This window comes from Fulvivirga lutea (assembly GCF_017068455.1).
GTDB lineage: Bacteria > Bacteroidota > Bacteroidia > Cytophagales > Cyclobacteriaceae > Fulvivirga > Fulvivirga lutea.
In genome coordinates this window covers 3366069-3423739 of the sequence record NZ_CP070608.1, presented here as the reverse complement: position 1 = coordinate 3423739, position 57671 = coordinate 3366069, and the positions used below count along the sequence as shown (strand labels likewise).

The 57671-nt window shown below is 37.6% G+C and carries 44 protein-coding genes (1 of these 44 only partly in view); 23 read left to right on the top strand and 21 right to left on the bottom strand.

The genetic code is table 11. From position 1 onward, the window contains the following. Positions 1–508: the 5' portion of an SIMPL domain-containing protein gene (locus JR347_RS15185; RefSeq protein WP_205721438.1), read on the bottom strand. It extends 176 nt beyond the left edge of the window; the window shows 508 of its 684 coding nt (coding positions 1–508); it begins with the start codon at positions 506–508; its stop codon lies beyond the left edge, outside the window. 242 nt (positions 509–750) lie between these two features. Here JR347_RS15185 and JR347_RS15180 point away from each other — a divergent pair, with 242 nt between their 5' ends. From JR347_RS15180 to JR347_RS15165, 4 genes are all read left to right on the top strand, one after another. Then, a complete protein-coding gene (locus tag JR347_RS15180) occupies positions 751–1419 on the top strand; it encodes a TetR/AcrR family transcriptional regulator (RefSeq protein ID WP_205721437.1) in 669 nt (222 codons plus the stop codon). Next, positions 1416–2708: an ABC1 kinase family protein gene (locus tag JR347_RS15175; RefSeq protein ID WP_205721436.1), complete on the top strand. Its 1293-nt coding sequence runs from the start codon at positions 1416–1418 to the stop codon at positions 2706–2708. The genes JR347_RS15180 and JR347_RS15175 overlap by 4 nt, the downstream gene beginning before the upstream one ends. A 78-nt stretch (positions 2709–2786) precedes the next feature. After that, positions 2787–3797 (top strand): tetratricopeptide repeat protein, encoded by a 1011-nt coding sequence (locus JR347_RS15170; protein WP_205721435.1) that lies wholly within the window; start codon positions 2787–2789, stop codon positions 3795–3797. After that, positions 3794–4423, top strand: a complete 630-nt coding sequence (locus JR347_RS15165) for an NUDIX hydrolase (protein WP_205721434.1) — start codon at positions 3794–3796, stop codon at positions 4421–4423. Before JR347_RS15170 ends, JR347_RS15165 begins: the two co-directional genes overlap by 4 nt. Here the strand turns inward: JR347_RS15165 and JR347_RS15160 are convergent. Both JR347_RS15160 and JR347_RS15155 read right to left on the bottom strand, forming a co-directional pair. Next, positions 4420–4992 (bottom strand): FecR family protein, encoded by a 573-nt coding sequence (locus tag JR347_RS15160; RefSeq protein WP_205721433.1) that lies wholly within the window; start codon positions 4990–4992, stop codon positions 4420–4422. The two genes, JR347_RS15165 and JR347_RS15160, sit on opposite strands and share 4 nt — an antisense overlap. An 81-nt stretch (positions 4993–5073) precedes the next feature. Next, positions 5074–8232, bottom strand: coding sequence for an AsmA family protein (locus tag JR347_RS15155; protein ID WP_205721432.1), 3159 nt, complete (start codon positions 8230–8232; stop codon positions 5074–5076). A gap of 446 nt (positions 8233–8678) precedes the next feature. On the opposite strand from JR347_RS15155, the gene JR347_RS15150 reads away from it, so the two are divergent. The 5 genes from JR347_RS15150 (at position 8679) to JR347_RS15130 (ending at position 14219) form a co-directional block, all read left to right on the top strand. Next, entirely contained in the window at positions 8679–10616 is a 1938-nt protein-coding gene (locus tag JR347_RS15150; RefSeq protein WP_205721431.1) for a hypothetical protein, read from the top strand. 67 nt (positions 10617–10683) lie between these two features. Beyond that, on the top strand, positions 10684–11031 hold the full coding sequence (locus JR347_RS15145) for a VOC family protein (protein ID WP_205721430.1): 348 nt from the start codon (positions 10684–10686) through the stop codon (positions 11029–11031). A gap of 29 nt (positions 11032–11060) precedes the next feature. Beyond that, a complete protein-coding gene (locus JR347_RS15140) occupies positions 11061–11525 on the top strand; it encodes a DUF2207 domain-containing protein (protein ID WP_205721429.1) in 465 nt (154 codons plus the stop codon). Positions 11526–11780: 255 nt separating this feature from the next. Beyond that, the gene (locus JR347_RS15135) at positions 11781–13475 is read left to right on the top strand and encodes an AIPR family protein (RefSeq protein WP_205721428.1); all 1695 of its coding nucleotides are present in this window, start codon (positions 11781–11783) and stop codon (positions 13473–13475) included. A gap of 159 nt (positions 13476–13634) precedes the next feature. Beyond that, positions 13635–14219, top strand: a complete 585-nt coding sequence (locus tag JR347_RS15130; RefSeq protein ID WP_205721427.1) for a WG repeat-containing protein — start codon at positions 13635–13637, stop codon at positions 14217–14219. A gap of 163 nt (positions 14220–14382) precedes the next feature. On the opposite strand, the gene yidD is transcribed toward JR347_RS15130, so the two are convergent. The 6 genes from yidD to JR347_RS15100 all read right to left on the bottom strand — a co-directional run bounded on the left by yidD (position 14383) and on the right by JR347_RS15100 (position 19907). Continuing rightward, positions 14383–14649 (bottom strand): membrane protein insertion efficiency factor YidD, encoded by a 267-nt coding sequence (gene yidD / locus JR347_RS15125; protein ID WP_205721426.1) that lies wholly within the window; start codon positions 14647–14649, stop codon positions 14383–14385. Then, positions 14615–16114 (bottom strand): cysteine--tRNA ligase, encoded by a 1500-nt coding sequence (cysS, locus tag JR347_RS15120; protein ID WP_205721425.1) that lies wholly within the window; start codon positions 16112–16114, stop codon positions 14615–14617. Before cysS ends, yidD begins: the two co-directional genes overlap by 35 nt. Positions 16115–16188: 74 nt before the next feature. Next, positions 16189–18300 carry a TonB-dependent receptor gene (locus tag JR347_RS15115; RefSeq protein ID WP_205721424.1) on the bottom strand — a complete coding sequence of 704 codons (2112 nt, stop codon included), beginning with the start codon at positions 18298–18300 and terminating at the stop codon, positions 16189–16191. A 1-nt stretch (position 18301) separates the two neighbouring features. Then, a complete protein-coding gene (locus tag JR347_RS15110) occupies positions 18302–19027 on the bottom strand; it encodes a tetratricopeptide repeat protein (protein WP_205721423.1) in 726 nt (241 codons plus the stop codon). A 77-nt stretch (positions 19028–19104) separates the two neighbouring features. Further along, the gene (locus JR347_RS15105; RefSeq protein ID WP_205721422.1) at positions 19105–19395 is read right to left on the bottom strand and encodes a winged helix-turn-helix domain-containing protein; all 291 of its coding nucleotides are present in this window, start codon (positions 19393–19395) and stop codon (positions 19105–19107) included. Next, positions 19395–19907 (bottom strand): hypothetical protein, encoded by a 513-nt coding sequence (locus JR347_RS15100; RefSeq protein ID WP_205721421.1) that lies wholly within the window; start codon positions 19905–19907, stop codon positions 19395–19397. The genes JR347_RS15105 and JR347_RS15100 overlap by 1 nt, the downstream gene beginning before the upstream one ends. A 142-nt stretch (positions 19908–20049) precedes the next feature. Here JR347_RS15100 and JR347_RS15095 point away from each other — a divergent pair, with 142 nt between their 5' ends. After that, positions 20050–20634 (top strand): riboflavin synthase, encoded by a 585-nt coding sequence (locus tag JR347_RS15095; RefSeq protein WP_205721420.1) that lies wholly within the window; start codon positions 20050–20052, stop codon positions 20632–20634. 5 nt (positions 20635–20639) lie between these two features. Here the strand turns inward: JR347_RS15095 and JR347_RS15090 are convergent, their stop codons facing one another. The 4 genes from JR347_RS15090 to hemF are packed head-to-tail and all read right to left on the bottom strand — an operon-like array spanning position 20640 to position 23070. After that, a complete protein-coding gene (locus JR347_RS15090; protein WP_205721419.1) occupies positions 20640–21197 on the bottom strand; it encodes a phosphatase PAP2 family protein in 558 nt (185 codons plus the stop codon). A gap of 5 nt (positions 21198–21202) precedes the next feature. Next, complete coding sequence (locus tag JR347_RS15085) at positions 21203–21655, bottom strand: RES family NAD+ phosphorylase (protein ID WP_205721418.1); 453 nt, start codon at positions 21653–21655, stop codon at positions 21203–21205. Between the two features lies 1 nt (position 21656). Continuing rightward, positions 21657–22163, bottom strand: coding sequence for a type II RES/Xre toxin-antitoxin system antitoxin (parS, locus tag JR347_RS15080; protein WP_205721417.1), 507 nt, complete (start codon positions 22161–22163; stop codon positions 21657–21659). After that, positions 22150–23070 carry an oxygen-dependent coproporphyrinogen oxidase gene (gene hemF / locus JR347_RS15075; RefSeq protein ID WP_205721416.1) on the bottom strand — a complete coding sequence of 307 codons (921 nt, stop codon included), beginning with the start codon at positions 23068–23070 and terminating at the stop codon, positions 22150–22152. The genes parS and hemF overlap by 14 nt, the downstream gene beginning before the upstream one ends. Before the next feature lie 107 nt (positions 23071–23177). Here hemF and JR347_RS15070 point away from each other — a divergent pair, with 107 nt between their 5' ends. Beyond that, positions 23178–25289 carry an alpha-ketoacid dehydrogenase subunit alpha/beta gene (locus tag JR347_RS15070; protein WP_205721415.1) on the top strand — a complete coding sequence of 704 codons (2112 nt, stop codon included), beginning with the start codon at positions 23178–23180 and terminating at the stop codon, positions 25287–25289. Here JR347_RS15070 and tamL read toward each other — a convergent pair. Further along, on the bottom strand, positions 25286–27700 hold the full coding sequence (tamL, locus tag JR347_RS15065; protein ID WP_205721414.1) for a translocation and assembly module lipoprotein TamL: 2415 nt from the start codon (positions 27698–27700) through the stop codon (positions 25286–25288). The genes JR347_RS15070 and tamL overlap by 4 nt on opposite strands. Positions 27701–27714: 14 nt before the next feature. On the opposite strand from tamL, the gene JR347_RS15060 reads away from it, so the two are divergent. Next, positions 27715–28446, top strand: coding sequence for a TrmH family RNA methyltransferase (locus JR347_RS15060; RefSeq protein WP_317192604.1), 732 nt, complete (start codon positions 27715–27717; stop codon positions 28444–28446). On the opposite strand, the gene smc is transcribed toward JR347_RS15060, so the two are convergent. Beyond that, the gene (smc, locus tag JR347_RS15055) at positions 28443–31976 is read right to left on the bottom strand and encodes a chromosome segregation protein SMC (protein ID WP_205721413.1); all 3534 of its coding nucleotides are present in this window, start codon (positions 31974–31976) and stop codon (positions 28443–28445) included. The genes JR347_RS15060 and smc overlap by 4 nt on opposite strands. A 141-nt stretch (positions 31977–32117) precedes the next feature. On the opposite strand from smc, the gene JR347_RS15050 reads away from it, so the two are divergent. Continuing rightward, positions 32118–32603: a hypothetical protein gene (locus JR347_RS15050; RefSeq protein WP_205721412.1), complete on the top strand. Its 486-nt coding sequence runs from the start codon at positions 32118–32120 to the stop codon at positions 32601–32603. A 246-nt stretch (positions 32604–32849) separates the two neighbouring features. Beyond that, positions 32850–42479: a gliding motility-associated C-terminal domain-containing protein gene (locus JR347_RS15045; protein WP_205721411.1), complete on the top strand. Its 9630-nt coding sequence runs from the start codon at positions 32850–32852 to the stop codon at positions 42477–42479. 50 nt (positions 42480–42529) lie between these two features. Here JR347_RS15045 and JR347_RS15040 read toward each other — a convergent pair whose 3' ends face one another. After that, the gene (locus JR347_RS15040) at positions 42530–43537 is read right to left on the bottom strand and encodes an acyl-CoA reductase (RefSeq protein WP_205721410.1); all 1008 of its coding nucleotides are present in this window, start codon (positions 43535–43537) and stop codon (positions 42530–42532) included. Between the two features lie 109 nt (positions 43538–43646). On the opposite strand from JR347_RS15040, the gene JR347_RS15035 reads away from it, so the two are divergent. Then, complete coding sequence (locus JR347_RS15035; RefSeq protein ID WP_205721409.1) at positions 43647–43994, top strand: 4Fe-4S dicluster domain-containing protein; 348 nt, start codon at positions 43647–43649, stop codon at positions 43992–43994. Positions 43995–43997: 3 nt separating this feature from the next. Here JR347_RS15035 and JR347_RS15030 read toward each other — a convergent pair whose 3' ends face one another. Next, positions 43998–44903, bottom strand: coding sequence for a DUF58 domain-containing protein (locus JR347_RS15030; RefSeq protein ID WP_205721408.1), 906 nt, complete (start codon positions 44901–44903; stop codon positions 43998–44000). A 150-nt stretch (positions 44904–45053) separates the two neighbouring features. On the opposite strand from JR347_RS15030, the gene JR347_RS15025 reads away from it, so the two are divergent. The 4 genes from JR347_RS15025 (at position 45054) to cas6 (ending at position 48649) form a co-directional block, all read left to right on the top strand. Then, positions 45054–45389: a DUF3276 family protein gene (locus tag JR347_RS15025; RefSeq protein WP_205721407.1), complete on the top strand. Its 336-nt coding sequence runs from the start codon at positions 45054–45056 to the stop codon at positions 45387–45389. Between the two features lie 79 nt (positions 45390–45468). Then, entirely contained in the window at positions 45469–46569 is a 1101-nt protein-coding gene (locus JR347_RS15020) for an AI-2E family transporter (RefSeq protein ID WP_205721406.1), read from the top strand. Continuing rightward, on the top strand, positions 46569–47666 hold the full coding sequence (ychF, locus tag JR347_RS15015; protein WP_205721405.1) for a redox-regulated ATPase YchF: 1098 nt from the start codon (positions 46569–46571) through the stop codon (positions 47664–47666). The genes JR347_RS15020 and ychF overlap by 1 nt, the downstream gene beginning before the upstream one ends. 182 nt (positions 47667–47848) lie before the next feature. Then, on the top strand, positions 47849–48649 hold the full coding sequence (cas6, locus tag JR347_RS15010) for a CRISPR-associated endoribonuclease Cas6 (protein WP_205721404.1): 801 nt from the start codon (positions 47849–47851) through the stop codon (positions 48647–48649). Here cas6 and JR347_RS15005 read toward each other — a convergent pair. Beyond that, the gene (locus tag JR347_RS15005; RefSeq protein ID WP_205721403.1) at positions 48646–49926 is read right to left on the bottom strand and encodes a type IX secretion system plug protein; all 1281 of its coding nucleotides are present in this window, start codon (positions 49924–49926) and stop codon (positions 48646–48648) included. The two genes, cas6 and JR347_RS15005, sit on opposite strands and share 4 nt — an antisense overlap. An 84-nt stretch (positions 49927–50010) precedes the next feature. Here JR347_RS15005 and JR347_RS15000 point away from each other — a divergent pair, with 84 nt between their 5' ends. The 4 genes from JR347_RS15000 (at position 50011) to JR347_RS14985 (ending at position 54060) form a co-directional block, all read left to right on the top strand. Continuing rightward, the gene (locus tag JR347_RS15000; RefSeq protein WP_205721402.1) at positions 50011–50565 is read left to right on the top strand and encodes an RNA polymerase sigma factor; all 555 of its coding nucleotides are present in this window, start codon (positions 50011–50013) and stop codon (positions 50563–50565) included. Next, positions 50546–51979: a hypothetical protein gene (locus tag JR347_RS14995; RefSeq protein WP_205721401.1), complete on the top strand. Its 1434-nt coding sequence runs from the start codon at positions 50546–50548 to the stop codon at positions 51977–51979. Before JR347_RS15000 ends, JR347_RS14995 begins: the two co-directional genes overlap by 20 nt. A gap of 154 nt (positions 51980–52133) precedes the next feature. After that, complete coding sequence (locus tag JR347_RS14990; RefSeq protein ID WP_205721400.1) at positions 52134–53453, top strand: LVIVD repeat-containing protein; 1320 nt, start codon at positions 52134–52136, stop codon at positions 53451–53453. Continuing rightward, positions 53446–54060, top strand: coding sequence for a hypothetical protein (locus JR347_RS14985; RefSeq protein WP_205721399.1), 615 nt, complete (start codon positions 53446–53448; stop codon positions 54058–54060). The genes JR347_RS14990 and JR347_RS14985 overlap by 8 nt, the downstream gene beginning before the upstream one ends. On the opposite strand, the gene JR347_RS14980 is transcribed toward JR347_RS14985, so the two are convergent. From JR347_RS14980 to JR347_RS14970, 3 genes are all read right to left on the bottom strand, one after another. Continuing rightward, positions 54057–55958, bottom strand: coding sequence for an ABC-F family ATP-binding cassette domain-containing protein (locus JR347_RS14980; protein WP_205721398.1), 1902 nt, complete (start codon positions 55956–55958; stop codon positions 54057–54059). The genes JR347_RS14985 and JR347_RS14980 overlap by 4 nt on opposite strands. A 70-nt stretch (positions 55959–56028) precedes the next feature. Beyond that, positions 56029–57042, bottom strand: a complete 1014-nt coding sequence (locus tag JR347_RS14975) for a helix-turn-helix domain-containing protein (RefSeq protein WP_205721397.1) — start codon at positions 57040–57042, stop codon at positions 56029–56031. 47 nt (positions 57043–57089) lie between these two features. Continuing rightward, a complete protein-coding gene (locus JR347_RS14970) occupies positions 57090–57626 on the bottom strand; it encodes a DUF2911 domain-containing protein (protein WP_205721396.1) in 537 nt (178 codons plus the stop codon). Positions 57627–57671 lie beyond the last annotated feature (45 nt).

Sequence of the window (57671 nt, the reverse complement as noted above, 5' to 3'; positions counted from 1 at the left end):
CAATTGAAGCAAGTAAAGCAGTCGCTTTGGCTTTGGCCGCCTGCAGTGCCTTAATTTTTAATTCCCTGCGATACTCATCAATCCTTGAATGGCTTACTTCAGCTATGTTAATACTGTTTACACCGTCTGCATCTAACTTCTCTATTAAATCATTCAGCATTTTTAGGTTATTTACTTTCAATTTGAAGCTTTTTGTGGCAAGAAATTCATCAGACTTACGCTTTTTCCAATCCCAATTGTAGCCGTAGATATTATCAACTGTTAAGTTATTTTCGCCCAGGTTCAACTGCTTTACTGCTTTTACCAGGCCGGCTTCTAATGTATTGATATCCACCTTCTTTAACCCGCTTTTATATTCTTTGAGAGCGATCTGCAAATAAATTTCATCAGGAATTACTTCCATCTCTGCCTTCCCATTTACTTCAATTTTTTTCACTCTGGATTCAACCTGTGCTTGCACAACTGTGGTTACCAATATTAATGCGATCAATAATAATTTACTTTTCATAGTTTTCTGTTTTTATAGAGATGCCTCCACAAACAATATTCCATAAATAATTTCAGAATACTTAATAGGAAGGCTCGAAACTAATTTAGGGAGATCCCTCGTACCCTCGGGATGACTCACGAAAATAGAATGTCATGCCGACAAAGGAGGCATCTTACTAAGTCAGTACTCCAAATAAAGAGCTTCAGGCAATAATATATATCGAAGCACAAACTTTCCGACTACTAAAGTGTTAATCTTTCATGGCAAAGCAGGCAACTAAAAAGAAAACAGCTCCGAGAGTAAATACTCAGCAAAAAATTGTAAAGGCCTATAAGGACCATTTACTTAGAAACGGTAGTAAACCAGCTTCGGTGTATCAGTTTACAGCTGATTTAGGTCTCGATGAAATCGAATTCTATAAATACTTCCCATCCTTTGAAGTAATTGACAATGAGATTTGGAGTGAGATGATCATTCATACCATTCAAAGCATAAAATCTGATAAAGTATTTGAAGAGTATGGGGCGAGAGAAAAAATGCTCTCTTTCTATTATACACTCATCGAGGTGTTGAAGAAAGACAGAAGCTACGTGAAGATGACATTCAAACGGTCTAATAAGCCAGAATTTGTACCTGCTCAATTAAAAGGATTCAAGGCAGAGTTTGATATGTTCTGCAAAGAGATAATTAGTGAAGGACAGGATAGCGAGGAAATTGTACGTAGACCATACATTTCTGATCGGTATCATGATGGACTGTGGCTTCAGTTAGTTTTTATTATTTCATTCTGGCTGAGAGATACCAGCAAAGACTTCGAGCGTACGGATGCGGCTATTGAAAAATCAGCGAACCTTTCTTTCGAATTGATGGGGCGTGGGCCACTGGATATGATTGTTGATTTCGGAAAGTTTCTGTACCAAAATAAATGAGAAAAGAGCAAACGAGTATTCCAACTTCCAAGGTGCAGCGGGCATCTAAGTTTATTTCTACCGGGGCTAAAGTAGGTGGTAATTACATCAAACATTACAGTAAGCGCTTATTTGATAAAGAGCTCACACGTGATCAGTTAGATGCAGATAATGCCGAAGATATTTATGAGTCATTGAGTCAATTGAAGGGTAGTGCGCTTAAAGTGGCCCAAATGCTAAGCATGGATAAAAATGTGCTACCAACGGCTTATCAGCAGAAATTTACCATGTCGCAATACAGTGCGCCACCTTTATCATATCCGCTCGTGGTGAAAACCTTTAAAAAATATCTGGATAAGTCACCTGAAGATATTTTCGATTCTTTTACCAAGAATGCAGTCAATGCTGCTTCTATCGGACAGGTACATCAAGCCACCTTGGATGGTAAAAAGCTGGCTGTAAAAATTCAATATCCGGGTGTAGGAGATAGTATCAGTTCTGACCTTCGCATGGTGAGACCTATCGCTGCCAGCATGTTTAAAATCAATACAAAGGAGTTGGAAGAATACATTGGTGAGGTTGAATCTAAATTGTTAGAAGAAACTGATTATCAACTGGAGCTGAAGCGCAGTATGGATATTACAGCCAGGTGCAAGAATATGGATGGCGTAAAATTTCCGCAGTATTACCCTGAATTATCCAGCGAGCGAATTTTGGTGATGGACTGGATTGATGGGATGCATTTAAAAGAATGGATGGCAACCAATCCATCGCAGGAGGTAAGAAACGAGATTGGGCAGAGGCTATGGGATTTTTATCATTTTCAAATTCACGATCTCAAACAAGTGCACGCTGATCCGCACCCCGGAAACTTTTTGATAACTAAAGAAGGAGAGTTAGGCATTATTGACTTTGGTTGCGTAAAAGAAATTCCGCTGGATTTTTACAATCAATATTTTCAGTTAATGAAATCCGATGTATTGAATCCAGATTATAATTTAGAAGATCTATTTATTCAACTTGGGTTCTTATCGGCAAATGATTCTCAAAAAGAGCGAGACTTTTTCTCGGGGTTGTTTAAAGAGATGATTGAACTATTGGGCCGACCATTCAGATCAAAAACATTTGATTTTGGAGACGATGATTACTTTAAGAAAATTTTTGAAGTAGGGGAGAGAGTTTCGCGTATGAAGGAAGTTAGAAATTCGAAAACGGCAAGAGGCAATAGGCATGGTTTATATATCAATCGCACTTACTTTGGCTTGTATAATCTCCTGAATGAACTAAAAGCGAATATTAAAACTTCATAGAATACAGTTGTCACTTCATCCGTCTATTGACATAGAAGAGGTCTCAAATTCATTCACTTTTAATAACTTCGTGGCAGTATGAAGCACTTTTATATTCCATTCCTTCTTGGCCTACTATTTTCGTGCGGTAATGATCCCGAAACGCAAAAGCAGCGTTTCTTAATTAGAGGCAATGAAGCTTTGCAAGAGCAGAATTATCGTGATGCCACGCGCTTTTATGAAGAGGCTCTGAAAATTGATCCATGCTATACTCCGGCAATTAATAATCTGGGTACTGTTTATTTTAGGCAGAATCAATATGTGCAGGCTTCTATGCAATATGATAAAGCGTTGGAATGTGAGCCTGAAAATATGGATGCCGTATTGAATCGGGCGAATACATTTTATGAACTGAATGATTTGTATCGCGCTTTGGACGATTTAGAATATGCGCAGAAAAAAATGCCTGATACTTCTACAGTTTACTTTAGACTAGGTCTTGTGCATACTAAAATGCGCAAGTTTAATAAAGCCATTGAAGATTTTAATAAGGCCCTACAATTGGAGCCTGATAATGCTGAAACGCTGATCAACAGAGGTACGGTTAAATATTACCTGAAGGATTATGACGCTGCAGAAGAAGACCTTAAAGCGGCATTAAAAATCGATCCGCTGGAAGCTAATGCCTACAATGCATTGTCGCTAATTGAAGTGGAAAGAAATGATTTTGATGAAGCGCTCGAATTGGTTAATAAAGCATTAGGATTGGAGCCTGGTCAGCCTTACTTTTTAAATAATCGGGGGTTTATTCATTTGGAGATGAACGAACTTGAGAAGGCTAAGGAAGACATTAACCGAAGCGTAACCATCGACCCTGAAAATGCCTGGGCTTATAGAAACAAAGGCTGGTATTACTTTAAAACGGGTAATAATGAAGATGCCATAAAACTATTGCAACGTGCTGCTAAGCTCGATCCTTTTGTGGATAAGGCCTACTACTTTTTAGGCAGGGTGTATGAAAATATGAATGACACCTATAACGCCTGCGAGAACTATAAAATCGCCAAAGAGAGACAGGAAAAAGTTATTACTGTGTTAGACTGCGTATGAAGTTAAAAGAACTCATCAGTAATTTGGAATCCAAATTGATTGGTCCTTTACCAGGGCCCGATGCACACCGACTGATGATGCCTGGAGAAATTAACACTTCCAGATTCGATAAAGAGAAAATGGCGAAGGCTCGATTAAGTGGTGTGCTTATTCTCTTTTACGAAAAAGATGGCGAGGCATACTTACCACTCACGCAGCGTCATGAATATGGAGGCACTCATAGCGGTCAAATCAGTTTTCCTGGTGGTAAATGGGAAAAATCAGATCCTGATTTGATATTTACTGCGAAGCGTGAAGCGAATGAAGAAATTGGCGTGCGGTATGAGGAGGTAAATGTCATCGGCCAATTATCAGATTTATTTATTCCGCCAAGTAATTTTAAAGTAACGCCAGTGGTAAGCTTCACAGAAAGTCAGCCGCAATTCGAAATTGATACCTTCGAAGTAAAAGAACTCATTGAAGTACCTGTTAGTCATTTAATTGAAGAGACAACGGTGAAGCAAACGGCAATAAAGTTCGCCAATGGCTACAAACTCAACACACCTTATTTTGATGTAGAAGGCCGCATTGTTTGGGGAGCCACAGCCATGATGCTCAGTGAGTTGAAACAACTGATTAAAATTTAATTCAATTTTAATTTCTTGAGCTCTTTATCAATTGCCTTACCGGCTTTTTTTGATTCCTTTTCAATTTCTTTGGAGCCTTTCTTAATTTCCTTTCCTAACTTTTTAAATTCTATTTCCAGATCGTTTAACCAATTGTTAAAGTCTCTCTTAGCTTTTCCAAGCTGAATACCATTATTACCTTTTTTATACTTTGCGCTCTGACCACGTTTAACCTTCTTTTTACTATTGTTTGTGCTCAATTCTACCGTGCCTTCTTCCACTTCTACATCAAGCTCATCTTCATTGGTATTTACGTTAAATTCAGTTCCAAGTACTTTTACTTCCCCTAATTCCGTTTTAACAACAAACGGACTGGCACCTTTTACAACACTAAAATATAACTCGCCCTTGATGTTGACTTCCCGTTTATCAAAGCTCTGATCATATTCCAGAGAGCTATTATGATTTAGATAAACCAAAGAGCCATCCGGTAGCTCTTCAACTTCATAATTGTCTTTGGTTTCTACGGTAACATTTGAACAAGAACTAATCGTAATTAGTAAAACAAATAATCTCGTAAGTAATTTCATGGCAGTTGGACTATGATTTAGTTAAAGTTAAGAAAAACACCATGAGCAGAAATCTAAGATTCCGGCCCAATCTATTAAACATTATTTGTCCTTGCCTAGCGATACTTTATAGTCTTCAGGTGTGCCGCTGATTTTTAGATTTAAATAGCTCGTGCGTTTGTCCTTATCCTGGTATTGAATTTCATCTACCTGGTCCGAATTATCCTGATCTTTCTTACCGAATATTTTACTCAAACCCGCTTTGGTAATCACTTTCACCGGAATACGAACATAATACTCCATTGATAAATCTGTCTTCTGCTTGCCAGATACTTCAAAATAACCCAGTGTGGAGTTAATAGTCATGCTGGGGATGGTAAGCGTGCCATGATTAAGGTCTAATGTGTTTTTCAACGTATCAAAACGCACATTCGATAAGTTCTTATCAGAAAAGTAATCGGATAATGCCTCGAATGCTGAGTAATTATTGATACTGCCATTCAGCACATTCATTTCTATGTGCAAGTCTGAGTCATCAATAATGGGTACCATATCCGCATGCATGTGAATTTTACCCTTTATACTTCCGGATATATGGCCATGCAGGTTTTCGGAAACTAAATGATCCTGCCCAAAGTTTTCAAACTTAAAAAGCAATTTATCCAGATTGATGTCCTCCACCTGAATAGTAGGGCTGAAGTATATAGCGTCCGGATTAGAGCCATTAAAATAGCCATTTAGCCCTATCGAGCCTCCGGCAGCATTTAAACCTAGGGTATCAATATAAATGTAGTGGTTTTCCTGCATACGCCCTTCGAGGTTGAATTCATTGAGGTGATAACGATGATAGGTAAGGTCGCCAATGTTCAAAGAGAAGTTCATATTCGAAAACGGTACTTCAAATATGTTAAAGCCTGCTTCATGATCTTGCGGTGTCATTTCTTTAGTAGCCGGAGGTGGTGTATAGGCAAATAGTTGATCAAAATCTAACCGCTTACTTTCTAAGTGAAATTCGTTTGGTATTCTGGAAATGCTATCTGCATTATAGTGCGTAAAGTTTACATTGAAGTCTGAATTGCCCAATTTGCCACCTGCATTCGTAACCTTAAGCATAGTGCTATCCAAATATAAACTCCCTTTAAACTCCTGAAAGCGCATGGGGTGCACCTTCATCTTTGCTTCTAGTTTGTCTACATCTATTTGTGTACTTAACAATTTCTTATCAAACTCTAAAGATGCAATGCCATGAATAAGCAGGTTGCTAAACTCTTCATGTCTGTAATCTTCAGGTACATGATTTTGGCCACGATAAGAGAATAAATCATCTAGTTGAAGCAAATCAGAGCGCAGGTTAAAATCTACTTTGGTATTGCCAACAGGCTCTTTTTCAAACCACAGGTCATAGTTCTCTAATTTACCATTGAAATGAAAATCGCTTTGGTCAATCATACCTGTAAAGTCAATCACTCTAAAATTGGCGGTATCGATGAACACATCAGCGTTAAAGTCATGCAGTTCATGTGGGTAATGAGTGAGCTGGGCGTGCAGCTTTTCAACAAAGAACTCACCTAAAGGTAAATTAGGTGATTCTGTAAAAGCCTTGGCCGAACTCTTAAAAGTAAATCGCATCGATAGGTCTTTAATCTGCTCTTCAAAACCTTTCGTAGTGTCTGAAGAGGTGCTTGTTAACTCTTCCAAATCCAGAAGATTGGACTTTATGTCTAAAATAGCTTCTACAGGAATATTTGTGTGGTGGATAATGGCTGGCAGATCAGAAACACTGGCTTTAATGGCAACATCAGAACCACCCACTTCAAAGTCTAGCTGATCGATAAGTGCTTTATGGCCATCCATCTGCGCATTGATGTTCACATTTTTTACGGGTAATGGATACACGGAGCTTTGAACATTAAGATCTTTCACTTTTAGCTTGGTGAAATAGGATTCATTGAGTCTTTCAATACTCTTTTCTGGCTGGGTAAGGTCTATGATATCATGAAAATTCATTTCGAGTGAAACATAACCCGATACATCTTCCAGGTTGTTGATGTTTAAGAACCTTGCCAGGAAGTTTAAGTCAAATTCAGATATAAGCTGAATGTCGAACTCCGGAGATTCAAAATTGTTAATCACGACATTACCGCTAAACACCCCTGTTTCTGGGCTAGCTGTAAAATCTTTAATAACCAGCTGCATCGTACTTGGGTCTCGCTTTTCACCATTGGTAAAATGGCCTTCAAAGTAGAGGTCATTCACTTGCTTGTTTACTGTAGTGTTATTAACAAAGGCATCAGAACAACCAAAATCAACATTAATCTGGGGTGAATAATCATTGATAGATTTGCCTTTAATAGTGGCATCAAAATAGATTTTACCGCCATTTTCATAGCGACTTAAAACGGGACTTAGCTCCTCAGGAGCAAAAGCGAGGAATAAATCGAAGTTTGGTTTATTGCCACTAAAATGTAAATCCAGATTCATGTCATCATCTACATCTACTGAACCTTCCATTAGAAATAAGGCGTTCTCTACCAGCACCTCTGAGGGGCTGATTTTCAATAGATTTTCTTCTGCATTTAGATTTAATGTTGTTTTAAGCGCTACGTGCTTATGATGTAAAAATGAGGTATCGCTATCAATGATTAGGTTAAACAGAAATTTACTGTCTAGCGTAATATCCATGGCTTCCTTGGTGGTTTTAAAGCTGGATTGCGCCTCTTCGATAAAAGCTTCAATTAATACGTTATTTTCTTCATTGAGCTTTAATAGGTCAATGTTTACGAGTTCGATGGCCTGTAAATCTAGATGCGTTGACTCTGAACTTTCGGTAGTAGCATCTTCCTCTGCCGACATTGCATTTACAATATTGAAAGAACCATCCAGATGCTGCACAAGCTTTAAATAGCCATCGGCCAACTTAATTTTTTTAGCCTGAAACGAGCCACTTAAAATGGACCACAAATCAAAACCAACGTAGGTGTCTTTTACATGAAGCAGCACCTCACTCGTGTCTGATTTGCTTTCATAAATTTTAATGTCTTCAAGATCGATGGATATATAAGGGAAATTCTCAAAAGGGGAGATGTGGCTGCCTTTAATTTCTAGTTGACCTTCAAAGTCGTGGTTAAGCCGGGAAACCATTTCCTTCACAATGCGGTCTTGCTGGGAATATGCAAGGGCGATTAAAGTCACACCAAGGGTAGCAATAATGGCTAATAGAATTAGCGAGAGTTTAATCCATTTCTTTTTGCTGAATGCCATTCTACAAATTAATGATACCTTAAGGTATTTACGTAGTTGATAGGATATTATTTAGTCTTTAATTTAATTGTTGGGATGACAAGTTTTAATAAAGAGCCATTATCTCCCGGACATTTTGCATCCTACATAGTGGAAAACTTTCGTTGATCACCCCAAAGAGCTCGTGCAAATAGACAGTGGTCTTTTGCAGCTTTATGGCCAATGCTAATTTGAATGAAGAGACACATTCTCAGAAGAGTATCCGTACTAGATTGGTTAAGTTGTATTGATAAAATTAAGAAGCTGAATACAAACTGAGATTACTTCTTAAATTTCTTATTGGTAAAAACTATTGAGAAATATTAGATAAAAGATTAAAATAATTTTATCTGGTTCATGCTTTTTGTAAAAAATTTTATGTTTATTAAAATCTTATTCTGATTAATAATGTAACCTGCTCTAAAACAATGATTTACAAAAAATTAATTCTAATTCTACTTTCTTTTGTTTTAATCGCTCCACTATATTCTCAACCCAATAGAAATAAAAAGTATGGATATGATGCTACCTTTTGGAAAGTTGGACAAGCGAAGTATGAATGGGGAGAAAAGATAAAAAATAAAGAACGTTCTCAAGGAATTTCAAAAGCTGATCAATGGTTTTATAAAGACTCTCAACCTTTGCCTGGTTTTGTTGAATTGAAAGATGGGACAGTATTAACTGGATCTTTTAAAAAAAGGCACCATTGGAATAAAGCATCGGAATATAGTAATGTAGAAGGTGCATCGGAATATGATGTTCCCTGGATTAAAGAGGAAGGTGGAGAATGGCGAAACTTTCAATTGAGTGATGTTGAGAAATATGGTATTTATTATACCATGGATGACTTAAATGCTGGCCCCTTCGACATTGGTGAGTTGACATTAAAAAATGGTTTGACGGTCAAAGGAAGGGTATTTACTCTTTATTGGAAAAGCCCATATGCTGGTCTAAAATATTATGGTAAAATATTAATTGAGGGTGACGATTTAAATGTGGTGTCGTACCAATCAGATGAGATCGATGAAGCTGTTATAGGTGAAGAAAAATGGTTAAATATAGATGATTGGTTAGTGTCTCCTAAAAATTATAGGACAGCATTTACTGAAAGTGCACAATCAAATGGTTATTTACCTATGAAACCTGGTAATGTTTCAATGAGAAATGGAGCAATAATTAAGGGTTCAATAGCCATTGAAGATCAAAAAAAACCGAGTAAGGCATTTTTTATAAGTGAGGACGATAGTTACATACACTCTCTTTCATATAAAAATACAGGCATGATAAAATTTGAAGATGGCTCAACATATGTGCCTAATTCTATTTATTTAGTCGATATCGACTTTGCTATGAATAAGTGGTCTAAAAGTGAGGATTTGCAGCCTGGCAAAATAGTATTTGAAAATGGTGATGAGCTAGTTGGAAATATATCCTTTGACCGTGATGCGAATGTTGTAAAATCATATCGATTCATTGACGCAGTTTTCTTTCTCCCTTCAGATGGATCAATTGGCTACTTATTTGATGAGGAAGGTGGTGTAGATTATTTTGAACATAATCTAAACGGAGTTGTGACTAAATACGTGCCAGTAAATGGCAAGTTTGTTGACTATAAGGATTTTGTCCAGGAGTTATCTTCCAATAGTTCTAATGAACCTACTAAAAATTTACAGCCTGGTTATGTTGTTATGGCCGATGGTACAAAAAAAGAAGGTAAGATAGCGGCTACGAAGTACAAAATGAGTTTCATTGGAAATGGCAACGACCTTGAGCAATTTAAGGCTTATCAAATGAAAATAAATTATTATGTACAAAAAATAGATGGTAAAGAGCGCAAATTCGTACCCATGCCAAGAAGAGCGAAGGCCTTTGGTTCTAATTATCAATACGTTGAAATCTTAGAGCATGATAAGAAATTCAGTTATTATGAGAACCCTTTTCCTACAAATGTTCGAAAAGGCATATCAAATCTAGGTGGTGCTGTTATTAATTCTGCAGTATCTAGTGCCACGGATGACTTGTCTGAAGAAGCAGCAAGACAAGCGGCTAAAAATGAATATGATAATTCTCAAGATATAGCAGCAACCGCAAAGGCGGCAAATCAATCCTATTATGCAACACAACAAGCATTAGAGGGAGTTGGGGCTAGTGATGAGGGAGGAATATTTTTTGAAGAGTACGTTTTAATTGATAATTCTAATGGTCAGAAGTACGTTATTTTCAAGAAAAATGATAAGCAAGAATTGGAGGCATTATTATCCTCATGTGCTAGTTATCAACAAATGACTGAAAGCGAAAAGAAGAAAACAGCCAGATTTGAAGATATTGAAAGAGCAGTGAGTATTTTGAATAACTGTAAGAATTAATTCTTTGCTTTTAAACAATAACCCCTTCGAAGATTCCGCTTTAACCACCATTTTGGTGGTTTCCAACATGGCTAAATCAAAGGCCTTTTATGTAGATATTTTGGGAGCGAGCATATTTAGAGAATATGGTGGCGACTCGTTGGTGCTGGAATTTCTTGGTAATTGGCTGTTATTGGTAACTTTCGGTGGACCGACTGACGATAAACCCAATACGCATTTTCTACCACCTGATGATAAAGACAAGGTAAGTCATGCCTTTACCATTCGGGTAAAAGATTGCCGAAAGTCTTACGAAGTTTTAAAGGCTAGGGGTGCTGAGTTTATTACGCCACCATTAGACCGTGGAGCAGAAACCCGTTGCTTCTTCCGCGATCCGGATGGTCATTTGTTTGAAATTAGCGAATATAGAGGATAATAAATTCGTATTGGGTAACTTCAACTTCCATGGAAATAAAAGAACTCAAAAAAAGGCCGGAACTTGATCACGATAAAAAGTTCGTTCGTTCTTATACACAATTCAATCAGTTTTTAACGGCTTTGAAGTCGAAGGAAATACCTGATGAAATTCTAGCTAAAATAAACAGCGGCATTGAAGAAGTTAATACTGCTGAAACAGAAAGTAAATCATTGCGGAAATTAATTCGGAAAACGCAATCGAATTTAATGAAGACTGTGGTAAAGGAATTAAAAATGGTGCCAAAAAATCACTATAGAAATACCTGGTTGGCTTTTGGGATGACGGTATTCGGCATTCCATTAGGAGTGGTTTTTGGAACCAGTATGGATAACATGGGATTAATGGGAATAGGATTACCGATTGGTATGGTGATTGGAATGGTTTTAGGCGCCAGCATGGATAAAAAAGCCTTCGAAGAGGGAAGACAACTCGATGTAGACATTGAGCTATAGGCTTTCAGGAATCCCCAACTTAAAGGTTGCTTTACTCACTTAGTTCATTTGCAATGAGACGTAGTAACGTCATTCTGAGCCTTCTGTAAGAAGGCGTGAGAATCTTAACTTTATAATTATTTCAATATTTTTCTTACTTATAAAGAAGTGGCGTATATTTAACAGATAGTGCGAATATAAACCACTAAGCTAATAGTGAATATGTGCTATAGTTTATATTCAGTTGTTGTGCCTCATTACCTAAAAAACTAAATCATGTCATCGAATCAACAAATACTTCTTAACACACTTCTTGAACAGCAGAAGAATGAACATGATCCTGATTTAAAAGACGATGAATACTTTGAGATTTTCGTTACTGAGCAAATCTTGAAAAATTATGAGTTGTCATATGATGAGATTATTGAAGGAATAGTTGATAATGGAGGTGATGGTGGAATCGATGGAATTTTTACTTTCGTCAATTCCGAATTAATCCAAAGAGACTCGGACTTAATAGATGGCAAACGCAATTCTGTTATTGATGTGTTTTTAATCCAATCGAAAAACACCTCAGGATTCACTGAGACAGCTGTTGAAAAGTGCGTTTCCTCTGCTTCGGATATTTTCGATCTTACCAAAACAATTGATTCATTAAGAACCGTTTACAATAATGACTTACTGATCAATGTTGAGATTTTCCGGAATCAGTATCTACACCTAGCATCCAAGTTTCCTGTAATAAAATTTCATTACTTCTATGCTGCCAAAGCCACTGAGGTTCATCCTAACGTTGAAAGAAAAATAGAAAATTTGAAAGCAACGATAAGAGGACTCTTCGACAAGGCAGATGTAAACTTTGATTTTTTAACTGCACAATCACTAATTGACCTTTCGAGAAGAGAACAAATAAGAACCAAGGATATTGCTTTGACAGATAACCCAATTTCAACTCAAGATGGTGGTTATGTAGCTATAGTTCCATTAAAGAACTACTTCGATTTTATAACTGATGACGATGATAATCTTATTAAGTATTTCTTTGACGCGAACATTAGAGATTATCAAGGTAATGTTGAAGTCAATTCCGCAATACGAGATACCTTGTCATCCAAGTTAAAAGAAGACTTCTGGTGGTTAAATAATGGAATAACAATAACTGCAACTAACGCATCATTCGCAAGTAAAAAACTTCATATTGAAGACCCTCAAATCGTAAATGGACTGCAATCATCCTTCGAAATCTACAACTACTATCATGATAATAAGATCGAAAATGATCAGAGAAGTGTTCTGGTGAGAATTGTAAAGACAAATGAGGAACAGAGTAGATTAAAGGTTATTAAAGCAACCAATAGTCAAACGAGTGTTCCGCCTGCCTCATTGAGGGCAACCGATCCTATTCATAGAGATATTGAAGATTATTTATTTGCTCATTCCTACTATTATGACAGAAGAAAAAACTATCATAAAAATCAGGGTCGCCCTATTAATAAAATAATCAGCATTCCTTTTTTGGCTCAAATTGTAATGAGCATTCTACATCAAAAACCTGACTATGCAAGAGCAAGACCATCAACTCTAATCAAGGTTAATGCTGATTATGAAAGCATATTCAGTACACAAATTCCAATTGAGTTGTATTTTAAGTGCATATCTCTTCATAAGAAAGTAGAAGATCATCTGAAGAATTACGCTAACCCAACTTTGTCAAGAACTCAAATTGGAGATATTAAATTTCATGTATCTATGTATGCCGCACTTAGAATTGTTGCTAGATTAAAGCCAAAGACTAGCGAACTCTCTGGGTTGAACTTAGAGTTGCTGACCACAGACATATTAGATGAAGCAACTGAATGTGTTTATATTGTTTACGATGCAATGGGTGGAAATAACTCAGTAGCAAAAGGAAAAGAATTTGTGAAGGAAGTTACGGAACAACTGACCGAAAAAATTGAAGAAAATGAATAAACGATGCACAACAGACACTAAAATGAATATGCGAACTAAGCCTTTTGATATGACCATGCGTAGCAGAAACTTCGGTGCTTCTAGCAACAGGGGCGCATACTCATTTTAGTTGGTCGTTCTGACTCTTCCCTCTCCGGCACCTACAACCTGCGAAAGTAAATGAATTTAATTATCAGATACATATTAATAGTTATTCTCATTCCGTCTGCTTGTAAAAATTATATTGAAAAGGAGACTGCAAATTTTCAGTATAGCAACATAAAGATTGAAGATTCATTACAAACCCTAATTGCAGTGTCAAATGAAGAGTTTATAGAATATGGATCAGACATTGCTTTTGTGAGTTTAAATGGAGATACAGCTATAGCATTTGGAGACTTTGCATACTTTGGAACAGATACATTACAATACTATGCTAATGTCTTATATAAAGAAGATTCAGTGTTAAGACCAGTAGGAATCGACCGTTATGGGAGCATTTTGTTTGATGTATTCTTGTTTGACAATGGCCCTGATTATTACAGCGAGGGTTTAGTACGAGTTGAAAGAAACGGTCTTGTAGGGTATGCCAATGAAAAAGGTGAGATTGTTATTCCTTGCAAGTATGAATATGCTAGTTCCTTTCAGAATGGCCTAGCTGAAGTAACTTTTAAATCAAGGTTCTATCTGGATGGCGATGAACACAAAAGAGTGGAAAGTGATGAATGGTTCAAAATAGATAAATCAGGTAAAAGGCTTGATTAGTTAATCACTCCTCCCTCTCCGGCACCGGATCATACCCAAGTCCACCCCAGGGGTGGCAACTGTTAATTATTATGTATGAAATATCATTCAATAAGCATGAATAATTCGATGATTGAATGAGAAGTCATTCATTAAATACTAGTTAATACAGATGGAATTCTGTTTAGTTTTCCTCCCTCTCCGGCACCGGATCATACCCATGTCCGCCCCACGGGTGGCAGCTGCTAATGCGTTTAATGGCTAACCAGCCGCCCTTCAACGGCCCCCAAACTTGAATGGCTTCTACTGCATATTTAGAACAGGTAGGTGTGTAGCGGCAATTGGCGCCTAAAAGCGGGCTTATCGTGTACTGGTAAACTCTTATAATAAATACCAGTATAGCAGAGAAAACTCCCTTAATCGATAGCGTACTCGGTTCCTTCTTTTCCATCTTTGAGGGTAACGCCCATAGCCTTCAAATCATCCCTTATTTTGTCAGAAAGGGCGTAATTCTTAGCTTCTTTGGCATCGTTTCTAAGCTTAATGAGCAAGTCCATCACACCATCTACTAATTTGGTATCGCCTTCCTGCTCTTCTTTCAGGCCAAGTACTTCTGTAATAAAGCCCTGGTAGTGTTTAATCAAATCTTCAAACGTTTCTTTGCTTAGCTGCCCGGTTTTTAAGTTGCCGGATTTGAGGTTGTTCATCATGGTAGTAATGTCAAACAAAACAGCCAACGTTTTAGCCGTGTTGAAGTCATCACCCATATTTTGGAATAAACCTGAAATATTTTCCAAAACTTTCTTTTCTAAATCGGCATCTACATTTCCAGATTCATACGCGAGTGCTTTGCTTATTTTAAAGCCATCCATCAGGCGCTTGTAGCCTTTTTCAGCGGCCGTAAGCGCATCGTTAGAGAAATCCAACGTACTGCTGTAATGCGATTGCAACATAAAGAAACGCACCACCATCGGGCTATAGCCTCTTTCCAATAATTGATGGTCACCTGAAAATAACTCATGCGGCAAAAATGAGTTGCCGAGAGATTTACTCATTTTCTGACCGTTGACAGTAAGCATATTGCTATGCAGCCAGTATTTCACAGGTTCTTTGCCTTTAGAGCCTACAGATTGTGCAATCTCACATTCGTGATGTGGGAATACCAAATCCATTCCACCACCGTGAATGTCAAACGTATCGCCCAGGTATTTGGTGCTCATTACGGTACACTCCAAATGCCAGCCCGGGAAACCTTGGCCCCAAGGGGAGTTCCAGCGCATAATGTGCTGTGGTGAGGCTTTCTTCCAAACAGCAAAGTCTATTTTATTTCTTTTCTCATCCTGGCTATCGAGCATACGCCCGCTTTCCATCATTTCTTCAATATTTCGGCCTGAGAGTTTACCGTATTTATGGTCTTTGTCGTACTTGGTTACATCAAAATAAACGGAGCCATTTACTTCATAGGCCAGTCCATTTTTAATCAGTTCCTGTACCATTTCAATCTGCTCAATAATATGCCCGGTAGCAGAAGGCTCAATAGAAGGAGGGAGGAGGTTGAACTGGTTGAGCACATTGTGAAAACCATTGGTATAGTGCTGCACGATTTCCATGGGCTCTAGCTGCTCTAATCTTGCTTTCTTAGCTATTTTATCTTCCCCTTCATCTGCATCATTTTCCAAATGGCCTACATCGGTGATGTTACGCACATAACGTACTTTATAGCCCAAGTACATCAGGTAACGGTAGATCACATCAAAACTCATAAAGGTTCTTACATTCCCTAAATGCACATCGTTATACACTGTTGGTCCGCATACATACATGCCCACATGGTCTTGGTGAATCGGCTCAAACTGCTCCTTCTTTTTGGTAAGTGTATTGTAAAGTGTAATGGGGTGTTTGTCCTTTAATGACATATTGATGTTATAATTAATTCCTTCTTTCGGGGCTCAAAAATAACATCAATATGTTAGCATTCGTAATGTGCAGCCTAGAAATTGATGACAGCTCCGAAATAAACGGTTCTTTGTGAGAATAATGAGTTATTTCTCTCAGTATAATCGAAATTATACTGATAGGTTCTTATATTTTCTTTATCCAAAATGTTATTAACTGTTCCAAAACAAATGATATTTAAATTTTCTTTGATGGGTATTATTCTCGAGATACTAATGTCAATTATTCCATAGTGGGGTAGTCGGGTTTGGTTGGTTAGTGCAGCATATTCAGGCTCATAAACCTCGAGGTTCGTATTATAGGTGCTACCAATTAGAGGCTGATGGTAATTTCCTTGACGGAATGAAAATGTCGAATTTATGGTCCAATTGGCATTTATTCGCCATTCCAGATTTCCACGAATGAAATAGTCCAGGTCGTATTTATTTGGATACTCTAAACCATTATTTTCTCTAGAAATTCCATCGATAAGAGAGTAAGAAATTTGACCGGTAAGTTTATTGATAAGTTTACTTTTTAAGAATAATTCTATTCCAGCCAATTCGTTTTTTATTCCTTTTGTAATGGACTCTTTGCCAAATAATGAAGCAGTTATGTTCATATAATCATTTTTCAAGTTGTAGTCGATCGATACCTGCTTGCTTTCATTCAACAGATTTTTTTCACTTTCAGAAAAATCATAACGATGGTAATTACCAATAGCGAAGGTGAGCGAACTGTTAGTACTAATTTGATACTTTGAACTTACCTGACTGCTTAAGAAATTACTTTGATTGTCTGTAACTAAGTTTTTTCGCAATCCCCCACCAATTGTCCACTTATCATTAATAAAGTATGTGAGAAAACCATACACTTCGGGGCGGAGTAACTCAGATGTATTAGTAGAGCTTGTGGTAGGATAACCAGGTCCTTCCGCGTACTCATAGATATAAAAGGTGCCATCAAAGTGTTGCTCTCGGTAATCAAAAGCAGCTCCGGTTTTGAAACTTAGTTTAGAGGTTGAATATTTATAATTAGCTGAAGTAAAACCATCAAAATAATTGAGTTCAATATCCGTATCTGCATAGTTAAATTGAGTGTTAGTGAAACTGATATTGTTGTTAAAACTTAATTCAGATTTACCTAATTGCTTTCTTATATTGATAATAGTAAAATTTCTTTTTTTCCGTTGTTCGAAGGTGGTGTTTAATGTAGGCGCCTTATAATTAAAGTCGTAACCCTCTAATAGAGTATAGTTAAATGCCTTGAAAATAGTATTTTCATTAATAACATTTAAATAGCTTATACCAAGATCAATGGAACTAAAATCTTCAATTTCTTGAAGCGCATCTGAATTAAAAGCCTTGATTATGGCGGCTGGTTGATAGTTACTGAATGCAGTAAGAGCTTGACTGTTATTTAACTTTTGACTTATAAGAAAACCATAACTCGCAAGAGAAACAGTTGCTGTTCTTATCTTTTCTTTAGGAATTTCTTCCGTAGTCTTTATGGCTATGAGCCCGGAAGTGGTGTTGCCATATTCTAGTGGCGGATTACCAGGAAAAACAAGCATTTCATCAACAATAGCAGTATTGAAAATACCAAAAGTACCTATGCCATTGAGTTGTGAAAATCTTACGGCATCGTAAAGAGGTACGTTGTTGAAAAAGATTCCGGTTTCGTCTGGACTGCTACCTCTAAAACTAATATTGGCAGATTCATCTAACGTGGTGCTTGAAGGTAAGGAGTTAGTGGCTAACAATGGGTCAGCTTTGGCACTCGGGTTTAAATAAATATCCAAGCGTTTAATCTTTTTATAGGTAAATTCTTCAGCTACTAATTTTTCCGCGGTGACGGTTACTTCTGCCATGTTTTTCACAGATGTGTGAAGGAGAATGGTTAAGTATTTCTCGCCATTAAAAACCACCTCTTTCTCCTGATAGCCGATATACGAGACAATCAAAGTATCTCCTTTTTCAAGGTTTTTAACTAGGAATTCACCATTTATGTCAGTACTTGCGCCAACCTTCCAATTACTTTTAGAAAATACATTAGCACCTATTAGCACTTCATTTGAAGTAGCATCTAACACAATACCCCTGGTAGCATCTTGGGCCAATACTACCAAGGAGTATGCTAAAAATAAAATGACTAATAGATACTTCATTTTATTTAGATATAGATGGAAGTAGGGCATATTTCACCCATCCGAAATCAGGCTCAACAGCTAAGGCTTTTTCATAAGTACTTTTCGCTAAATCCTGTTCTCCATTTTCCTCATAAACTTTTCCTAGCCATGCAAGGGCGTCTAAATACCTCCAGTTAGATTTAGTTAAATTTTGTTCTTCATAGAGCTTCACGGCTTTTTCGTAAGCTTTTTGTGCTTCTTTCGTGTCTCCACCGAACATAGAAGGAGTAAAGAATTTTGAGGAACCATAGACTTGCCATACTAAAGGCTCATTTGGAGCTATATTTGTCGCTTCCTCTATATTTGTGCTGCTCTTTCCACCAAGAAACATCCCTTTATAAGAACTGTAACCCATTTCCCAACCCCAGATGGCACTTAAAATGGCTTTGGCATTACCTATCTGATACTTAGCTTCAATAAGCTTTTCTGCATTTTCCTTTGCGTTTTTATAGTGATCATCAAAAAGATCTTCATCTTGATCGGCCATGGTAGCATTTAACAAGCCATGCTGTGCAAGTAAAAGAGCGTAAAGGTTTTCATTTGTTTTGGATTGGTTGTAGCTGGCCTGCTCTTTGGATACCAATTGTTTCCATAAGCTCTTATTGTTGCTGGTGTAAGCAAAATAAGCCATTTCATTAGATTCTGTTTGTCCAAGTAGATTGGCAGTGATAAAGCAAAGTAGTACTGATAATTTAATCGTTTTCATAATTCTAGCGTTTAGTTAATAAATTAATTATTTATTTATAAAGTAGTTTAAAAAATAAACCATATGTATAAAAAAATTTAATTCTTAAAATATGTTTTTAATGATTCTACGTATTTTTCAAATGCCTCAATTCCTCGTTTTGTAATACTGCAGGTCGTTAAAGGTTTTTTTCCCTTAAATTCTTTTGATACTCCGATATAACCGGCAGTAGCAAGTTTATCTAATTGTACACTCAGATTCCCTGCGGTGGCGCCAGTTTTCTCTTTGATGTAAACAAACTCAGCAGATTCTACTGACATCAATAGAGACATAATAGCCAGCCTAAGCTGAGAATGTAATAGAGGATCTAATTCTTTAAAATCAGCCATCAATTCGATTTTCTAATAAGGTATCCTGGAACTAAATAGCCAACTAAAGTAGCCAGCGCTGAAATTAAAGTAATGTATTCTTGACCGATTGCAATAGATATGGCTGCAAAGATCCAAAAACTGCTACCACCATATATTAACGGCTTAAATTTTAAGACTAGTCCTGTTAAAAAAGTACATAACCCAGCCAAAACTAAGATGATAAATGGAATCGTTGATCCGAATAATCCACTAAATATGATTAATAATATACTGAACAGAAAACCTAACCATATCCACATGATTAATGAATCACTGTACATTTTAACTTTCTCAATCTTAGGTTGTCGGTATCCATAAATCATGCTAATCAACCATGCTGGTATAGTTAATAACCATATAGCATATGGGTAGGGGTAATTTGTAAATTCTTGTAGGTAGAAATGTCCTAAGTTACCGAGTATAACTACCCATCCCCAGAGTAGGAAATGGAAGCTCGCACTTTTTATATTACGCTGAGTTGACCTGATCATGTCACTTATGATCTGAAGACTTTCTTCGTGTGTCATTGATTTTTCCGAGTCCATGTTTCTTGATATTTGATACAATAATAAAGTAGTTTACATTATAAACCAAATTTATTAAAGATTAATTTTTCTCGTGTACATTTGCAGCATGTTTACAGGCATTATAGAAACACTAGGCAGAGTTAAAGGAATAGAAACAGAAGGCTCTAATCGTCATTTTGAAATTGAAAGCAGCATATCGAATGAGTTGAAGGTAGATCAAAGTGTTTCGCATAATGGTGTATGCCTTACGGTTACCAAGGTGCAAGATGGTAAGCATTGGGTTACGGCTATAGATGAAACTTTAAAGAAAAGTAATTTGGGTAACCTTAAGCCGAGTGATGATGTGAATCTGGAGCGGTGCATGTTGAATAACGGCAGGTTTGATGGGCATATAGTGCAAGGTCATGTAGATCAGATGGGTGAGTGCACAGCTATAAAAGAGGAGGATGGCAGCTGGTTATTTGATTTTAAATATGATCCTGCAGAAGGTAATGTTACCGTTGAAAAAGGCTCAATTACAATTAATGGAATTAGCCTTACGTGTTTCAATTCAACCGAAAATAGTTTTAGAGTAGCTATCATTCCATATACCTATGAACACACAACCATGAAAAACATCAAGGTAGGGGATAAGATCAATTTAGAATTTGATATTGTTGGAAAGTATGTGAAGAGGCTAATGAACCTTTAATTGGCTCAATATTTAGCAATTACTTTTTCTGCCAGTCTATGGCACAGTTTTCCAAAAATCAATCCGATGATACCTCCCACCAGTATATCACCCGGGTAATGAACCCCTAAATACACACGACTGTAAGCTACAATAGCCGCCCACACAAACATGAGCCATACCCATTTATATTCCCGAAATGTGAGATAAATAAACATGGCTAATGCAAAGGCATTTCCTGAATGTGAACTAGCAAAACCATATTTACCACCCGTATAACCATTAACTATATGCACCATTCCCTGATTTTCAGGATCCCTGGAAGGACGGAACCGTTCAAAAAAGCCTTTCATAAAACCTGAAATCACCTGATCAGTAATGGTAATCGCCAAACCTAGCGCTAGTAAGTAGATTATACTCTTTTTGTTGAAAGTTTTGATGATCCATCCGGCCAGAAATAGATAAAATGGAATCCATATTTTTTTATCTGAAATCCAAAACATAATTGGATCCATCCATGATGAATGTAGCCCATTAAGGAAAAAGAAAAGTGATTTATCGAGTTCAATTAGGTATTCGATCATAAGCCTTAGAATTTCAACCTTCTATCAAATTTTATGGGTTCTATGGAAACAACTTTAACGGCATCCTTATTCTTATGCAAAGGATTAATTAAGTAATTAAATTCATTGGTCGCTTGCGCGGATGGTACCTTCAATATTAGTGACTCAGATCTTTTTATCCAATCGTAAGTAATGGAATGCAACTTCTCCAGGTATGGATACCCGTCCCAACTTTCAGGTAGCATCGATGTTGTAATTTCTTTAATGGCTTCATTGTCAGCTACTTCTACAGTCATTAAACTCATGTTTTTAGGCAAAATCACAGAATTAGCTAACACTTCTAATTTGGCTAAAGAAATGTGTTCTGAGAAATATACTATTCTGGTACCTTTTGCATGCCACCTGCCATCAGCGTATAAACCACCGGTACCAGCTAAATCATGGATGTAATTCTTATGACCTATCCGATAGAGTTTCATGCTAAGAATAAATACCCCAGGCTATGCGATTGAGTACATTCTTAACTTCTTCTCTGCCAATAGAAGAGTGTAATAAAGAAATTGGCTTATTACCTCCAAGTGCTTGATTTTCAGTATTAAGCCAGGTTCTAAAATCATCTTCGTCTTCAAAAACTTCCAAACCTTTGACCCAAACACTTGCCAATTGCACAGCACTTTCGGATTGTTTTTTGTCTAATTTTTGATTGTCTCTTATTCTACGTTGTACTGTACTTTCTGACATATCTAGTACGATGCCAATCTGCCGGTTGGTGAATTGTGTTCTTTTTTGAAGGTTTTTTAATACTTTAATTGGGAAGCCATTTTCAGCCATTTTAAGAAGATCAAGGCTGTTTTTAAGCTTTTTAGCAAGGTTTGAAATGCCGAGAATATCTATTAATAAGTCTAATGTAGTAATTCCTAAACCATAGGCCATTGCCGGCTCGTTTAATTCTGATTTATTGTCATTTGACTTTTTATATTCTGTCATATGACAAATTTATCCATTCTTTTCCTTTTTTCAAACTCTTAAGCGTACTTTCCTCCGCAGATCCTTTCTCTGGTTGGTAGTCATATTCCCAGTCGGCTTCGGGGGGTAGGCTCATTAAGATGGATTCCGTTCTTCCATCGGTATCTAAACCGAATTTGGTGCCCTTATCCCAAACTAAGTTGAACTCAACATACCTGCCTCTGCGTAATTTTTGCCATTTCACGTGCTCATCTGAAAAGTGCATAGAACTATTTTTAGCCATAAAGTGCGTGTAGATAGGAGCGAAGCTGCTCCCAACATCTTTCACAAACTCAAATAGCTGTTCTTTGGTTTTGCCCCTTTGTTCATTGAGCCTGTCGAAGAAAATACCTCCTATACCTCGTGTTTCGTTTCGATGTTTAATATAAAAATAGTCATCGGCCCATTTCTTAAATTCCGAATAATAGGCAGAGTCATGTTTGTCACACACTTTTTTTAATTCAGTATGAAAATAATGAGCATCATTTTCATCAACATAATGAGGAGTTAAATCAATACCACCACCAAACCACCAGGTAGAATCTCCGGTTTCAGAAGTAGTTTCAAAGTATCTCACATTCATGTGAATAATAGGCACCATCGGATTTTTCGGATGCAGAACAATGGAAACACCTGTAGCATAAAAATCAGATTGGGGTAACCCTAAGGCCTTGGATATATTTTCTGCTAATGATCCATGAACAGCAGAGAAATTCACACCACCTTTCTCAATAATAGCTCCATTGCGAATTACTCGGGTTCGACCACCACCGCCACCTTCTCTTTCCCATAAATCTTCATGAAATTTTTCTAAACCATCTGCCTTTTCCAATTCTAAGCAAATAGAGTCTTGAAGTGATTTAAACCAATTGGTTATCTTTTCTTTCATCTGAGCAAAACTATTGAATACTTACTATATTTTAATAGCCACTATTTCAGCTAGTTTTTAGTAAATTTTTTAACTTCACAAACGATTGCAGAATCAAAAGAGATACTATGCCTACAACGGAAGCAGCCAAAGCAAAAACGAAGAAAAGCAATACCGAAAAGACCCCTATCGATAAACAAATTTTATTAAAAGCATATCAGCTTATGTGTACTGCCAAGAGAATGGCAGAAACGTATGATGAAAATAAGGAAGTATGCAGTAAGTATGTGCATAGTACTTCCAGAGGACATGAAGCCATACAATTGGCGGCAGGTATGCAACTAAAGGCGTATGATTTTGCAGCCCCGTATTATAGAGATGAGTCTATTCTTTTGGGTATAGGAATGCAGCCCTACGAACTAATGATGCAGTTAATGGCCAAGGCTGATGATCCATTTTCCGGAGGCCGTACTTATTATTCGCATCCGTCATTAAATAGAGATGGGTTTCCAATCATTCCACACCAGAGCTCTGCTACAGGAATGCAGGCAATACCAGCAACAGGTATGGCTCATGGTTTAAAATATTTAGAAGGACAGGGTCTGTTAGAAGGGAAGGATAAACCGTTGGTGTTGTGTTCACTTGGCGATGGTTGTGTCACAGAGGGCGAAGTTTCTGAGGCATTCCAAATGGCCGTACTTAAACAGATGCCAATAGTGTATTTAGTCCAGGATAATGATTGGGGTATATCAGCGACTGGAGAAGAAATGCGTGCCATGGATGCATATGATTTTGCTGCCGGATTCACAGGAATGTCGCGTATGCGTGTAGACGGGTCTGATTTTGTAGATAGTTATTTGGGATTGAAGAAAGCCTTCGCTCATGTTCGGGATAGAAAGGGGCCAATATTGGTTCATGCAAAATGTCCACTACTGGGGCACCATACTTCTGGTGTAAGAAAAGAGTGGTATAGAGGCGATGAGAACCTGAAGCTTCATTCAAAGGATGATCCTATCGTTAAACTTGAAAAATATTTAAAGAGCATAGGAATAGCAGCTAAAGAACTAAAAGAACTTAATAAACATGCTGTAGCGCTTGTTGCCAAGGATTATGAATATGCTTTAAATTCTGATGATCCTGAGTTGTCTTCTTTTGATAAACATGAGTTTGCCGACACACCAATTATTGAGGAAAAAGGGGAGAGAAAACCTAAAGGTGCCGAGAAAGTGGTGATGGTGGATGCTGCACTACATGCCGTTGAAGATATATTGAAGAAGCATCCGGAAGCATTATTTTATGGTCAGGATGTGGGAGGTACACTTGGTGGAGTATTCCGAGAGGCAGCGACACTAGCTCAGAAATTTGGCGATGAGCGCGTGTTTAATACACCTATTCAAGAGGCTTATATTGTTGGGTCGACAGCCGGTATGTCGGCAGTAGGAGCGAAGGCTATTGTAGAAATTCAATTTGCTGATTATATCTGGCCAGGAATGAATCAGTTGGTCGAAGAGCTTTCAAAAAGTTGCTATCTATCATGTGGTAAATTTCCTATTCAATCGCTTATCAGAGTTCCGATAGGAGCGTATGGTGGAGGTGGTCCTTACCATTCTGGTAGTGTAGAGTCAACACTATTAACAATAAGAGGCATTAAAGTGGTTTACCCGAGTAATGCTGCAGATATGAAAGGCTTATTAAAGGCTGCTTTTTATGATCCAAATCCTGTGGTAATGCTAGAGCACAAAGGCCTATACTGGTCTAAGGTGCCTGGTACTGGCGAAGCTAAAACACATGAGCCGGACGAGAATTATATCATTCCATTAGGTAAGGCAAGAATAGATTTAGAGGCGTCTGAAGAAGCCATTGAAAATGGAGAATCTGCGGTGATTATTACGTATGGCATGGGCGTACACTGGGCCAAAGCAGTGTCTAAAGATTACCCGGGTAGAATAGAAATAATGGATTTAAGAACACTCAACCCAATCGATTGGGACGCCATTCAGAATTCTGTTAAGAAACATAGTCGGGCGTTTATCTTAACGGAAGAACCACTGTTAAATTCTTTTGCAGAATCATTGGCTGGTAGAATATCGAAACATTGCTTTGAATATTTGGATGCACCCGTTCAAACTTTAGGTGCTGCCAACCTTCCTGCTATTGCCCTGAATGTTGATCTAGAGAAGCAAATGCTACCAACAGTAGATAAGGTAAAAGTAGCTCTGGAAGAATTACTGAATTACTAGAACGGATAACCAATACCTATATTGAAAATGATTGGTTCTGTGGCATCCCGAGTAAATGGAGCATCATAAAACCCTTCATTCAGTATAAATCGTTTTTCGAGTGGTCTGGCAGGGTCATACACTTTTAGCCCTGCATCTAACCTGAGAACCAGAAAAGAAAAATCGAATCGCAGGCCAAAACCTGTGCCTACGGCTAATTGTTCAAAAAAGGTTTTCGGGTTAAACTCTGCCCCCGGCCTCGATTCATCTACTTCTATTGTCCATGTGTTTCCAAAGTCTACAAAAAAGGCATAATCAATAAATCCAATTAAATTCTTCCTAAGTTCAATACTACCCTCAAAAATAATTTCGCCCGGTTGCTCAAAATCATAATTCACTTCATTAGTAAGGGTATCAATTTCTACAAACGAACCAGGTCCCAACCGCCTCGGCCTCCAGGCTCTGATTCCATTACTACCACCGGCAAAAAAGTATTTTTCATAAGGTAAAATACCATTTTCTCCATAAGGATTAGCATAACCTGCATTCACCCGATAGGCAATTGTCGTGTTTTTGTTGATAGGATTAATTTTTCTGAAATCAATGTTGATTTTATAAAACTTATAAAACTCTAAGGACTCGCGCTCTAAGAATTCAGTATTTATAAAGTTTAAAGTTGTACCACCACTTTCTAAAAATACTCTTAGGAAGGAAGAGTTTGAAAAATTAAGTCCATAACTATTGAAATTCCATGTGGCATTGGCACTCATACTCGTAACTAATGAGGGCCTGAAGGTATTAATGAGTCTATTCCCATTTCTTTCTAATTGATTTAATCTGGCACCGAACGTACTATCTACACTAGATTCAATTAAACTAACATCAGTAAGAGTAACTTGATAACTGGTATTTCTTGAGTTTTGCCAGCTATAGGTGTTCGAAAAGTTCGTGTTATTTCGTTGATATTCAGGTCTGTTAGTGTAAGTATAACCAGCCAGCAATCTGGTTTTTGGGTTAACCTGACCCAACCTTTCTTTCAAGGAACTACTGATTGGTAAAATAAATTGTGGAAATGTTAAGCTGGCATTTACCCCTGACTCAACACTTCTATACACCTCTTCAGCTCCTGAAACGGAGGCTACACCTTCAATTCCAATACGCCCATTCATCTCAAATATTTCCAAACCTTTAAATATATTTCTCTTCTTAAAAGAGATGTTATAAAAAGGTCCTGGGTAGCCCTGGGTCACATTTATTCCAACCTCATTGGTCCACTGGTATCTGCTTAGTGGCGATGTAAATATATTGGCAATAAGCTTTCCTCCAGAGGAATCATAATTGATATTAATAAATCGAAAATGATCGAGGTTGGCCAACTGCCTTTGGGTATTATACGATCGAGATTTACTATATAAGCTATCCTTTCTAATAAACACCCTTCTATTCAATACCTTTTTACTGTATTGAGGATCATAGTATCGATAGCTAACACCTTTGTATTGTTCGGTAATACGCATTGAATCGGGTAGGCTTTTGACATTGGCATCAGTAATAAAGTTGATGGAGTCTACATGAAATACCTTATGCCGATCTCTTTTAGAAGGTCTGTTTATCAACGTTTTAATAGCCACGTTATGTGATTCACGAAAAGCTGTATCCACTTCAAACTGAACATATTGTCTGCTAAAGTTGAAATAACCATTATCTTTTAAAAGTAGGTCTATACGTTCTCGTTCCTTGGTAATATTGCCCTGTTCATAGTTCTCACCTGTTTTTAAATGACTTTTCTTTTCAGTTTTTTTAAGAAGTTCAGTTATGGCTGAATCACCCGTTTGAGTGAAAAGAGTATCAACGATATATGCAGGCCCTTCATCAATAATGTATGTCGAACTTATTCTACTTCCAATAGAAGAGGTTTTGTGTTTAATTTTAGAATGAAAATAGCCTTTAGAGTCAAGATATAGTTCAAATCGATCAATCGTTGATTGAGTTAGTGAAGAATCATAAACTGCCAATGGCTCACCCCAACGCATGAGTGTATTTCCTTCTTCTATGGTCTTATCTATTTTAGCCAGCTTTCTTCTTTGTTTCCGCTCTAGCTTGATTCTCTTACTTCTTTTTTCTGCAGCCTTGATCTTCTTACTAAATTTACCAGCTATTTCTGCCTTCTTGGCTTGGTATTTTTCAATGTCATAAGATTTTTTACCCCAGTAGTAAAACCATACATAAGGCGCAAAGGGTATAAGCGGAAATTGCCTGTTAGGTTCTTGCGCATACAATTGCTCGAGATCATCCGAATCAATTGCTTTACCTACTTTTATATTCTGTTTAAAAAGTAGATTTTCATCTTCTTTTAAGTACTTTGTACCAAGGCAACCCGAAAGGAGGAGGGATGTGAAAAAATATAAACTTATTCGTTTTAGGTGCCTCAATACTTTATTAAAAAATGATATTATCTAAGTCACTAGCGAAGTTCATTAAATCGCTTCAATTAAAAAAACAACGCAAGAAAGAAGGTTTGTTTATAGTTGAAGGTGAAAAAAGTGTGAACGAACTTCTTCAGTCTAATTTTAAAGTAAAATACCTAGTGGGGTTAAGTGATTATGTGAATGACATCAATCAACCCACATTTGAAGTATTTGAGGCCAATGAAAAAACACTAGATTCAATTGGCACATTTAAATCTAGCGATAGGGTGATTGCCGTGGCTGAAATGAAGGATGTAAAGAATTTTTCAATTTCAAAAGAAGAAATCGTGCTGGCACTGGATGGAATCAACGATCCTGGTAATTTAGGAACCATTATTCGTCTGGCCGATTGGTATGGCGTTAAATCTATTCTTGCATCACCAGAAACAGCTGACTTGTACAACCCTAAGGTTATTTCCGCCACCAAAGGCTCTTTTACAAGAGTAAATGTTTATTATACTGATTTAGTAGCTGCATTATCTGAATCCCAAGCACCTGTTTATGGCGCCATGATGGAAGGGCAGAATCTTCACAAGGTAAAATTTGAGAGTGGCGGCATAATAGTAATGGGTAATGAAGCCAATGGAATTAGTCCTCAGGTAGAAAAACTAATTAAGCACAAGATTACAATTCCCAAATTTGGGAAAGCAGAATCATTGAATGTGGCGATGGCCACCGGCATAATTTTGGATAACGTAAAAAGGAATTAACTATCAGCTAATTCTCTCAAATCTACTGGCACCACTCGGCTCACACCCTGCTCAATCATGGTAATTCCATAAATAATGTCAGTGCTCGCCATTGTACGCTTGTTATGCGTTACAATGATAAACTGTGAGTCCTTAGAGAATGTCTTTATGATGTTATTAAACTTATCAATATTAGCATCATCTAATGGTGCATCTACCTCATCGAAAATACAGAAAGGGGCAGGTTTAATCAGGTAGATAGCAAACAGGAGTGAAGTGGCTGTTAAGGTCTTTTCACCACCAGAAAGCTGATTAATAGTTAAAGGCCTTTTTCCTTTTGGCTTTGCAATAATCTCTATACTTGATTCCAACGGATTATCCGGATCGCTCAATCGCAGGTCGCAATCATCTTCTTCGGTAAATAAGCTTCTGAATACTTTTACAAAGTTCTCCTTAATTTCTTCGTACGCTTTGATAAAGGTTTCTTTGGCAACTGCATCTATCTCGTCAATGGTAGATAGGAGTGATTCTTTGGCTTTGAACAAATCTTCACGCTGCTCGGTAATAAAATCGTTTCGCTCCTTAATTTCGTTGTAGGCTTCCATCGCCATAGGGTTAATCGGCCCCATGCGCTCAAGCCTATCCTTAATTTTGGATACAGATTCTCTTAGCTCTTCTTCATTTGTATCTACCGATTCCTCACCTTCCTTTAGAATCTCGTCCGTATCTATATTAAACTCCACGCTTAATCGCTCCTTTACAGCGCTTAGCTCAAGCTTGGTTTCATTCAACTTGTTCTGAAGTTCCATAATAATGGCATCAATACCCTCACGATTTCGTTGAATTTCACGTTCACTTTTATCCAGCTCATCAATATTTCCTCTTACGCTATAGTATTCTTTCTCCGCTTCATTCACAGCCTGTTCTATACTTTCTCGCTCCTCATACATGCCAACCAGCTCATCGTCATTGGTTTCATTTTTCTCCAATAATGATTTGATTTCTGCTTCCGTATTAGCCAAATCCAACTGATTTTTTTCAATTCTATCTTTACTGCTGTTAAAAGCATCTTGTTTGTAGGATATCTCCTGTTCAATACTTTTTACTCGGTTATCTTGCTGGTGGAAAAAGATGTTTTGTTCATTAAATGCAGAAGACTTTTCACTCAATAGCTCTTGCTGTTCGTTTAGCTCAGCAGTAAGTTCGGCCAATCTGTTTTCTGTTTGCGATAGGTCTTTCTCTTCACGCTCGGCCTTTGGTTTGTTTTTAGCTACTGAATTAGATAGCTCATCTACCTTAGCAATAATGTCTTCTTTGCGCATGTCCGCATCAGAAAGCATTTTGGCAAATTGTTCCTGTTTGGTTTTAATAGAGATATACTCCTCATTTACCTGAGTAATGCCCTGCTGCATTTCTTCAATCTCCTGCTTGAGCGAGTTCCCTTTTAGTTTTTCTAGTTCTTTATTCTTCTCTGAAAGGCTTTGTTCTATTTCATTTAGCTTTTTAGTCAGCTGTTTGATTTCTTTTTCAAGCTTTTCCAGATTCTTAGCCCGGCCAATTTTCTTGCCTTCAAACAGACCTACCGATCCACCCGTTAGACTGAACCTTCTTCGGGTTACCTTGCCATTTTTAGTAATGAAGGTGTTATCGTCATCTTTTGGAATATTCTTATACTCACCTTCGAAGATGTAAACGTTATCAAGTATGTAGGCCATTAGCTTACGATACTTGGAATCGTATTCAATAATTTCCGTTACTGGAAATGCATTATCGTAAATGCGCGTATTGGTTGGGGTAAACCCCTCAAATGATTCAAGAATGAAAAAGTTAGCCTTACCTTTGGCAGCATCACTTAATATATTGATGGCTTCATAGGCCTCAGCTTCTTTTTCAACAATGTAATAGTTAAGGTAAGGTTCTAAATAGTTTTCTACGGTTACCCGATATTCTTCGTCACAAGTAAGAATATCAGAAAGGAGAGGGGCATTCTTTTTCCAGCCAGCCTTTTTCTTTAAAAACTTTATTGCTTCGGGGAATCCTTCCAGGTTCTCAACTAACGACTTTGTAAGGTTGAATTCGTTTTGCCTGGCGTCAAGCTTTCGGTTTGTCTGAGTTAACTCTTCTCGAATAACAGAGATGGTTTTTTCCGTAGACTCAATTCTACTTTCAATTTCCTGCTGAGCATCTTTCTTCTTTTTTAGCTCCTTATTTTTAACAGCCAACTCTTCTTCAAGTACCTGAACCTTTTTATCAAACTCAATTAAGCTTGCATTTTGTTCGCTTGTATCGGTGGCAGTTTTTTCTAGTTCCTGTTTTAAAGATGAAAGCTGTAATTCCTGTATTTCTACAGATTTTTTAAGCTGATAAACTTCTTCCTGCTTGCTCTTAAGAATCCTTCTTACTGTTTCCTGCTCCTCCTGAATTCTATTGGTTTTAGATTTCTGAGCATCATGATCTTCTTTGAGAGAATTTACTTTTAACTCTATCTCAGCCAAAAGCTTTTGAGCACTACTTTTTTCATGAGTCAAACTCTCAATACTAAAAGCAGCTCTTTCATTACTCTTTCTATCTTGCTGAATTTGATCTCTTAAATTCTCAGATTTGTCGTTAAGAAACCTTAGGCGCTCATTTTTAATCTTTTTCTCACTTTCGTACTGGCGGATTTTATTTACATGCTCGTTCAGTGCTTTTTGGCGGACGCTCAAAGCCTTTTCTTTTAGCACTAATTCAGATTTCGATTTCTCTAACTCAGCCTCTTTTTCTTTTACCTGCTTGTTCAGACTTATTTTTTTATCATTCTCTGCTTCAATTTGTTTAGAGAGAGAATTAAATAGTCCTGTAGATTTTTGGATAGTTTTTCTCGCAAGTTGAATACTGACCTCTTTATATTCTTCTTTGAGCTGATAATACTTCTCTGTTTGCTTGGCTTGTCGCTCAAGCGATTTCATGTTTTTTTCTATCTCATAGAGCAGATCTTCAACTCGTTCTAAATCTGCATCAGTATCGGACAGCTTCTTAAGTGTCTCTTTTTTACGCTTTTTAAACTTCGATATTCCGGCAGCTTCCTCAAATAAACCTCTTCTGGAATTGTCCTTATCGTTTAACAGATCATCCACCATTTTAAGCTCAATAATGGCATAGCTGTTAGAGGCAATTCCTGTGTCAAGAAATAAGTTGGTAATATCTTTTAACCTGCAGGTGACTCCATTTAGAAGGTATTCACTTTCACCAGATCTGTAATATCTTCTGGTAAGCGTAACTTGAGAATATTCTGTCGGCAGTAAATTTTTAGTATTATTAAAAGTAAGCGAAACTTCAGCTAGCTGTGTGGGTTTACGTTTTTTGGTTCCATTGAAAATAACATTTTCCATTTTCTCAGAGCGAAGTGTTCTACTACTCTGTTCTCCAAGCACCCATCTTATGGAATCAACAATATTGGATTTGCCACAACCATTAGGGCCAACAATTCCGGTAATGCCTTCATCAAAGTTGATAACAACCCGATCACCAAAACTTTTAAAGCCTTTTATCTCAAGTTTAGCTAATTGCATTAATACTGCTTAAATTTAATTGAATATTTATCGGCCTAATTTAGCTGTAATCTAGTAGAAACCGAATGCTTCTTACATTTCCAAAACAGAAAGAAGAAAGGGAAACAAATTTATAAGATATATTGATAAATTTGTCATACCATGGATGATATTCAAATTATAATCTACATAATCTTCGTTCTTTTTGCGATCATCTCGCGCGCATTAAAAAAGAAGAAGGAACCCCAGAAAAAGCCAGCCCGCCCTGCTAGTCAAAACCAGAGTAAACCTGCCCCACAAAAGCAACTTACGTTTGAGGAACTATTAAAAGAGTTTACTGAAGAGCAAAGCGGCACGAAAAGGTCAGAGCCTGAATATGCTGAGCCGGAATCATACGAGCAAGAATTCGATGTTAATGATGATGAAGAGATAAAGCGGATTTATGAAGAATCTGTAAGGGCATCGCAGAAATATGAAGAATCTCGAAATCGTCATGATGATAAGCACTCTGGAAAGTTCAAACATTTCGAGCATTATTCAGAAGAAGACGTTGCAGAAGAGGAAAGTGAATACGCTAAGTTGTTGCAAGATGAGGATTCTGCAAAAAATGCTATTATCTTAAGTGAGATAATCAACAGAAAATATTAAAATAACTTTAAATAATTTTATTTTATTGGCCAAATAAAGGCTGATTCAATCAAAAAAGTGTTTTTTCTATTGAAATATTACTTGAATCCCTAAATTGCCTTATTACGACAAGATCGTATTTGAATTGTACAAAGAATCGTTCATCTTTGCTTATTGGTGTAAATACTCTAATAATCAATTTTAAACTAGCGGTTACTTTGATTTTTTAGACTATATATATAATAAATTTTTTCGACTGACCGAGTCATGATAAAACTGTTATTTAAAAGTATCAACCTTTTACATTCTAAAGTTCTCTTAGTCGCAACGCTATTATTGTTTATTGCTTTAGGGGATTCATATGCTCAATGTCCAGTTAATTCCATAACCGTTACTCCAACACCTGTAACCTGTAATGGCTTCAATGATGGGCAGATGACTATTGTGGTTGATAATCCTAATGGATATGCAGGAAATTACACGTATAGAATAACTGACTTTATTAACGGTGGCGATATTGACTCTGCGCCAACAACGGCTTCATCATTTACATTCACAGGTTTAATTCCTTCTACTTATACAGCCAGAGTTATTAATTTGGATGCACCATGCACTTCACTAATACTATTTGATTTTAGAACAGTAACTGAACCTGACGAACTTTTAATTTCAGTGGATGACATCACACCTGCCTGCACAGCTGGTACTGGTGAAATACAAATATCAACTACTGGAGGAAATGGAGGTAACTCATTTGCTTGGACAGGCCCAACGGCTATTGGGGATACTGATAATCCGACAGGATTAGATGCTGGAGTCTATGAAGTTACAGTGACAGATTCTGAAGGATGTCAGGCTATTGAATCTAATATTGTTGTATCTGTGGCATCAGTTCCAGATGCATCAGGAACCCCTCCATTGAGTTGCGATGGAACCATTGGATTAGTGGGTAGTGTGCCTTTGTCAACAGAAACTGGCGAATGGTCTGTGGTAGCAGGTTCAGGTGTGATAGCAAGTCCTAATTCTCCAAATACCACTGCAACGGGCTTGTCTGTTGGAACCAATACATTTAGATGGACAATTACAGATGACAATATGGTTTGTCCAGGTGTTTTTGATGATGTTGATGTGGTCTGGAATAATTTACAATTAACTCCAACAGCGGATGTTGCATTAGATTGCAATGGAGATTCGGATGCGTCAGGAACGTTTACAGCATCCGGTGGCACGGCACCGTATGGATTTACGATAGATAGTAATACAGCGACAGCAACTACAAGTACAACAGCTACGACATTAGATTTTACCGGAGGTTCAGTAGGAGAGGTAACGGTAACAGTAACAGATGCTGATGGCTGTACTGACCAGGCAACAATAACGATAACCGAACCAGCAGTCTTGGTATTAACACCTACGGCAGATGTTGCATTAGATTGTAATGGAGATTCGGATGCAGCAGGAACATTTACAGCATCCGGTGGCACAGCACCGTATGGATTTACGATAGATAGTAATACAGCGACAGCAACTACAAGTACAACAGCTACGACATTAGATTTTACCGGAGGTTCAGTAGGAGAGGTAACGGTAACAGTAACAGATGCGAATGGCTGTACTGACCAGGCAACAATAACGATAACGGAACCGGCAACAGCAACTACACTTACACCTACAGCAGATGTTGTGTTAGATTGTGCGGGAGACGCAGATGCAACAGGAACATTTACAGCATCCGGTGGCACGGCACCGTATGGATTTACGATAGATAGTAATACAGCGACAGCAACTACAAGTACAACAGCTACGACATTAGATTTTACCGGAGGTTCAGCAGGAGAAGTAACGGTAACAGTAACAGATGCGAATGGCTGTACTGACCAGGCAACAATAACGATAACGGCACCACCATCATTAGTGTTAACTCCAACAGCAGATGTTGCATTAGATTGTAATGGAGATTCGGATGCAGCAGGAACATTTACAGCATCCGGTGGCACGGCACCGTATGGATTTACGATAGATAGTAATACAGCGACAGCAACTACAAGTACAACAGCTACGACATTAGATTTTACCGGAGGTTCAGTAGGAGAGGTAACGGTAACAGTAACAGATGCGAATGGTTGTACTGACCAGGCAACAATAACGATAACCGAACCAGCAGTCTTGGTATTAACACCTACGGCAGATGTTGCATTAGATTGTAATGGAGATTCGGATGCAGCAGGAACATTTACAGCATCCGGTGGCACAGCACCGTATGGATTTACGATAGATAGTAATACAGCTACAGCAACTACAAGTACAACAGCTACGACATTAGATTTTACCGGAGGTTCAGTAGGAGAGGTAACGGTAACAGTAACAGATGCGAATGGCTGTACTGACCAGGCAACAATAACGATAACCGAACCGGCAACAGCAACTACACTTACACCTACAGCAGATGTTGTGTTAGATTGTGCGGGAGACGCAGATGCAACAGGAACATTTACAGCATCCGGTGGCACGGCACCGTATGGATTTACGATAGATAGTAATACAGCGACAGCAACTACAAGTACAACAGCTACGACATTAGATTTTACCGGAGGTTCAGTAGGAGAAGTAACGGTAACAGTAACAGATGCGAATGGCTGTACTGACCAGGCAACAATAACGATAACGGCACCACCATCATTAGTGTTAACTCCAACAGCAGATGTTGCATTAGATTGTAATGGAGATTCGGATGCAGCAGGAACATTTACAGCATCCGGTGGCACGGCACCGTATGGATTTACGATAGATAGTAATACAGCGACAGCAACTACAAGTACAACAGCTACGACATTAGATTTTACCGGAGGTTCAGTAGGAGAGGTAACGGTAACAGTAACAGATGCGAATGGTTGTACTGACCAGGCAACAATAACGATAACCGAACCAGCAGTCTTGGTATTAACACCTACGGCAGATGTTGCATTAGATTGTAATGGAGATTCGGATGCAGCAGGAACATTTACAGCATCCGGTGGCACGGCACCGTATGGATTTACGATAGATAGTAATACAGCGACAGCAACTACAAGTACAACAGCTACGACATTAGATTTTACCGGAGGTTCAGTAGGAGAGGTAACGGTAACAGTAACAGATGCGAATGGTTGTACTGACCAGGCAACAATAACGATAACCGAACCAGCAGTCTTGGTATTAACACCTACGGCAGATGTTGCATTAGATTGTAATGGAGATTCGGATGCAGCAGGAACATTTACAGCATCCGGTGGCACAGCACCGTATGGATTTACGATAGATAGTAATACAGCGACAGCAACTACAAGTACAACAGCTACGACATTAGATTTTACCGGAGGTTCAGTAGGAGAGGTAACGGTAACAGTAACAGATGCGAATGGCTGTACTGACCAGGCAACAATAACGATAACGGCACCACCATCATTAGTGTTAACTCCAACAGCAGATGTTGCATTAGATTGTAATGGAGATTCGGATGCAGCAGGAACATTTACAGCATCCGGTGGCACGGCACCGTATGGATTTACGATAGATAGTAATACAGCTACAGCAACTACAAGTACAACAGCTACGACATTAGATTTTACCGGAGGTTCAGTAGGAGAGGTAACGGTAACAGTAACAGATGCGAATGGTTGTACTGACCAGGCAACAATAACGATAACCGAACCAGCAGTCTTGGTATTAACACCTACGGCAGATGTTGCATTAGATTGTAATGGAGATTCGGATGCAGCAGGAACATTTACAGCATCCGGTGGCACAGCACCGTATGGATTTACGATAGATAGTAATACAGCTACAGCAACTACAAGTACAACAGCTACGACATTAGATTTTACCGGAGGTTCAGTAGGAGAGGTAACGGTAACAGTAACAGATGCGAATGGCTGTACTGACCAGGCAACAATAACGATAACCGAACCGGCAACAGCAACTACACTTACACCTACAGCAGATGTTGTGTTAGATTGTGCGGGAGACGCAGATGCAACAGGAACATTTACAGCATCCGGTGGCACGGCACCGTATGGATTTACGATAGATAGTAATACAGCGACAGCAACTACAAGTACAACAGCTACGACATTAGATTTTACCGGAGGTTCAGCAGGAGAAGTAACGGTAACAGTAACAGATGCGAATGGCTGTACTGACCAGGCAACAATAACGATAACGGCACCACCATCATTAGTGTTAACTCCAACAGCAGATGTTGCATTAGATTGTAATGGAGATTCGGATGCAGCAGGAACATTTACAGCATCCGGTGGCACGGCACCGTATGGATTTACGATAGATAGTAATACAGCGACAGCAACTACAAGTACAACAGCTACGACATTAGATTTTACCGGAGGTTCAGTAGGAGAGGTAACGGTAACAGTAACAGATGCGAATGGTTGTACTGACCAGGCAACAATAACGATAACCGAACCAGCAGTCTTGGTATTAACACCTACGGCAGATGTTGCATTAGATTGTAATGGAGATTCGGATGCAGCAGGAACATTTACAGCATCCGGTGGCACAGCACCGTATGGATTTACGATAGATAGTAATACAGCGACAGCAACTACAAGTACAACAGCTACGACATTAGATTTTACCGGAGGTTCAGTAGGAGAGGTAACGGTAACAGTAACAGATGCGAATGGCTGTACTGACCAGGCAACAATAACGATAACGGAACCAACGGCATTGGTTATTAATGCAACACCAAATAACCCTGCCTCATGTGGAGTAAGTACTGGTAGTATATTATTAAGTGGATTAACTCCCTCAACCAATTTTGATGTAAATTTTCTTGATGATGGAACACCTGATACTCGTACAGGGACATCTAATGTTAGTGGTGAATTTAACATAGGAGGGCTTGACGCAGGAAGCTACACTAATATTACAGTTACTGACCAAGGAACAGGTTGCTCTTCGAATACATTAAACGGTCCATTCAGTTTGTCCGATCCTGGTGCGATTACACTATCCATTTTTAATCAAAGTAATCCATCAACTTGTGGTGGCGATGAAGGCTCCATTGTTCTTGTTGGGTTTAATGCATCAACTGATTATGAATTAACATATTTTGATGACGGAATTCAAGTAGATGAGAGTATTACAAGTACTCCTGGCGGTGAGTTTACTATCATCAGTTTAAATGCTGGAAGCTATACGAATTTTGTGGTAACAGATGTAGTTTCTGGGTGTACCTCTAATACCGTGGCAGGTCCAATTACTTTATCTGATCCAGGTGGTGAGACTATTACGGGGGCTTCTGGTAATAACCCTACTAATTGTGGTTTAGATGATGGTGAAATACAATTGACAGGACTAACAGCTTCAAGTGATTTTTCTGTTGATTTTGAAGTAAATGGAGCTCCAACTAATGAACCATTATTGACAAGTGATGGAGCAGGTAATTTAATTATTCCTGGATTAGTGGCCGGCAGTTATAATAATTTTACAGTTACAGGTACAGATAATTGTATTTCAAATACGTTGAACTCAACGGTTGTATTAGTTGATCCGGGTTCAGTTACAATAGTGATAGGAACATTATCTAATCCAAACTCATGTGGAGGAACGGATGGTTCAATAGAAATTACAGGTCTGGCAAATAGTACAGCATATGATGTAAACTTTAATGATGATGGAAATCCTATATCATTAACTGGAGAGGTTAGCACTCCTACAGGTGAAATTGTAATTAATGGCCTTAATGCAGGTTCATACACTGATATTAGAGTAACAGAAAGTGGATGTACTTCAAATACGTTGAATGGACCATTTGATTTGGTTGATCCAACGCCAGTTACCATAGCGCACGTTGGTAATAATGACCCAGCAACTTGTGGAGATTCTGACGGGAGTATTGTTATAAACGGTCTTGCTAACAATACACTATACGATGTCAATTACAATCTTAATAGTAACCCGGAGGCTCCAGTAAGTATTTCAAGTAATGGTATAGGAGAATTAACAATTCCAGGGTTAATAGCAGGTAGCTATTCTGATATTACGGTTACAGAAAGTAATTGTACTTCTGATCCATTAATCGGTCCATTCACATTGTCTGACCCTGGTTCAGTTACGATTGCCATTAATGGTTCTACCAATCCATCAACTTGTGGTGGCGATGAAGGAGAAATAGTGTTATCAGGTCTTGATATATCTACTTTGTATAATGTGACTTATAATTTTAATGGCGGTGCTGAAGGTCCATTCGGTATAACAAGTGATGCAGGTGGATTATTATTAATTGATGGTTTGTTTGCAGGAAATTATACTGATATACAAGTAGAAGAAGGAGGGTGTTCCTCTGCACCAATAGTTGGGCCAACATTAGTAGATCCTACAATACCTACAATTTCTGTAGACAATGTAACTCAACCTACAGATTGTGGAGATGATGGTACAATAGAACTTAGTTTTACAGGAGTTGCGGATAATGCAGCAGCAACTATTGACTTCGATGGTGGCTCATTTACAAATGTAAATATCACAGGCGGCACGGCTACTATTAGCGCTGCTGCCGGAGCATATAATGACCTAAGTATAACTGAAAATGGATGTGTATCTGTAGATAATCCAGCTGCTGTTTTAACAGAGCCTGCATTACCAACAATTGCCGCAGTGGGCATTTCCCCAGTAACTTGCGGTGGAGATGGATCAATTGATTTTACCTTCACAAATGTTCCGGATAATACCTATACTATAACTTATGCAACAGGTTCATTCACTGGTGTCAATGTTGTCTCAAACGCTGCTACCGTTGTAGCGCCTGTAGGGACTTACACTGATTTAAGAATTTCAGTTGGAGCTTGTACTTCAACAGAAGATTCTGAAATTATTATTACAGACCCAGTACCAACAATAGCAGTTGCTTCAGTTGTAGATCCTACAGATTGTGGAGGAAACGGAACAATTAACCTTACATTTACCGGTGTGCCTGATAATACCTATGATATCAATTATGCAGATGGCACCTTCAGTGGTGTAGTTGTTTCTTCAAATGCAGCATCTATTAATGCTCCGGCTGGCACATATACTGATTTAAATATTACGGTTGCAACTTGTACTTCAGTTGATGATCCGGATGCTACATTGACTGATCCAGCACCTACGATTACAGTAGATACTCAAACTGATGCAACAGGTTGTGGAACAAGTGATGGTGAAATAGCAATTACTATAAACGGTGGTAGCGGTAACTATTCATTTGATTGGACAGGTCCTAATGGATTTACATCGACTTCGGAGGATATAAGTGGCTTAGAAGGTGGTGATTATGATGTACTTGTCACTGATGATGACACAGGTTGTACAGTAAGCGATACATATACCATTAATGAGCCTTTAAACTTTACTGTGGCAGTGGCTTCAACCAATATTACTTCTTGTGGTGCGAATGATGGAAGTATTGATCTCACACTAACAGGACAAGGTCCGAATACTGATGTGGATTGGGTAGGGCCCAATGGATTTGTAGGTACTGGAGTTAGTATAAATGGACTAGAACAAGGAGATTATACATATACAATCACAGACAATGATAGTGGTTGCTCTGATTCAGATGTGGTTACTATTACCGAGCCGGTAGACTTTACACTTGCTGTTGTGTCATCTGATGTAACAGTATGTGGTAATGATGATGGCTTAATCGACTTGACAGTGACCGGTGGAAGTGGTGATTTTACATTCGCATGGGATGGACCAGGAAGCTTTACTGCAGACACTGAAGATTTAACTAACCTTTCTAATCAGGGGACTTACACTGTAACTGTTACTGATAATGTTAGTGGGTGTTCTGCTAGTGAATCAGCTGTCATTAGCTTACCTCCAGGGTGTGCTGTAGATTGTGCTGTATTTACTACAATTAATGAAGTAACTGGTGCTACAACATTACCAACTTGTCAAAACCCAGAAGCTGGTAGTATTACATATGAAATTGATGGTGGTAGTGGTACATATGCTGTAACCTTGATTGATATTACAGATAATACCTACTCTCGATTCAGTCAGGATAATGACGGTGATGTTACTGTAAGTAACTTAAGAGCGGGGTCATATTATGTTATAGTAGAAGATGTTGTATCTGGTGATATTTGTGATGGCCGCACTACCACACCTGAACGAATAGTTGCAATTAGTACTGAAACAACTGTTACAGCAGACCTTGTTGGAACAAGTAATGTTGAATGTTTTGGTGAATCTACAGGTAGTATAGAAATTGAAAACTTGATTGGTTCTACTACAGGAGACTACTTTTATTCAATTAATGGCGGAGATTGGGTTGAATTAAATGCGCTGGTTATTCCAAATGCATCTGATCCTAATGGATTAACAGAAGGAAATAACTTAATCAGACTAGGGGAAATTGAGAATGACCCATGTCCGCAAAGATTTGAAAATATACTTATTGGTTCTAATACTCCTGAGATTGATGTGAACTTCAGTATTACAGATTTAGAGGGATGTGACTCCGGTGATGGAGCTATCGAAGTAACTGCTGCTGGCGGGTCTGGTGGAGATTTTACTTTCGCATTTGTAATAAGTGGAAATACTGTAGTCGATGGTCAGTTCAGCGATACAAATAGCCTCAGTAGTTTAGATGCGGGTGATTATGATGTTTATGTGCGAGATGCGAATGGTTGCACTGTAATGGAAACAGTAGCTGTTTCGTCTCCTGGTCAAATCAACTTATCTCAGTTAAATACGTCAAGTGCAAATTGTAGTAATCCTAGTGCAGGAAGAATTACAATGAGAGTGGATTTTGCTAATTCTCCACCACCACCATACATTGTTACAATAGTGGATGCTAACGATCCCGCCAATATTATCTATGAGAATAACGATGGCTGGGATGGTGATGATATTACAGGGCTGTTCCCGAGAAGTAATGAGACTGGTTTGGTGTCTGGTGATTATACCGTGATTGTTTCTTCAGAAACTGAAGGTGTATGTTCACTTGAAAGTAATTTCTCCATTATTGGTGGGCCAATTCCTGTTTCTTTTGATTATGAGCTTCAACAGAGATGTTTAAATACTACCAAAGAGTATGTGAATGAGTTGGTACTAACTGGTATCACTGGCGAGTTAGGTACGGATTATACTTTATTTGTATTCAATGATCAGCAGCAGGTTGTGGATCAAGTTCCTTTAACACTAACTATTGGTGATGAGATCAGAGTAACTGAGCGTTCATTCCTACAAACACCTGACAGGATTTTCAGGCTAAGGTTATCGCAAACGCAAACTATATGCGTTGATCCAATAATATTTGATCATCCTAACTCTCTTGAAATTCCTGATGTGGTTGCGCCATTAAATGTAACTATTGATAACATTTCAAGTTCATTCCCAGATAACACTACAGGTGGATTCAGTATAACTGGAGTGTCTGGTGGGGTTGAGCCTTATGAGGCCGTTCTAGAAGGGGATGCTGACGGATTCTTTGGTTTAGGTCCTGATGAAATACCATTTGATCCATTCAATAATAATTACCTGCTAGATTACGAAGGTCTAGGAATAGGTAATTATGATTTATTTGTGACAGACGCCCTTGGTTGTGAAATTGAATTAGATATTGAAATCCCTAGAGATTCTACCGTTATCATACCAAATGTATTCACGCCAAACGGAGATGGAGTTAATGATACTTTCAGAATGATTAATATCGATCAGGGTAATACGCAATTAATCATTAATAACAGATGGGGTAAAACTGTATTTTCATCAGATAGCTATGGCGGTACAACAGAAGCAGATTTCTGGTCTGGAGGAGATACTCCTGATGGAATATACTTCTATAAGGTTGAGTCAAACGGACAGGCGTATACTGGGTGGGTCGAAATAATACGGGGTAATTCTCCTTAGATACTAAAGATTATATAAAACCAAAAGAGGCGCTTTAAGCGCCTCTTTTATTATAAGGATGTTAAAAATTTCATTGTATCTACATGATCAGCGTAATCATCAATTCCTGGTGATTGTGCCTCACCAAAATCGAATGAATTCTCGTACCACTGATTATTACTAACAACACACTGTATTTTCTCTTGGTCTTTTTCTAATCGTTCTTTTAATGTGTTATCGTCATTATATTCCTCATAAAATAAAACGGCAAGTGGTGAGGCTATATTTTTACTTTCTCGTAACAATAAAAACCCGTTGTCTAAATGTTTATCACCATTCACAAGGTATATGGACTTATTGTATTCATAATTATTATTGTATTTATGATGGTCACCTACGCTTTGGTAAGATTGTATCGATTCGAAGAAAGTATTAAAATTATAGCCATTGGGAACATAAATTTTTGATACATTTCTACATCCTAACCCGTAATATTGAAAAATATCTTTGCCTAAACTGGATAGATCATCCTCTTTTTCTTCGCCATTGAGAATCCCGATAGAAGTTCTGTTTTTTCTTATAATATGAGGGTATTTTGAAAAGTAGTATTCAAAGTATCTGGCAGAATTATCACTTCCAGTGGCAATAATTGCATCAATATCTTTTAATCGATCTACTACGATAATATTTTTTTCCAGTCGTGGTTCTATTTTTATCAGAGACTCAAGTATGAACGTCATCAGAACAGAATCTTGTGAGCTCATTTTTACTTTGATAGAATGGCCACAGATTAATATGCATAACAAATCGTGAAAGCCAACTAAAGGGATGTTGCCTGCCATTACTATACCTATGGTTTTAGATTCTTGATTTAACTGATAATTAGACACCCAATTTTGGAGCACCGATTTATCAAGAAATTTAATTATACCATTTAGCGCTAAACGAACACTCGTTGGTGTAAACCATGAATTACCATTTTGTGCATTGAGAGCAAGGTTTTCAAATTCATCTTCAGACAGTGATTTTAACTTGTCACCAAGTTGACTAAACGCATTTATTCTTTCTTCTAAAGTCATTCTGTTTTATTTTAAACTAAACCATTAAGGTTGTTGTTTGTAGACATGTAGATAGTTTATACTTTTGCAAAGTTCTAAAATTAACTGAAGATTAAAACGTGCTATTACTATGGCAATAATGATAACCGATGAATGCATAAACTGTGGAGCTTGTGAGCCCGAGTGCCCCAACACTGCAATTTATGAAGGCGGAATAGAGTGGAATTGGAGTGGCGGTACTGAACTCAAAGAGGTTGAAATGGAAGGAGGCGATGTCATTGATGGTAAAGAGCTTCAGGAGCCTGTTTCAGACGAGTTCTATTATATAGTTTCTGGTAAATGTACCGAGTGCATGGGCTTTCACGAAGAGCCGCAGTGTGCTGCAGTTTGTCCAGTTGATTGTTGTGTGCCAGATCCTGATTATGAAGAAACAGAAGAGGAGCTTTTAGATAAAAAGGCCTGGCTACATAATGAGTAAAAACTAACGCATTTTTGATCTTTTGATCAAATACGCTTTAAGAATCTCATTATAATCAATTTCTACATCGGCCTCAATGAGGTCGATTTTCATTTGTGCACATTTAAGTTTAAGGTTTTGATAAAATTCGGCAGCTGATTTTTTAAAATGATCCTTCACTTCTGAGGGTTGTAATTTTATCTTTTCACCACTTTCCAAATCGATAAATTCATGAGGTCGGTCTTCGAACTCAAAATTAAACTCAGTTTTTTTATCCGTTACATGAAACAATAGCACCTCGTGCTTATTATGTTTTAAATGCTGAAGTCCTGAGAATATTTCATCGAGATTTTCCTCGCTATCAAACATATCCGTAAACAAAATAATTAGTGATCTACGTGGTGTTTTGCCGGCAATCTCGTGTAAAACCTTGGCAGTTTGAGTTTTCTTCAGATCCGAGGGGTTATCGTACAGGTTTTGTAGCTCGCTTAATATTTTGTTGAGGTGGGTCGATGTTGACTTTTGCTCTGTTATCAGTTCAATTTCATTACTGAAGGTGCATATACCCACTGCATCCCGTTGCTTCTGAAGTAGGTAAGCCAAAGAGGCCGCTGCAATAATGCTAAACTGTATTTTTGCCTTAGATTCTACAGGGTAATGCATAGAAGAGCTATCATCCAATACTATTAAACAACGTAAATTGGTTTCTTCTTCAAAGCGTTTGGTGTAAAGCCTGTCTGTTTTGGCAAAAACTTTCCAGTCAATATGTTTTGTGCTCTCACCAGTATTATAAAGTCTATGTTCAGAGAATTCTACACTAAAACCATGATATGGGGATTTGTGAAGTCCGGTTACAAAACCCTCGACCAATTGTCTGGCTAAAATATTCAGATCACCAACTTCACGAATTTTTGCGAGCTCTAACTTCATTGCATTTTATAAATGGGTAGCACAACGTAATATTCTCGAAAATGTTTTACAATTAATAAGGTGTGTTTGCTTTAAATATAAATATTATACTATATTTAGCTTCTGTTTAATTAAAAAGAGGGCAAAATTTGTTAACTAAACTTTAGGATTGTGGAAGAGAATAACAATGAAAGAGAAGAAATTTATTCGGAGAGAGTAAGAGCGGGTAAAAGAACTTATTTTTTTGATGTTAAAGCAACTAAATCAAATGATTACTATTTAACCATCACAGAAAGCAAAAGAAGGTATAAAGATGATGGTTACACCTACGAAAAACATAAGATTTTTCTTTACAAAGAGGACTTTAATAAATTTCAGGATGCATTAAACAACACTGTTAATCATGTGAAGGAAGAGTTGCTTCCAGATGTAGATTTTGAACAGTTTGATAGAAATAACGAAGATGAAACCACTGCAAGTGTAGATACAGAATTGAAGTGGGATTAAAATTATAGAAGAACTTATGAGACCCCGTTTTGGTACACCTGAAACGGGGTTTTTTATTATGTTTGTTGGATAAGGCTTTATGCGTAATACAATTATTTATATTTTGCTGTTCGCAGCACTATTTATATTGGCAGGATGGATATTCTCTGATATTTTCCTCTATGTTGCCTTCTCTATTGTGCTGAGTGCCATCCTGCGGCCTCTCATGCGCTATCTAACCACTGCACAATTTTTTGGGCTAAGACTTCCCAGGCTGGTTGCAGTTATTTTGTCTTTCGGTATTCTTGTAGCACTGTTGGTGTCATTTTTTATTTTATTTATACCACTCATATCGGAGCAGGTAGAAGTACTTTCGTCACTCAATTATGACGATCTCTATCAGAAACTAACAATACCACTCCAAAACCTGGAAACGTTCATGATTGCCAACGAATTGACATCTCAGGAGCCAGGGTTTATCGTAAATAATCTTAAGACCAATATATTAAACTTATTATCTGAAATTCAGTTTTCTAATATTTTGAATGCAATTATTGCCCTCACAGGTAAATTCTTTATTGGCATATTAGCAGTTACATTTATCTCTTTTTTCTTGTTATATGAAATGGGAAGTATGCGTAAAAAATTGATCTCCTTTATTCCAAATAAATACTTTGAGGTTACCATTACAGCGTATAATAAAATCGAAAAATTGTTATCGAATTACCTGACAGGTTTATTGATACAGATGTTTTCTGTGTTTAGCCTGGCAGCACTAGGGCTGAGCATTGTAGGTGTTAAATATTCGTTGACGATAGCCTTATTCGCGGCAGTGGCTAACCTTATTCCTTATTTAGGCCCAATATTAGGCGCCAGCTTTGGTATTATTGTTGGAATATCTACTGGCATAGATTTAACAAACTTTCAAGAAGTGATTTTTCTTATTTTGAAGATTGTATCTGTCTTTGCGGGGGTTCAAGTTGTTGATAATGTATTTCTCCAGCCTATAATCTTTTCTAAAAGTGTAAAAGCTCATCCTTTGGAGATTTTTATAATTATATTTGCGGGCGCTTCGCTGGCAGGCATACCAGGTATGGTAGCTGCTATTCCTTGTTACACCGTACTTCGAGTTTCGTTTACAGAGTTGTACGAAGGATACAGAAGCTATAAAATTTTTAAAACGCAGAAAAACACTATTTAATGGCACTCAAATGTGGTATCGTTGGTCTTCCTAATGTTGGAAAATCTACTTTATTTAATGCAATCTCTAATAATAAGGCTGAGGCAGCTAATTTTCCTTTTTGTACAATCGAGCCAAATGTAGGCGTAATTACAGTTCCAGATGAGCGTCTTCATATTTTAGAAGATCTTGTAAACCCTCAGAAAGTATTACCTACCACCATTGAGTTTGTAGATATTGCTGGCCTTGTAAAAGGTGCAAGCAAAGGAGAGGGATTGGGTAATCAATTTTTAGCCAATATCAGAGAGGTTGATGCCATTGCTCATGTGGTAAGGTGCTTCAATGATGATAATATCGTACACGTTGATGGTAAGGTAGACCCTTTAACAGATAAAGAAGTTATTGATATAGAGTTGCAGTTGAAAGACCTGGAGTCTATCGATAAGAAGATTTCCAGAATAGAAAAGCAGGCTAAATCAGGTGATGCGAAATCTAAAAAGGATTTGGCAATACTTCAGAAATATAAACAGCACCTTGAGTCAGGTAATAATGCCAGAACTATTGATTTAGATGCTGAAGATAAAAAGTCAGTGGCAGACCTTCAGCTACTCACAGCGAAGCCAGTAATCTACGTGGCTAATGTGGAGGAAACTGCCTTACCTAATGGAAATGAGCATTCTGAAAGGTTGAAAGAAGGCGTTAAAGATGAGAACGCAGAAGTAGTGGTAGTCTCTGCCTCAATTGAAGCCCAAATTGCAGAATTGGAGGATGCTGAGGAACGAGAAATGTTTCTATCAGAGTATGGATTAAAGGAGTCTGGATTAAATAAGTTAATTAAGGCGGCTTATTCAATCTTAAATTTAATTACATACTTTACCGCAGGACCTACTGAGGTACGAGCATGGACCATCAGAAAAGGATGGAAGGCTCCACAAGCGGCTGGTGTTATTCATACTGATTTTGAAAAAGGCTTTATTAGGGCTGAAGTAATTAAGCTGGAAGACTATCAAAAATATAAAACTGAAGTAGCCTGCAAAGAAGCAGGTAAGATGGCAGTGGAAGGTAAGGAATATGTTGTGCATGATGGCGATATTATGCACTTCAGATTTAACGTCTAATTTGAGCAGATAATGCCGTTTTGGCTTTCAGATTTGATTTTTTAATTTTATTTTTAATAACTATTTGCAGTTGTAATAACTGGTTTATTTAATAAAGCGGCAGATTTTTGAGATAGCGAGTTTTTAGAGATACCTCTTTTTTTGAACCGGTACCTATTTTTTTAACGGTAATTTTTAGACAGTTGAGAGTCCGTATTGTTTTTGCATTAAAAAATAGGGGGAGTCATGTCCCTTTTCATCATCAATTTATGCTTGCGCAGATGATCAAGGGCATATTGATGAAAGGTCAAAACTCCGAGATGATCAACTATACCCTTTATAATTTCTCAGGGCTTAAAGGTCAGACAAAAGTAAGCCGTAAGGGACTGCATTTTTATTCTTCTAGAGTTACGTTGGTTTTATCCAGTCCTAATAAAGATTTTATTGATTATTTCCTGAAAAACCTCTTCAACTTTGAACAGGTGGAAATAGGAACACTTTTCTTAAAGCCTGAAGCAGTTGAATTGGAGGAGTCTATTGAATTTGAAGATTCAATTAAATTTATCTGCATTAGCCCTTTGGTGTTGTTAAGCTCCTCGTTTAATGATAGCACTGCTAAACGATTTATTCAGCCTGATACAGATTCGTTTTCAGATATGTTGTACGATTCTACCATTCAGCGTATGCAGGAAACGGGCAGGTTTACTGAAGAGGAACTAAAGAGCTTTTATAAATTTCAAATAGTGCCGGACAAAAGCTATTTGGCCAGGCTAACAGCTGCTCAAAAGAAGTTTGCACGCATTTACCCTGTATTTGATCAGGATGTTAAATATGAAGTGCGGGGCTATACCTTTCCTTTCACAATGTATGCAGCACCTAAAGTTCAGGAATTTGTTTTTCACAGTGGTTTAGGACAATTCACTCATAAGGGATTTGGTATGCTCGATGTGGCCAACTCTAACCCTAGCCAACGCGTTTTGAATTACGAATTTTCTTATGCCTAATTGAGGCGTTCGTTTAAAGTTAATTCCGAATACCCTACAAGTAAATCTCCTCTTAAATCAGGAGGGCTGTAATAAACAAAGATTTCATACTGATTTTCAGTCTCGAAATGGTTTCCCTCCAGATAATTATAATTGAGGGTATCGCTTTTTACAACATACTTATAATTATAAAATCCCTGCTTCAATAACTGTGTATTAGTATAAGTTCTAGTACGGTTATCTAGGGTTAATTGAGTTGTTTCATCAAGTTTATAATCGTTCATTTTACCAACTACGTGTATCGTTCCTCCAATTGGTTCCCTCAAGGCAAGAGAAAATTTAGTATAGAGATAGTCCGATTCAGAGCTTCCTCCTGTGTCCTGGTTTTGAATGTAGAAGTTACCATTAATATCATCATATTGTGCGTACGCCTGATAAATTCGAGGGCCATCGGTCATAATATATGCTTTTGATGGCCTCACTAGTAAATCTACCTTTTCAATATTTTGACCGGGATACCTCAGCGACCTCATATCAAAAAACCGATACTCATTTCCAGCACTAAAATTATTTTCAAAATTGAAAAATCGATATTCCAGTTCAAGGTTTCTGAAGAAGGAAGGTTTTTTAATTGTTATCGCATTATACCATTGCTGATTTTGCCTGAGCACTACACGAATTCTTTCTAGCGGATTGATAAGCTCAATATCTTCATAATTTATTTTAAAATCTATCTGCTGATTATCTCTTTTCATAGAGGTCAGGCCATTAAGGTTTGAAAGTATTTCAATACTTACTGATTGATTATAAATCATAAACCGTTTAGTAAGAATTATATCCTTTTCATCGGAACCTCTGTAGGCAACAAGTAGATAATTACCTGATTGCTTTACTGGTGGGAGGCGAAAGGTGTAGTGAATGTAACCGATTTTAGTATCTGTAGAGTATTCGTATTGTGTGATGTTAAACTCGTTAAAGTCATATAAATAGTCTAAAGTCCTTAAACCTGAAGGTGTCCAATCACGATTACAATGAATTAACTTCACACGATATTGCTCATGTGCTTCAACTAAATCATCAAATTCAAGTGTTAACCTGCGTGATCCCACTCTATCTACAGGAGATAAAAAAACATCCCCAGGATTACCTGAATTCGGATACAATAAAACGGTTCTTATCTCTTCTTCATAGGTGGCATCCTCATACAATAATTTCTTGCCCGATTGTTGTGGGGATATTTTAGAGCCTATTAAGAGAGAGCAGAAAAGAAATAATGTTGATATACCAGTATTTATCATAATTATGAAAAAACGAAGATACCTATTCCAACTCTTTTATAGAAAGCTGTGTCTTTAAAACATGCACCGCGGTAAAATATTGTAATGCATTCTGAAAAGGATCTGATTGAAAGATGTGTTAAAGGTGATCGTAAAGCCCAGAAAGAGCTTTACGATCGTCATGTGTCCGCTATGCTAGTGGTTGCACTGCGTTATTCAAAAGCCCGACAGGAGGCAGAGGATATTATTCAGGAATCATTCATAAAAGTTTTTGATAAGATTAAAACCTACAAAGGTGAGTCTGATATTAAGTATTGGATAAAAAGAATTGTGGTGAATACAGCTTTAAATCATCAGCGAAGTAAGCTGTATATGTTTCCAATGGTAGATGTGGAGGGTATGCACAATGATTTTTATTCAGAAATATCGCTATCATCATATCATTTTAAGGAGTTATTGCAGATGATTCAGGAATTACCTACCGGATGTCAGGCAATTTTTAACCTATATGCGATAGAAGGATACAATCACCAGGAGATAGCAGAGATGCTAAACATTAGTGTGGGTACATCAAAATCTCAGTATTCAAGGGCAAAAATGCTTTTAAAGGAACGAATTGAAAAGGAACAAAAAGTAAGTTATGAACGCGCCAGACAATAGACGATTCGAAAAAGAATGGGAAATGGCTTTTGAGGGCAAAGAAATATCGCCATCAGATAAGTTGTGGGATGGTATTGAGCTTCACTTGGCAAGAAATGAAAATGAAGGTAATAAGAGAAGGCTCTTGTTTTTTAAACTGATGGCCGCAGCATCTATCTCCTTCGCCATGATTGTGGGCACCTGGGAAGGGTATAAGTACTATACAAGTGATCAGTCGAATTCAACTTATTCTGCTAAAAAGGAATCAGCTGTTGGTACTTCTGAGAAAGTTGAAAGCTCAACATCAAATGATTCATCAAATACTGAACGGGAAGGCAATAGCGCTAACACTATAATAGCCAGCAATGACGCTCGAGATAACGAAAATATCTCTAAAGATAATATCTATAATGGAAATGCTGATAATTCCGGCTCTTCCATGATTGGAAAGGAGAAGAACCTATCAAAAACAAAAAGTGGCTCATTGATTAAGTCCAATGAAGAAACAAATCAATCAGACAACCAGGTTGCAGCCACAAACATTCAGGATGATGGTACATTATTAACCGAGTTAAGAAATCTATTTACCTTATCTGAGTCAGAAGAATCTCCAGAGAAGATAACATCTCTTCAGGCAGATTTGAGCCAGGAAGAACCTGAAATGGCCGACCTGAGAATGGTGCCTTGGTATTCGCAGGCACAAACAAAAAAGAAGACTTCAGGCAAATCGTTATGGACGGGCATTAATATGTCGGCCGGAACTTTTGATCCTAATGTAAGTAGTAATTCTTCATCAAGTGTTCAGCCAAGTGGCATTGTTTCTGATGTAGAAAATACAACTGGAAATGAAAATGTGCCATTGACAATTGGACAAGAACGCAGTGGTACATCGCTTGGAGTAGGGGTAAATATTGGCTCACAAATTAGTGAGAAGGTTGTTATTTTCAGTGGCTTGAATTATCTCCAGCAAACTACTTCCAGTTCGTCAAATGTAGTAGCCAATGCAGGGCAAGCAAGAGCGGTTAGTTCTTACAATCAGTTGAGTAGTTCGCAGAGTTTGGCAATTACGAATGATTATGAAATTGAGAATACTTATGAGTCAGTTTCCATACCTGTGCAGGCAGGTTATTATCTTCTGGATAGAAAATTTAACATACTTCTAACGGCTGGTGTTGCTAACGATTTTTTTATAAAACAAAGCATTTATGCCGAGTCGGGAGGCTTCTCAAGCAACACTATTTCATCAGGTGAATCGGGTTATACTTTGTATACAGTAGGAGGAGTTATAGGCTCTCAATTTAGCTATGATATTGGTGAGAATTACAGCCTGGCTATACAACCACAATACAAACAAATGCTTAATTCGTTTACACCTGAAGGTAATAGAGTATCGTCCTTTGAAGTGGGATTTAGGTTTAATTATCGCCTAAAATAATTCATCTAAAAATTTAATTAGAACTCTTTATATATCTGAATTACAGATATATAAAGAGTTATTTTATTTCATACTGACAAAATGTCAAAAGATAGTTGATTGTCATTCCAACCATATTAAAAGATGAGGTGTCTTAAAGAAAAAAGGAAGGCACATGAAAAAATTTACACAATTATTCGTCAAAGTTGAAATAGGGTTATATATCCTTATCTATTCTGTTATTCTAATACTTCTTGGCGTGGGCTTACCAGCCTGTTCAGACACTTGTGAGACTGAATATAGTTATACATACTACGAACCTGTTTATACTACGCTCGATGAGATAAGATCGTCTGTTAGTAGCGAGGCTCCACAGGAAATTAATACGATGGGTAAGTTGTATATAAAGGGTAAATATCTCTTTATCACTGAACCTAATAAAGGGGTGCATGTATATGATAATTCAAACCAGGCAGCACCTATTAATTTGACCTTTATATCGATCCCTGGAACTTTTGATATGGCAGTGAATGGAAATACTCTTTTTGCTGATAGCTACATGGATTTAGTGGCAATCGACATTAGCAATATTCAAGAAGTGAAAGAAATAGGCCGACTTGAAAATTTGTATGGAGACTACAACTCCTATGGCTATTATGTAGATGCTGCCTTGGGTGTGGTTACAGATTGGGTAGCGGTTGAATCGGTATCCGTTTCAGAGTCGGAATGTGCTACCCGTGATAACTATTCTGTTTACCGTGCTGGTATACTAGTCAATGAAGCGGCAAGTATAGCGTTTGATGCGGCCTCTGCAGTGGCTCCAAACAACCCCGGAATGGGCGGCTCTATGGCACGAATAACCATTGCCCAAAATACTTTATTTGCGATGTCCGTACCTGAAATAATTCCGGTGAACATAAACTCACCAGCGAGCATGGCAGAGGGGAATAGATTAAACCTGGGCTGGGGATTAGAAACACTATTTCCTAATAACGCAAACCTTTTTGTAGGGGCAAATGATGGAATGCATATTCTTGATGTGTCTCAGCCATTGTCACCACAACATGTATCAACCTATCAACATATAAATAGCTGTGACCCTGTAATTGTTGATGGTGATATGGCCTATGTAACATTACGGTCAGGTATGGAATGTCAGAATTTTACTAATCAGCTTGAAGTGATTGATATTTCGGATTTAACTAGCCCTAAGCAGTTGTATGTGTACGAAATGTCTAACCCGCATGGCTTAGGTAAGGATGGAAATACACTTTTTATCTGTGATGGAGATGCAGGATTAAAAATATTCGATGCTTCTGATAATGCAACAATCGATCAAAATCTGATTAAAAACTATAAAGATTTATTTGCCTTTGATATCATTCCATACAATAATATCGCATTAATGATCGCTCAAGATGGTTTGTATCAATACGATTATTCTGACCTAAATGATATTAAATTTCTAAGCAAAATTTCCTTCACTCATGAATAAGCTGACCGGAATACTCTTAGTGCTAGCCATCTTGCTAGCGGTGAATACGCAAGCACAAAATGATTCAACCTCTGCGGTTTCTAAAAGGAGCCTACTTGATAAGATGTACCTTCAGCTTCAGGTGGGAATAATTGCCTCAGAGTCGAATGATACAAAAGATTACAGACCCGCTGCAGGCTTTGGAATTGGATATGAATTGCATCACTTGTTTCAACCAGGAGTTTATATAGGCTATGAAGAGTACCGGTTGTTTGAAAGCATGCCTGTGGCAGTTCAGCTGCAGGGTAACTTCAATCCAACTACTAATTCGGCTTTTTATTATGCTCAATTAGGCAAAACTGCCATGTGGAAAAACAGTAGAAATGAATTGCAAAGTGTAAGCAGTGGTGAGTATTGGGAAGCAGGTATTGGCTACCAATGGAAAGCAGAAAATCTTAAGTTAAAACTAAGTGCAGGTTTTAGAGATCAGAAGTTTACTTCAGTAAGTAAAAATAGTGATATCTGGTATTGGGATGCGCTATCTTCCTTTGCGCCCACACAGGGTTACAAAGAAGTTACCCATTGGCACTTAGAAAGAATGCATTTTAAATTTACGATTGAATTTTAACTGAGTTCGTCAATCATTTCCATTAACGATTCCCATTCCTTGGTGAGCTGCTCTAGTTTGTCCTTGCTATTTTGATAGCTTGTATTCACTTTTAGCAGCTCATCAGGATTTCCGTACACATCTGGTTTTGCCATTTTTGCTTCTAGTTCCGATATTAAGACCTCTTCTTTCTCAATATCATTTTCCAATTTGTTAAGCTCTTTTTGATATTGCTTTAGCTGGTCCTCGTTTTTATCACGTCTTTCCGTTTTTGGCTTTTCCTTTTTCTCAATTTTTTCAGGTTTAGGCTCTTCTTTTTTATCCTCCTGCAAAGATTGCCAATAAAGGTACTCATCATAAGTGCCCGGGTACTCTTTAATTTGCTTATTTTCTATATACCAAATTTTATTGGCAGTTTGCTTAATAAAATGCCTGTTGTGAGAAACGGTTATAAAGGTACCCGTATATTGCTGTAGCGCTTGAATTAATATATTCTCTGACTGAAAATCTAAGTGGTTGGTCGGTTCATCTAACAGCAAAAAGTTAGACTCATCAATTAGGGTTCTGGCCAGGGCTACTCGCGATTTCTCACCGCCCGACAGTACTTTTATTTTCTTGAAAACATCATCCCCACCAAAAAGGAAACAGCCTAAAATCTGCCTCAGTTCAAGATCACTTTTGTTTGAACCAGCCTGTTTTAGTTCATCTAAAATTTCATTATTGATATTTAGAGATTCTAGTTGGTGCTGTGCATAAAAACCCATTTGCACATTATGGCCTTGCTCTCTTTTACCCTCAATTTTTTCAGTGCCGGCAATAATTCTAAGTAAAGTAGATTTACCCTTTCCATTGGCGCCAATCAACGCTATTTTATCGCCTCGTTCAATATTAGCAGTTGTAGATCTTAAAATCTCAAGATCGCCATAGCTCTTACTAACATTTTCCAAACGAATTACATGCCTTCCAGATTTCTGTTTGAATTCAAATTTGAAATTAACAACCGCATTTTCATCCACAACATCTTCAATCACATCCATCTTTTCCAAAGCCTTTACTCTGGATTGCACCTGTCTGGCCTTAGTAGCTTTCGCTCTAAATCGGTCTATAAATTGTTCTGTCTGCTTTATTTTTTGCTGTTGATTTTCAAATGCATTTTTTTGAATCTCAGAACGCATTTCTTTCTCTTGAAGGTAGAAATCATAATTTCCTTCATACATGGTTAACTGTGCGTTCGAAACTTCAACTATCTTGTTGATCGTATTATTTAGAAAATGTCTGTCGTGAGAGACAACGATTACAGCCCCTTCATAAGTTCTCAAATAATTTTCTATCCATTCTATAGATGGTAAGTCTAAGTGGTTGGTAGGCTCATCCAGCATCAGCAGAGACGGTTTTTCTAGGAGAAGCTTAGCAAGCATAACTCGCATTCTCCAACCCCCTGAAAATTCTTTTAAAGGCCTGTTTAAATCAGATGTCTTAAAGCCAATACCTTCCAATATCTCTTCAGCCTTGGCTTGCATAGAATAGCCTTCTAAGCGCTCAAACTTTTCCTGTAGTTTAGTTAGCTTTTCTATCAGTTCATCAGAATATTCAGTTTCAAGTTTTTTTAGGATGGCCTCAATTTTTTTATGTGCATCCACAGCCTCTTCAAAGGCCATCATCGCTACGTCTACTATGCTATCTTCAGATTGGTATGAAAGTAAGTCCTGATTAAGAAAACCAAGCGACACTTCTTTACTACGGCTAATTTCTCCGCCATCTATGGTTAGCTCACCATTAATTAATTTTAGTAGGGTAGACTTTCCCTTCCCATTTTGGCCTATGAGGCCTATCTTGTCCTTGGGCTTAATATGTAATGAGGCATTCTCATATAAAGCTCTTCCTCCTATAAAATATGATAAATTATTGATCGCTAACATGGCTGCAAAGGTAGAAGGCCATTTTCATATTTCTAGTAAAGAGCAGGAATAATGGAGAGAATTTAATTTTCTAAGCACTCATTTTCTGAGTCAAAGAATTATAATAGGAGGAGGGAGACATTTGTGTAAACTTCTTAAATGCATTATTAAACGAAGCCTTATTATTGAACCCAACATCAAACGCTATTTCAATAAATACAGGTTTGTTTTCAGAAGTTTCAATTAGTGATTTAGCTTCTTCGATACGGTACTTATTTACAAAATCAGAAAAATTATATTGAGTTAACTCATTGATTACTTGCGATATGTGGTTAGGGGATAAGCCAAGCTGGTCTGCCAATGTGGTTAATTTAAGTTCATTATCTCTATACGCTTTATTTTCATCCATATGAGTGCGTATGGTTTTTAATATTGATCTGCTTGCAGATAGTGAAAGCGCAGACTTTTGATATTTTTTATCTGAAGAGAAAATTAATTCTTTTGGTGAAATTACTGCCTTATAACCTGTGTAGTAGATAAACAATGATGAAGCCAATGAAATAAAGTAGTCATATTCCAATTTGAGTGTGCCTGTCCATACCAAAACATAATAGGTCAGGAATGTAATTGTGTAGCCAGAAAACGCGAAAAAAATGATCTTTGCCCATTTAGATTCTTTGGACGAATTTTTAATTAAAATACAATAAACAATCAAGTGTATACATTGCGCAACTGCTAATAGGGAGGATACAATTGCTCGCTCATTGGGGAATTGAGGAAGTATTAGAAACACAGCTGCATTCAACAGAAAAGGTGAAATATGGAGTGTTATATTTTTGGCTTTTTGCTGTACGTAAAAAAGTAGGAATGGCCCAATTAAAAAGGTGAAGCCCATAGAAACCCCCAGCGCCCTTGGAATCTCGGTATTGTAACCACTCCAATAGGTTACATAATACCCAATCATAAAAGAGTAGAGAAGTATTGACGCTGCCAGGTAAGCTAGCCTATTGGCATCTTTTAAATACAGTAAAATGGAAAGGAAAATGCCCTGAGCAGATGCCACAAGAAAAAAAATGATCCAACCACTCAATTCAAAGTAATCCATAACTGATGAGTTAAATTCAATTACTCATTTAAGTTACGAATTTTGGCTTAATCGGTTATGAATTTAATTGGTAGCGATACTTTTACATCATCCCAAATAAAATTCATTTCCGCTTTTTCATTTTTTTGATCGAAGCTTATCGTAAATGGCTCATAAACAACATCTTCCAATATAGAAGTGGGCACTTCAACACGCAATTCATCTGCTTTTTCAGTGTAATTATAACTTCCCCATTGGCCTAAATTATTATTAAAAATGATTGTCCATTTATCGGGGTTTGGAATGGTAAAAATAGAATATGTGCCTTTTTCCAGAGTATCGCTACCTACAATCAAATCACCTGTGAGCGTTATTTCAGTAGCTTCATTTGCGCCTGTTCGCCAAACCTGTCCATAAGGCACTAGGTTTCCGAAAATTTCACGATCTCTTTTATGGGGCTGGGAGTAGGTCACTTTCACATAAGAGTCTTCATATTTCATTGTTTGAATCGCCAATGGGCTTGGTCGTGGTGTCACCGCTTCTTGAGCTAATAAAGTGTTGCAAAATAAAACGGTACTCAAGGCTAATAGAAAAACTACTTTCATTCTTATGAGGGTATAAAGGTTTAACTTATTTTTTGGATGTTATAA

What these genes read in the sequence shown, in the direction of transcription:
- JR347_RS15105 (WP_205721422.1), bottom strand. Translation starts at nt 19,395, where the DNA reads ATGGCTGATTTTAAAGAATTAGATCCTCTATTACATTCTCAGCTTAGG.
- yidD (WP_205721426.1), bottom strand. Translation starts at nt 14,649, where the DNA reads ATGGAAAAGAAGGAACCGAGTACGCTATCGATTAAGGGAGTTTTCTCT.
- JR347_RS14990 (WP_205721400.1), top strand. Translation starts at nt 52,134, where the DNA reads ATGAAAAAATTTACACAATTATTCGTCAAAGTTGAAATAGGGTTATAT.
- cysS (WP_205721425.1), bottom strand. Translation starts at nt 16,114, where the DNA reads ATGTCATTAAAGGACAAACACCCCATTACACTTTACAATACACTTACC.
- JR347_RS15040 (WP_205721410.1), bottom strand. Translation starts at nt 43,537, where the DNA reads ATGACTTTAGAAGAAAGAATAAATGCGTTTAGTCAACTTGGTGACAAG.
- JR347_RS15160 (WP_205721433.1), bottom strand. Translation starts at nt 4,992, where the DNA reads ATGAAATTACTTACGAGATTATTTGTTTTACTAATTACGATTAGTTCT.
- JR347_RS15115 (WP_205721424.1), bottom strand. Translation starts at nt 18,300, where the DNA reads ATGAAGTATCTATTAGTCATTTTATTTTTAGCATACTCCTTGGTAGTA.
- JR347_RS15170 (WP_205721435.1), top strand. Translation starts at nt 2,787, where the DNA reads ATGAAGCACTTTTATATTCCATTCCTTCTTGGCCTACTATTTTCGTGC.
- JR347_RS15090 (WP_205721419.1), bottom strand. Translation starts at nt 21,197, where the DNA reads ATGATCGAATACCTAATTGAACTCGATAAATCACTTTTCTTTTTCCTT.
- JR347_RS15030 (WP_205721408.1), bottom strand. Translation starts at nt 44,903, where the DNA reads ATGAAGTTAGAGCTCGCAAAAATTCGTGAAGTTGGTGATCTGAATATT.
- ychF (WP_205721405.1), top strand. Translation starts at nt 46,569, where the DNA reads ATGGCACTCAAATGTGGTATCGTTGGTCTTCCTAATGTTGGAAAATCT.
- JR347_RS15145 (WP_205721430.1), top strand. Translation starts at nt 10,684, where the DNA reads ATGGCTAAATCAAAGGCCTTTTATGTAGATATTTTGGGAGCGAGCATA.
- JR347_RS15005 (WP_205721403.1), bottom strand. Translation starts at nt 49,926, where the DNA reads ATGATAAATACTGGTATATCAACATTATTTCTTTTCTGCTCTCTCTTA.
- JR347_RS15135 (WP_205721428.1), top strand. Translation starts at nt 11,781, where the DNA reads ATGTCATCGAATCAACAAATACTTCTTAACACACTTCTTGAACAGCAG.
- JR347_RS15100 (WP_205721421.1), bottom strand. Translation starts at nt 19,907, where the DNA reads ATGATCAGGTCAACTCAGCGTAATATAAAAAGTGCGAGCTTCCATTTC.
- JR347_RS14980 (WP_205721398.1), bottom strand. Translation starts at nt 55,958, where the DNA reads ATGTTAGCGATCAATAATTTATCATATTTTATAGGAGGAAGAGCTTTA.
- hemF (WP_205721416.1), bottom strand. Translation starts at nt 23,070, where the DNA reads ATGAAAGAAAAGATAACCAATTGGTTTAAATCACTTCAAGACTCTATT.
- JR347_RS15000 (WP_205721402.1), top strand. Translation starts at nt 50,011, where the DNA reads ATGCATTCTGAAAAGGATCTGATTGAAAGATGTGTTAAAGGTGATCGT.
- JR347_RS14985 (WP_205721399.1), top strand. Translation starts at nt 53,446, where the DNA reads ATGAATAAGCTGACCGGAATACTCTTAGTGCTAGCCATCTTGCTAGCG.
- JR347_RS15155 (WP_205721432.1), bottom strand. Translation starts at nt 8,232, where the DNA reads ATGGCATTCAGCAAAAAGAAATGGATTAAACTCTCGCTAATTCTATTA.
- JR347_RS15060 (WP_317192604.1), top strand. Translation starts at nt 27,715, where the DNA reads ATGATATTATCTAAGTCACTAGCGAAGTTCATTAAATCGCTTCAATTA.
- JR347_RS15140 (WP_205721429.1), top strand. Translation starts at nt 11,061, where the DNA reads ATGGAAATAAAAGAACTCAAAAAAAGGCCGGAACTTGATCACGATAAA.
- JR347_RS15110 (WP_205721423.1), bottom strand. Translation starts at nt 19,027, where the DNA reads ATGAAAACGATTAAATTATCAGTACTACTTTGCTTTATCACTGCCAAT.
- JR347_RS15050 (WP_205721412.1), top strand. Translation starts at nt 32,118, where the DNA reads ATGGATGATATTCAAATTATAATCTACATAATCTTCGTTCTTTTTGCG.
- JR347_RS15035 (WP_205721409.1), top strand. Translation starts at nt 43,647, where the DNA reads ATGGCAATAATGATAACCGATGAATGCATAAACTGTGGAGCTTGTGAG.
- JR347_RS15095 (WP_205721420.1), top strand. Translation starts at nt 20,050, where the DNA reads ATGTTTACAGGCATTATAGAAACACTAGGCAGAGTTAAAGGAATAGAA.
- parS (WP_205721417.1), bottom strand. Translation starts at nt 22,163, where the DNA reads ATGACAGAATATAAAAAGTCAAATGACAATAAATCAGAATTAAACGAG.
- JR347_RS15180 (WP_205721437.1), top strand. Translation starts at nt 751, where the DNA reads ATGGCAAAGCAGGCAACTAAAAAGAAAACAGCTCCGAGAGTAAATACT.
- JR347_RS14995 (WP_205721401.1), top strand. Translation starts at nt 50,546, where the DNA reads ATGAACGCGCCAGACAATAGACGATTCGAAAAAGAATGGGAAATGGCT.
- JR347_RS15175 (WP_205721436.1), top strand. Translation starts at nt 1,416, where the DNA reads ATGAGAAAAGAGCAAACGAGTATTCCAACTTCCAAGGTGCAGCGGGCA.
- JR347_RS15165 (WP_205721434.1), top strand. Translation starts at nt 3,794, where the DNA reads ATGAAGTTAAAAGAACTCATCAGTAATTTGGAATCCAAATTGATTGGT.
- JR347_RS15020 (WP_205721406.1), top strand. Translation starts at nt 45,469, where the DNA reads ATGCGTAATACAATTATTTATATTTTGCTGTTCGCAGCACTATTTATA.
- JR347_RS15130 (WP_205721427.1), top strand. Translation starts at nt 13,635, where the DNA reads ATGAATTTAATTATCAGATACATATTAATAGTTATTCTCATTCCGTCT.
- JR347_RS15070 (WP_205721415.1), top strand. Translation starts at nt 23,178, where the DNA reads ATGCCTACAACGGAAGCAGCCAAAGCAAAAACGAAGAAAAGCAATACC.
- JR347_RS14970 (WP_205721396.1), bottom strand. Translation starts at nt 57,626, where the DNA reads ATGAAAGTAGTTTTTCTATTAGCCTTGAGTACCGTTTTATTTTGCAAC.
- JR347_RS15150 (WP_205721431.1), top strand. Translation starts at nt 8,679, where the DNA reads ATGATTTACAAAAAATTAATTCTAATTCTACTTTCTTTTGTTTTAATC.
- JR347_RS14975 (WP_205721397.1), bottom strand. Translation starts at nt 57,042, where the DNA reads ATGGATTACTTTGAATTGAGTGGTTGGATCATTTTTTTTCTTGTGGCA.
- smc (WP_205721413.1), bottom strand. Translation starts at nt 31,976, where the DNA reads ATGCAATTAGCTAAACTTGAGATAAAAGGCTTTAAAAGTTTTGGTGAT.
- JR347_RS15045 (WP_205721411.1), top strand. Translation starts at nt 32,850, where the DNA reads ATGATAAAACTGTTATTTAAAAGTATCAACCTTTTACATTCTAAAGTT.
- JR347_RS15085 (WP_205721418.1), bottom strand. Translation starts at nt 21,655, where the DNA reads ATGAAACTCTATCGGATAGGTCATAAGAATTACATCCATGATTTAGCT.